The following is a 53152-nucleotide window of genomic DNA, read 5'->3' as shown; positions in this document are numbered from 1 at the left end:
ACGACATAGGTCGGCGCGCTGATCGTTCCGTCGGCGTTGACCGTCGAGTCTCCACCCAACGCATTGGCCGTCGAACTGGCCAACGCATAGAGTTGCGAGCCGTTGATGGCATCGAATGAAGATGCGTTGATGGCACCCTTCGCCACGTTGGTCAGCACCTGTGCGGCGCCAGGCGCGACGGCATCGCCGCCTGCGGCGATCAGTGACAACTGATCCGTGCCCGTGCGCTGCACAGGGCCGATCGTGCCGTTTTCGATGTTGGTCGTCAGATTGGTGATCGCGCCCCCAATACTCGTCACATCGCCAGCGAGATTGGTGACCGTGGTCCCCAGGCTGGTGACCGACTGATCCACGGCCCACAACTGGCTGCCGTTGATGGCGTCCTTGCTGGTCTCGGATACTTCACCGGCTGCCACGTTGGTGATCCTGGTGCCATCGGTGCCCGCCAGCGTGATGCTGTCATAGTTCACCGAACCGTCGCCGTTGTGGTCGTACTTGACCACGCCGTCGAGCACACCGTTGATGCTCGTGATGTTCCCTTCGACAATGCTCACGCGCCCGTCGATGTTGGTCACCACGGCGTCGGTCGCCCTCAGTTGGCTCACATTGACCGCGTCGGTGTCCGCGCTGCCAGCAGCCAAGTTCGTGATACGGCGCGTCACGCCGTCGGCGTAGCTGCCGACCGATACCTCGCCCACTGGCGAAGCGCCCGCGATCGTGCTGGCATCCCCCATCGGGTTCACGTACGCTGCGGCGGACAGTGTGGCGTCTCCCGCCACCGACATGCCGCCCAGCGCCACGTTGTAGTTGGTGCCGTCCAGCACCTTGGCTTCATCCCCGATCGCCACGTTGCTGTTGGGCAGAAAGCCGCCCGCGTTGCCCGTATTTGCCATCATCCCCAACGCCACGCCGCCATGGCTGGCGTTGGCGCCGGCGCCTACGGCCGTGCCGTCGACCGCGGTCGCATCCGCTCCCAGCGCCATGGAGTTCGGCCCGATCGCCGTGGCGGACTTGCCGATCGCCATGGCCGCCTGCTGCATCGAACCCGCATCGGCCGTCGTACCCGTGCCGATGGCAATGCTGTCCCACCCGTTGGCGAAGGTCGGACCGGCGCTTTCCGCACTTTGCGACCCGATGGCAATGCTGTTGTTGCCCCGTGCGGTCGATTGCGGGCCCACGGCGATGCTGTCCACGCCGACCGCGCTCGAATCGGCCTTGATGGAATTTGCATGAAAATACTTGCTTGCCGCCGCCGTGGCCGCCTGCAACTGGCTCAGGTTCACGGCATCGGACGGATTTGTGCCGGGCGCGACGTTGACGATCTTGATACCGCCCGCGTCGATGCCCGACTTGGTGACGCTCGGACCGGTGGCAATCGTCAGACCATTGTCGCTCAGGACCGCGGCACCCGTGGTCACGCTGGTGAAGACCGGATTCTCAGCGATCAGAATCTTCAGGTCGCCATTGGCGTCCACGACGGTGCTGACATTGCTGCCCGAGTACGTACCCGCGGCAGCCGCTTCCCCCTTGATGCTGAAGGTGTCGCCCAGCTTCTTGTCGACCGAACCGGTGTTGCCCGCAAACGTGATCGGTGTGTCGGTCAGCGTGGCGATATCCTGCTGCACTGCCCACAGTTGGCTGCCGTTAATCGCGTCCTTGCTGGTCTCGGATACTTCACCGGCGGCCACGTTGGTGATCCTGGTTCCATCCGTTCCGGCCAGCGTAACGCTGTCGTGGTTCACCGAGCCGTCCGCGTTACGGTCGTATTTGACCGCGCCTTGATCGACCCCTGCGATGGCGTCGGCCACGGTGTTGTAGGTGTCACCATCGATGGTGATGAACGGCCCTGTCACCGCACCCGTCGTGTTGTCGACGTGGACGTCTCCGCCGATGACGTCGGCGATCTGCTGGTTGCTGGCCTTGATCTGACGGACATTGACCGCGTCGGTGTCCTGCGTGCCGCCGGCAACATTGATGATCTGGCGCTCACCACCGACGCTGCCCACCGACACCGCGCCGGCGCTGGACGCCACCCTGGCAGCCGAGAACATTTCGACGCCACCGGACATCCCCGCTCGATCCGCAACGCTGTTCTGGCCAATAGCTGCTGACGCATTGGCGATTGCCGACGCATTTGCGCCAAGCACTGCCGAGCCCGCGCCCGTGGCCGTCGAGCCGTCGCCCAAGGCGAGCGAAGACTCGCCGCTTGCGTTGGCGAAGCGCCCGAACGCCGATGCGCCAAAAGCACTGGCGCTGGATTGATATCCGACCGCCGTCGCGTTGATATCCGAGGCACTGGCCAGTTCGCCCACGGCGACGGAATCACCCACGGCATGGCTGGCGTTACCGACCGCCACGCTGTTTCCGCCTTCCGCATAAGCGTTCGCACCCACGGCAGTGGCGCCGTTGCCGGTTGCCGAACTAAGGCGCCCAAGTGCAGTGGAGCCGTAGGCGGAAGACCTGGCGCCGTTGCCGATGGCGATGGCGCTGGTCTGGGTGCTCTGGCTTCCCTGACCCAGGGCAATGCTACTTCCCCCTGATGCCAGCGAGTCCTTGCCCAGCGCCAGGCTATCAGTCCCCGAGCCGACCGCGCCGGCCCCTACCGCCGTGGCATTCTCGGCTTGCGCCTGCGATAGCTGGCCGAGCGCCACTGTGTAATCCGCACTGGCGAGCGAACCGTCGCCAATGGCAATGGAATGTCTGCCCGACGCGCTGGCCGAGGGGCCGCCAAAATAGCCCGCAGAGCCGATCGCCACAGTATTGTAGTTAGTGGCCTGCGCTCCCTGGCCCACCGCGATGGCGGCCCCGCCGGCTGCGATCGCTCCTTTGCCCGCCGCAAGACTGTTGGCCCCGCCGGCTGCGATCGCTCCTTTGCCCGCCGCAAGACTGTTGGCCCCGCCGGCAGACGCCTGCGGCCCTATGGCGATACTGTCGGTGCCCGTCGCGGCAGAATCCGGCAGCGTCGAATTGGCATGGAAGTACTTGCCGCCCTTCGCGTAGAGGTTGGTGATCGCGTCACCCACCGTGTTGTAGGTCGTACCGCCAAGGGAAATGAATGGCCCCGCCACGTCGCCGTTGGCATTGATGGCCGTGGTGCCGCCAAGCAGATCGGCGATCGCCTGAGTGCCCGCCTTGAGCTGGCGGACGTTGACGGCGTCGGTATCCTGCGTGCCGCCGGCAACATTGATGATCTGGCGCTCACCACCAACGCTGCCGACTGACAATGCTCCCGCCGTCGAAGCGACTGCGGCGCCGGAGAACAGTTCGGCCTTGCCCGACATGCCCGCGCGATCGGCAACGGCGTTGGAGCCCACGGCCACCGAATTGGCCGCCTGCGCGGTGGCCTTGCTGCCCAGCGCGGCACTCCAGTTGCCAACGGCACTTGCGTTGCCGCCCAGCGCCGCGCTCCAGTTGCCTCCGGCCGATGCGTTGGAACCGATCGCCGAGGCGTAGGTCCCGCTCGTCACCATCGCACCCTGACCAATGGCGACGCTGTTGATGGTTGCAGCTTGGGCCCCAGAGCCGAACGCCAACGCATTTCCGCCGGTCGCCTGAGCGGTCATGCCAATGGCAATGGCATTGGTGCTCGCGCCCGATCCTGCGAGGGCGTTAGTACCCATGGCGATCGAATTATCGGTGACCGCCCTGGACGTCTGTCCGAAAGCGATCGCACTTTGCCCCATGGCCGTCGTCTGGCTGCCGAATGCGATGGCATTGGCCGTCTGTGCCGAGGCGTTCTTGCCAAGGGCCACAGCGTTGTCAGCCATCGCACTCGCCGCATAGCCGAATGCGAACGAGCCGGAGCCGCTTGCCGTTGACACATTTCCGATCGCGATCGCGTTGTCATTGGTGGCACTCGAAGCCTTGCCGATTGCGACGCTGCGATCACCCGAAGCCATTGCAGACCAACCGAGTGCCAGCGCCGTATCCCCAGCGACAGTCGCCAGATTTCCGATCGCAATGGCGTTGGACGAGGCGGCCAGCGACGACACACCAATGGCCGCTGCACTGGAGCCAGCGGCAATGGCATTCAGCCCGAGAGCAATCGCGCCGTTGTTGCTGGCGACGGCGCTGGTGCCGATGGCCGTGGCATTGAAGGCCGATGCGTTCGACACGAGCCCCAGGCTCAGTGCGCCTTCGCCGCCCGACGCAACCGCGTATCCACCGATGGCAAAGGACTTGTCCGCCGTGGCAGAGGAGCCCCAGCCGATGGCCGTGCTGTACGCGCCCATGGCACCCGCACCCATGCCGAACGCGGACGCGCTCTTCTTGTCCGCGTGCGCACCCGGACCGAACGCGGTGGAGCTATACCCGGTCGCCGACGAAAACTGACCGAAGGCCATGGCGCCGCTGCCGGAAGCGGTTGCACCGGCTCCCAAGGCGACGCTGTTATCGGCAATCGCGCTCGCGTTGGGCCCAATGGCAATTGCGAATCCGCCGTTCGCCGTACCTCCGTTGATGGCAGTGTTCGACCCAACGCCCCCATCGTTGCCGGCGGTTCCACCATCTTGTGCAATGAATGCGTCAGCCGGTGTGCCAAAAGAACCCAGCGCGGTCGCCGCCGCAAATACCAAGACCCGTGCCTTGCCACTCTTGGTGCTCTTGCTGCGGCTCTTGGCGATTTCCGACACCGCGATCCATGTGTTCGTACTGTCGTTCCAGACGACGCGATATGCCGTATTCATTGCTGCACTCCGTTCCAGGTTCTGAGGCTATCGGGCGTACTGCCTCGATACGGAGCGGAATGTATGAGACCACTGGCGGGGCAACGATCCGGAAGTTGCTGGTTCCGATTGAATGTGCGCGCGAAACCGGGCAGGAACTGTCTTGGTTTCTGAGCGCCCTTGACACGTGTCAGAAGCTGCGTGCTTGGGTTTTCCGTTAGACACAATCGCGCGGGATTACCCACAGAAGAGAGACGCCGCGTCGACCCGTCGTGCAGTCGCCACAAAAGAGCCTCTGCCCCAAGCCGGACGCTTCGGGCGGAGGCTGCTTCGCAAAGCCCGTCCGTTGGCCTCAGTCCAGGCCGGTGTTGCGGGCGTAGTCGATCAGGTCCTGGTCGTTGCGGGCGCCGATCTTGGCCATGGCGCAGCGCTTTTGATAGCTGACGGTCTTCTTGCTGCGGTTGAGCGCCTCGGCGATCTCGTTGACCGTCAGTCCGCCCGCGAACATCCGCACGACTTCGGTTTCGCGCAGGGTGAGCTGCGTGGCGCGGCTGGCGAGCCGCGTATCGGTGGCCGATTGCAGAATCGCTGCCACGTTGTCGGGCATGTAGCTTCGCCCCTGCGCAACAGCGTGGATGGCACGCACGACGTCGGTACCGTCGCTGGTCTTGATCAGCACGCAGTTTGCGCCGCGCTTGAGCACGAGGCGGAAGATGAATGGGCTCTCCAGCACCGTCAGCACGATGATGCCCATGTGCGGGTAGCGCTGGCGCAGGGTGCGCACGAGCGTAGAGCCGTCGTCGCCCGGCTCGATGGCGGGCATTTTGTAGTCGGTCACCACCAGGTCGGGTTTGTGCTGGTCGACCAGCGCCAGCAATCGGGGCGCATCGGTTGCTTGCCCGCACACTTCGATGTCCAGCTCGCGCGAAATCAGGCTCGCCAGCCCTGCGAGCACGATCGGGTGGTCGTCGGCGATGACAATCCGGATCATTCCCATGCCTCGATGAGGTATTCGACATAATCGCCCAGCGCAGTGGCTGCGTGGCGTGCGGCTTCGTGGTCCTTTTCGCTCAGCGCGGTGGCAATGCGTTCGCACTGGTTGGCGGCGTCGTGTTGCGCGAGCGACAGGAAACCGCCCTTCATGTGGTGCGCGATACCTTCGAGTGCGGCTTCGTCGCCCTGCGCGACCGCCTGACGCAAGAAGCGCAGGTCGCCCGTCAGCGCGGTGCGGATGTGTGCGAGGCGCTCCGCGCTAATCTGCGCGCGCCCCCGCTCAGCCGCCTCGACGCTTGCCTCCTGCATATGGTGGGTGCTGAACGGCAACAGGCTGGCGTGCAGTGCATCCAGCAGCACCGGTTTCACAAGATAGGTGTGCATGCCGGCAGCGGTGCTGGCCGCGATCTGGCTGGTGAGCGCGTTGGCCGACATGCCGACGACGGGCGTGCCAATGCCACGCGCGCGCAGTTCGGCCATCAACCGGTCGCCATTCATGCCCGGCAGATTGATGTCGGTGACGATCACGTCGGGCGCGATCCGCCCAATCCACTGCAACAGCGCTTCAGCGTCCTTGAAGACGCTTGCCCGGCAGCCGATCTGTTCGAGCTGCTCGACCAGCAGATCGCGGCTGATGACGTTGTCCTCCACCACGGCCACATGCAGTCCGAGCGGCGTCAGCGTGCGATGCTTGTGGGCGCCGCCCATACCGTCCGTGCGCCGCCCCAACGCGGCCCGGATGGCACGGACGATGCTCGCGCGACTGTAGGGATCTGCGCCATGGAAACGCTCGCGCGTGGCCTCCAACTGCGGCGCGCTGTCGAGCTGCACGACGCCCAGGTAGGCGTCGTCACCAACCGCAGGCACGTCGTCATCGCTGATCAGCAACACGGCATCGCGCGGTTCCACGCCCGGTGGCCACGGGTCACCCTCGGCAATGGCGGACGCGCCCCTGCTCTGCACCAGCGCAGACAGGTTTTCGCGCACGTCGTTGGCCGCAGCCCGGATGACCACGCACGCCTGCGCCAGCGATTGCTGCGGCTCGATACGCTCGCGCAAGGGCAGGTCCACCTCGAGAAAGAAACTGCTGCCCAGTCCGGGCGTGCTGGCGAGATCGATGTCGCCGCCCATCAACTGGGCCAGACGGCGGCTGATCGGCAAGCCCAGACCCGTCCCCTGCACCACGCCGAGCGACGCGCCGGCCACCTGCATGAAGGGCTCGAACAGGCGCGCCTGATCTTCCGGCGCAATGCCCACGCCCGAGTCCGCCACCTGCAGGCGCAGATGGATGGATGGTGTCTCGCCCGGCTCGGCGGGCGTATCGGCGAATTCCAGTCGCACGACGATGCGCCCGACGTGCGTGAACTTGATGGCGTTGCTGACGAGGTTGGCGACGATCTGGCGCATGCGGGCCGGGTCGCCCAGCACTTTCACATCGGGCGTCGGCTGCAGGCAGCACTGCAAGGACAGCCCTTTCTTCTGTGCCAGCGGCGCGTAGCCGGCGAGCGTCGTTTCGATGAGGTCTACCGGATCGAAGACGGTCGTTTCGAGCTGAAGTTCTCCTGCCTCGATGCGCGAAAAATCCAGCACGCTGTTGATCACCTCCAGTAATGCGCGCGCCGAGTTCTGTGCCACGTCGAGGCGACGCTGCTGCGCCTCGGGCAAACCGTGGCGCTCCATCAGTTCCAGCGTACCGAGCATGCCGTGCAGCGGTGTGCGGATTTCGTGGCTCATGGTGGACAGGAAGAGCGACTTCGCCGCGTTCGCCGAATCCGCGCTGGCGCGTGCTTGCTGTGCCTGCTCAGCGGCGGCGTACGCCAGGGCTTCGGCGCGTTTGCGCTCGGTGATGTCGGCCAGCGAGCAAAGCATGGCCGGCTCTCCCTGGTAGCGCGTGTTGCGCGCGGCGACCTGCAGGTAGAGAACGCGCCCCTCCGCGTCGGTGATGGCAAGCTCCGCCGTCTGCCCTTCGGGCGGCAGATCGTGCGCAAGCGCTTCGCGCAGCAGCACACCGTTGCGATCGGCGAGCGGACGCTGGAGCAGCCCTTCAGCGAGCGGATTGGCGATGACGACGGAGCGGTCGGACAGACGGAGCACGAAAATGCCTGACGGCGCCGCTGCGAGCACGCCGGCAGTAAGCGCTTCACTCTCCTGCAGACGCAAGAGCTGTCCGGCCGCGGGCAGCAGCACTCGCACGCGAAAGCGCCGATATCCGACGATGATCATCGCCAGAGCGATCAGCACGATCACCGACGCCACCGCGACGCGCCAGAAGTCGGACCTGAATGCGTCGGCGATCGGCACACCGTTGAGTACCACCTCAGAATGGCTCTTGATGCTCAGCAGAAGCATGCCGCGCTCGAACCGATAGTCGGCGAGGATATCGCGGCCGACCGATGCGTCTCTGGAGATGATCGGTCGCAGGCCCGCCACGTCTTCACCTTCAAAGACGGGCGTGTAGTCATCCGCATACATGCTCACCCGACGGAGCTGGTCGGCGCGGATGTCTGCCAACTGCATCAAGCTGGGTCCTATACCCACGATGACGGTGGCAAGTTCGCTGCCGTTCGCCCCATCAAGTGCAAAGCGCCGCGCGTAATAGGCTTGCCGCTGCCCGGCAGGAATCGGATGGGGCAGGCGCAGATTTGCCACGAGCAGTGATTCCGATACGGGCCGCTCGCCGAGCACGGTCTGTATCTGGCCCGCCAATGCCATGAGCGCATCGAGATCGGCTGGCGGCCCCATGCCGTTCGCCGCCGGCAACAGGATGGCGCGCGAACCGTCGTTCACGATCACCACCGTGGTGATCAGTGTCGCCTGGCCTGGCCATTCAACGGCTTCAAAACGGGCGAGCCGCCATGCCAATTCACTCCATTGCGGCGAGACGGGAGCATCGCTGCGCGTAAGGACGGTGAATTTATGCGTAAACGGGGTGGCGGCAATTTCGCTCCTTGGCCCGGTCATGCCCGTATCGGCTGCCTCGCTCGGCGGCCAATGCGCCGCCACTGCGGCGACCTTGGCTGTGTAATCCTGAATGCGTCCGCCGAGCATATGCATTCTGTCGAACGCGGCACGCGAGGCTGCGAATTGCCGGTCGATCGCCTCGTTGAACACCAGCACGAGGTAGGTCACGTAGAGCGCGACGATGCAAAGGACAGACAGCACGACCAGGTGACGCAGGCGCGGTCCTACGCCGATGCCTTGTTCGAGGTGCGCACCACTGACACGCGGCTCTCCGGCCATCGCCATGAAGCGAGTCTCCTTGAGTCCACACGGCAATCGGGCATCACCCTGACGTGTGTGCAGCACGCCCGCGTCGCCTCGCCTATCGGCCAGTACGCATGATCCGCGCTCTTGGCAGAGCCAGGACGCAGGACAGCGACGCGACGACAATTCCGAAGACATGCACGGAATTGTCTCGACTTTACACCAGGATCTGATCGCGAATTTTCAGCACGCCGCCGTCAGTAGCGACTCTAGATAAGTCGGAAAATTCGCACATTCGCACGACACGAGCAAGGGTGATGCGGCATGAAGCGGCCGTCCGACGCCGCTTCGTGGAGATTGTGTCCTTGTATTGCAGCGCTGGGCATGTCGCAAAAACCCGGACTGGTCTGGTTCATCGGCAGGACGACAAGCCTCAGCTTATGCGTCAGCACAATCCTCCTTTTCCCATAAGGGAATTCGCTATGCACAAGACGGCAATCACATCGGATCTCCACCATTTTGCTTCGATCCCACCCCTGCGCCGGTCGCTGCGCGCCTCGTCGTCAGTACGCCTGGTCGCTGTCGATCCGCACCCGATGATCCTGCGCGGGTTATCGATCCTGTTCGGCGAAAATCCCCTGGTCGAACTGGTCGGCAATGCGAGCGACGGCATCACGGGACTGGCGTTGATTCGCGAACTCAGGCCGGACATCGTGCTGACCGAAATCGCCCTGCCCGACATGGCCGGCGCGGACTTCATCCGCTCCGTGATCGCCTTGTCGCCGCCGCCCGCCGTCGTGGTGTTCTCATCGATGCACTCGATCATGCCGAATGCCTTCAATGCGGCGCGCGCCGGTGCCAAAGGCTATGTCAGCAAGGAGACCGAACTGGACGCCGTGGTGACCACCGTCACGCTGGTCGCCAAAGGATTCACCTGCCTGCCGGAACATTCGCTGCCCGACATGAGGTCGCGCCTGTCCTGCCGCGAGGCCGAAGTCATCCGGGGCTTGCTTGGCGGCATGACCAACCGGGCCCTGGCGGCCAGGCTCGGCATCAACGAAAAGACCGTGAGCCACTACAAGTGCACGGCCATGAAGAAGCTCAAGGTCACCTCGCTCACCATGCTGGCGGGCATGGAGGCGCATCCCTGGTGAGCAATGCTTCAGTGGAAATCCCGGCTCGTCACTTCGAGCCGGCCCAGCCAGGGCGAAAGATCCACCAGTCGTTTAGCGACGAGCAGCACGACATTGTTGGCACACTGCAATTGACCGAACACGCCGAGCAGCCGGGCGCTGAGCACTTCACGCCGATGGCGGTCGACCACGTCCGGATGGACGATGACGTTGATCACGCCGGTTTCGTCTTCCAGCGTAATGAATACGCTCTTGGCCGAGCCCGGCTTCTGGCGACAGGTAACGAGCCCCGCCGTGCGTCCGGCTGCGCCATCGGCCAGGTTGCGGTTGTTCTTGTCGAGCCCCCGCGCGGCCATCGCCATAATTTCGGTGGTCGGCCCAAAACGACGCGCATTGAGCCGCTCGCGTAGCAAGGCCACCGGGTGACGTTCCAGCGTGAGACCGACGTGACGATAATCCGCGAGGATGTTCTCGCCTTCGGAGGGTGCAGCCAGCATGACGGGCGCTTCGCGCGGCTGGGCGGTGTCGAACAGATCGCCCTGCCGCTGTATGCCGCTCACCTGCCACGCGCTCTGGCGGCGATGCCCGCTCAGCGCCTTGAGCGCCCCCGCGGCGGCGAGGCAGCGCAACTCTCCCGATGACAGATCGGCACGCGCGGCGAGGTCTTCAATGTCTGCAAAAGCGCCCTGTCCGCGCGCCGTGCTGATGCGCTCGGCGGCTACCTGAGAAAAGCCATTTACCTCATGCAACCCCATGCGCACGGCCGGGCGCGGCGCATCGGTCTGTTCGAGATGACTGAACCAATTGCTGCGACACACATCGACGGGTTCCACGCGCACGCCATGGCGGCGAGCATCCTGCACGAGCTGCGCGGGCGCATAAAAACCCATTGGTTGGCTGTTGAGCAAGGCGCACAGGAAGGCTTCCGGCTCATGGCACTTGAGCCATGCCGAGGCATACGCCAGCAGCGCAAAGCTGGCCGCGTGCGATTCGGGGAAGCCGTATTCGCCGAAGCCTTCGATCTGTTTGCAGAGCCGTTCGGCGAACTCGCCCAGGCCCTTTCTTTCCATGCCAGTCTTGAGTTTTTCCTTGAATTTCTCGAGGTGACCTTTCTTCTTCCACGACGCCATGGCGCGGCGTAGCTGATCCGCTTCGCCCGGCGAGAAATCCGCCCCCACGATCGCCAATTGCATCACTTGTTCCTGGAAGATCGGCACGCCACAGGTGCGTTTGAGCACTTCGTCGATCTTGGGGCTGATGGACTGGATCTTGGCCGGATCGTCATGCCCGGCGAGGAACGGATGCACCATGCCGCCCTGGATCGGTCCGGGGCGCACGATGGCGACCTGCACGACGAGGTCGTAATAGTTCTTCGGACGCAGGCGCGGCAGCATCGACATCTGCGCGCGCGACTCGATCTGGAATACGCCGATGGTGTCAGCCTTGCTGATCATGTCGAAGGTCGGCGTGTCCTTGGGTGGAATGTCCGCCATCGTCAGCGCGCGCCCTTGCCGCACCGACGCCCAGTTGAGCGCGCGGCGGATCACGGTGAGCATGCCCAGCGCCAGCACGTCGACCTTGAGCAGGCCGAGCGATTCGAGATCGTCCTTGTCCCACTGGATGACCGAGCGCTCGGCCATGGCAGCGTTTTCGATCGGCACCAATCGCGACAACGGCCCGCGTGAAATGACAAAGCCGCCCACGTGCTGCGACAGATGGCGCGGAAATTCACGCAACTCGTCGGCCAGCTCCAGCCATTTGGTCACGCGCGGGCTATCCAGCCGCAAGCCGATGCCGGCCAATCGATCGGGCAGTTCGTCGCGCTTGTCCCACCACGCCAGCGAACGGGTCAGCGCGGTGACTTCAGCCTCGCCAAACCCCAGCGCGGTGCCAACGTCACGCAACGCGCTCTTGGTGCGATAACGGATGACCGTGGCGGCCAATGCGGCGCGTTCGCGACCGTACTTGCGGTAGATGTACTGGATGACCTCTTCGCGCCGTTCGTGCTCGAAGTCGACGTCGATGTCCGGCGGTTCGTCGCGCTCGCGCGAAAGGAATCGTCCGAAGAGCAGATGCGCGCGCTTGGGGTCGACCTCGGTAATGCCCAATGCATAGCACACCGTCGAATTGGCCGCCGAGCCGCGCCCCTGGCACAGGATGCCCTCGCCGCGCGCGAATTTGACGATGTCGTAGACGGTGAGAAAGAACGCCTCGTAACGCATCTCTTCGATCAGCGCGAGCTCTGTCTCAACGCTCGCCCTTACCTTTTCGTCCTCACCTTCAGGATAGCGGCGGCGCAGGCCGGCTTCGGTCTCCTGCCGCAGGTATGAGGTCGGCGTATGGCCGGGCGGGACGATTTCTTCGGGGTATTCGTAACCCAGCGTGCCAAGGTCGAACTGACAGCGCTGTGCAATCGCCACGCTCTGCGCCAGCAGATGCGGCGGATACAGTCGCGCCAGCCGCGTGCGCGTACGCAAGTGGCGTTCGCCATTCGGGAACAAGGCCTTGCCCGCCGCGAACACGGTCGTGCGCAGGCGAATGGCGGTGAGCGTGTCCTGCAGGCGACGGCGACGGCGCTCATGCATGTGCACGTCCCCCGCCGCCATCAGCGGTATGCCAGCCACATCGCCAATACGTTGCAGCGTATCGAGCCGGCCAGCATCATCGGGCCCGCACAGCATTTCGGCGGCGATCCACAGGCGGTTCTGCGGCGGGCCGATGCCTGTCGGCGGTTCGGGCGGAAAACAACGCGCCAGCCATTGCGCATCTTCCAGCGTGGGCGCCTCTCCCGGCACCCATAGCGCCAGGCACCCCGGCACCGCACCGCGCGGCACGATGGGCGTAAAGTCACCGCGCAACAAACGGTATTCGCCCTTCTGCGAACGCCGCCGCGCCAGCGTGATGAGGCTGCACAGGTTGCCGTAGCCGTCGCGGTCCTGCGCCAGCAGCACGATCTTGAGCCCGCATTCGAGCGTGAATTCGCTGCCCACGATGAGTTTGGGCAGCGGCAGCACGGGCGGCGGCGCCTTGCCCGCCTTGATGGCTTCGGCGGCTTTTTCAGCGTCTTCCAGCGGCATGTCGCGCAATGCCTGCCAGGCCTGCACGACGCCCGCCACCGAACACTCATCGGTGATCGCCAGTGCGGCGTAACCGCGCTTGCGCGCCTGCGCCATCAGCTCAGCCGGCTGTGAAGCGCCACGCAGAAAGCTGAAGTTGCTCAGGCAGTGCAGTTCAGCGTAGTCGGGCAGCGCTGGCGTCATGGCGTGATCAGGCAAAGTACCCATGCAGCCACCACCCCCGCGTATCGCGGAAAATCCAGACCCACTCGCCACGCTCTGATTGCGCCACGTAGTAATCGCGACGCAAATCGCCCGCCATGCTGCGACCTTTTTCGCCTTCGTCCCACCAGCCGCTTTCGATACGTTCCGGCCCCGCCAGACGATGCAGCCGCCCGTTGCTGTACAGGCCATCGTCACGTTGCTGGACGGCGCGCGGCGTGGACAGCAACCATAACGGACGCGGCGAGTTGGCCTGCGCAACCTTGCCCTGCCCCTGCGGCACCTGACGTGTAGCGCATTCGGGACGGTGGTCCGCCTGCACGGCCAGCCCATGCACGGCCTCCACGCCCAGGCGCGCGCGCAGGCGCTCGATCACGGGTGCCAACGAGCGCGCGGCGGTCTGGGCGAACAAACCTTCGCTCGTACCCGACAAGGTTTCGGGCGCGTTGGCTTCCAGCCGCAGGTCGGTCACCGCCGCTGCAAGACGCAGGCGTTCAAGGCGTTCGCGCAGTACGCGTTCCATGCGTGCGAGGTCGGCCGTGACATCGGCAAAACTCAGCACCAGTCGCGTCGGTGGAATGTATTCGTGCACCAGCTCAAACACGCATTCGGTCACGCCCGCCGCCCGCCCGCTCAGCCAGCCCGCGAGGCTCGCCAGCATGCGTCGGGCGGCAAACAGCAGCATCGATGCGTGATCGACCTTGGCAGGCAGCTCCAGCTTTTGCGCAAAACATTCCGGGAAGACGAAGCTCGGCCGCAGATCGGGCGCGTCCCCCAGGGCCTGCGCCAGTTGCTGCGCCATCAGCGGCCCGAAACGCCTCGCCAGACCGGCACGTGGCAGATCGAACAGGTCGCCCAATGTGCGCACGCCGAGGGCGGCCAGCGTATTGGCATCGGCCTGCGTCAGGCGCAGCACGTCCACGTCCAGCGGCGCGAGCGCGGTTTGCAGATCATTGGCACGCAGACACGCACTGGACTGCCCTGCCCGCGCCAGCCATTGCGCCGCAAGCGGTGTGGGCGCCAGCGACAGGCATGCAGAAAAACCCTGCGCGTCGATATCGGCCACCACCTGCCGGCACAGTGGCTTCAAGCCACCAAAAAGCCGCAGACAACCGCTGATTTCGATGAGCAGTTCATCCGTGCCGGCCACGCTGACGTGCGGCGAAAAGCCCCCCGCCCAGCAGGCCAGTTGATGCAACGTATCGATCTCGCGCGCGGCGTCGCACTCATGCACGGCCAGCCCCGGCGCCAGACCGAGCGCGCTGGCCAGCCGCATGTCGGGCTGGATGCCGTGAGCCTCGGCCGCATCGTTGGCGCAGCCGATGCGTTGCTGCGACACGGCCACGGCCGGCCCTTCGTCAGGCGGAAAGACTTCCAGCGCCAGCCGATGAAAGCGCATGCACAGCCACAGCGCCTGCTTCATGGCGCCACCTTCGCAGGCTGCGACGCTTTGACGGACGACGGCACGCCACGCAACACGGTGTGCCCCACCGGCGGCACCGAACGGCGCAGTACGCGCTGCCACGGCAAGGGGCGCTCCACCTGCAGCAGCAGACTGCGGGCACATGGGGGGCCGCGCCGCTTGAGGATGTCCACGCGCAAACCGTCAGGGCTGCCGACCAGGGCCAGCCGCAGCGGCGCGGGCGACGCCACGCGTGCGCAGGACTCGTCGCGGAACATGAAAGCCAGGCTGCGGCAACCTTCGGCCGCCAGTTGCAGACGGCGCAGCGTCTTGTTGTCGACGCGGGCGGGCAACCATGCCAGCACGGCACCCAGCGCACCGCTACCGAGCAGTTGTTCGGTACTCCAGGCGATATCTTCGTCGGCAGCCGTCACCCACAGCAGTTGCGCCAACGGAAAATGCGCGGCCCATGCGGGCGCATGCGCACAGGCAGGCGGCGCGACGATAGCGATGGGCGCTTCATCCACCACCGCACGCAAGGCAGGCAGCAGCAGCGAGACCTCACCGATGGCACGTGTGGCGGACAACAACTCCACCAGCGCGCCGCGCGGCCATCCGCCACCGGGCAACTGGGCATCGAGCGTGTCGAAGCCACTGGCCTGGGCCTGCCCGTCCAGCGCGGCCAGCCGGTCGCCGCGCCACACATCGGTGCGCTGGAGGATGTCCATCAGGGTGGCAGTGGCGGCAGGCATGCGGGAGGCGAAAAACCGGTGGGAGGATCGGCCCGATCCAATACTGTATTTTTATACAGTCATCGAGACTTTTCCAGTCCGGCCGGCGGCGCGACACGCAAGCTCACGAAGGCACGCGCCCTTCACAGGGGCCCTGCCGCTGTCACATAAACTTCATTCCACTTCGGCGCCGCCGCGCCGTTATACGGGACTCGAACCCCCGTACAGGTTTTCTCATGTCCGCCGCCGCACGCCATGCCATCCAGCAACCGGAGCGACGCCTCCCCTCCGCTCAGTCGCCCGTGGATCTGCATGCGCTCCAAGCGAATTTCCAGCCGATCTTCAATCTGGCCACCGGTGCCCTGCACGGTTTTGAAGGGCTGATCCGCCCGCCCCGCGACAGCGGTCTGTGCAGCGCCTTCGAACTGTTCGCCCTGGCCCGCGCTGCCGACATGTCGATCGAGCTCGAACAGGCCGCCGCGCAAACGCTGGTCCGCCGCTTCACCGAACTGGGCCTGCGCGGCACGCTGTCGCTCAACTTCAGTTGCGACACCTTGCTGCACCTGGGTGCGGCACCGGAACAGGTCGACACCGCGCTGCGCGAAATCGCACACCTTGGCGACCGCCTGGTCATTGAAGTCACCGAACAGGATGTCGCCGAGGACGTCGGCCGGCTGGTCGCAGCCATCGATCTATTGCGTCATCAGCGCGGCAAGGTCGCGCTCGACGACTTTGGCATGGCGCAGTCGAGCCTTGCGCTGTGGATTCAGTTGCAGCCCGAAGTGCTCAAGCTCGACCGCTTCTTCGTTGCCGGCATCGACGGCGATTCGCGCAAGTTCGAGACGGTCAAAGCCATCGTGCAACTGGCCGCCACGCTGGGCTCGGAAGTGGTCGCCGAAGGCATCGAGCGCATCGAAGAACTCATCGTGCTGCGCGACCTCGGCGTGCAATACGGGCAAGGCTTTCTGCTCGGGCGGCCGAGTGCGGACCCGGTGAGCGAACTCCCCGCCAAGGTGTGGGAGGCGCTGGGCAACCGTGCCATCGCCGTGTTCCCCGAGCCTGCACGCATCGGCCCAACCATCATGCGGGTTGATCGCGTGCTCAACGAAGCGCCCTGCGTGGGCCCGACCACCAGCAACAACGAACTGCTGCGCGTCTTCCACCATCATCCGGAATTGACGGCAGTGGCCATCGTGTCGGATGACGGTCACCCAGTCGGCGTGGTCAACCGCCGCTCATTCATCGATACGCTGTCGCTGCCGTTCCACGAAGAGCTCTTCGGGCGCCGGCCGTGCACGCTGTTCATGGACACCGATCCGATCCTGATCGAACGTTCGGCCAGCTTCGACGAGTTGGCCGACATCATCACCGACGAAGACCAGCGCTACCTGTACGACGGTTTCATCATCACCGAGAACGGCCGCTACGTCGGTCTGGGCACCGGTTCGGCGCTGGTGCGCATGGTGACGGAAAACCGCATCGAAGCCGCGCGTTATGCCAACCCGCTGACTTTCCTGCCGGGCAACATCCCGATCTCGCGCCACATCGACCGCCTGCTGCAAAGCCGCAGCGGCTTTGTCGCCTGCTACTGCGACCTCGATCATTTCAAGCCCTTCAACGACCAGTACGGCTACTGGAAAGGCGATGAGATGATCAAGCTCGCGGCAGCGTGCCTGACGCAAGCGTGCAATCCGCTGCGCGATTTTCTCGGCCACGTCGGGGGCGATGACTTCCTCGTGCTCTTCCAGAGCGACGACTGGCAACACCGGCTGCTCGCCGCGCTCGAACAGTTCCGCCTGCGCGCAAGCGCGCTGTTCAATGACGAAGACCGCGCACGCGGCGGCATCGAAGCCGAAGACCGCCAGGGACGCACGGCATTCTTTCCGCTCACCACCATGAGCGCCGGCGCCCTGTGCGTGCACGCCGGCCACAGTCTGTCGCACGAAAAGGTCGCCTCGCGCGCAGCCGCCGCCAAGCGTGCCGCCAAGCAGGGGCGCATCTTGCTGCACGTGGAAGAGGCCTGACGGACGTTCTGCCGCCCAATGGCCCGTGGTCTGGCAGGCGCTATGGCATCTGGATGTTCTGCTTGGGCAGAACAGCGGGGGCTGGCAGGATGATGGGCTCTGCGAGCAGCCGCTCAAATAAAGAGCCTTCCAGGCGAGCGAAATAATGCGGCGCGCCGAGAGTTTCGATGTAGGCCGTCGTCGTGGTCGATGCAGTCCAACGCGGCTCAAGCAGCGAGCGCGCGATCTCGTGAGCAGGCGTGATCGCACCGAGAGCCAGCAATACCACTATCGTCATTCCCTGATCGCGCGCAGCCTTGACCGACCAATCGAGCGCACACAGGCGATCTGCGGCTGCCAGGCCTACCACCATGAGTGGCGCGATGGATGCACGCATCACCAGATCATTGTTAGGCCCGAAGCGGAACAGTGGTAGCGCCAACAATACGGCCCCCGCGATAGCGAGCAACACATCGGCCCGCATTCGCCACAGACAAATCCACAACAAGCCGAACTGCAACACGACGAACATCACGTAGCGACGCATGAACGGCGCGTTGAATATTGATTCGCCCCTGGACGCCGGCACACTCGCCGCATCGAGCACCAGATAGGCCGAGGACGCCAGGGCTGGCAAGAGAAAGAGCGCCCCGGCACAAATCATTGCAATGAGATCCCGGCGCGCACCGCGATGGCGCCATACGAGCGCGAGCAACAGCGGAATGCAGCCAATAGCGGTTAAGGGTGACCACAACGGCAGCACCGCCAACCAGAACGGCACCATACGTACGGCACGAGGATCGCTCCAGCGAACGTACAGAAAAGCAGCAAGAAACCATCCGGGCAAGGCATGGTTAGGAACCCAAAATAGTAATGTCGTGTTCGATGAGTACTGGAAGAGCGTCGCCCACCACTGAAGGTGTTCGGTCGACAATAATGGTTGTGGATGACCTGCGACGATACCCCCCACCCAATCCATGCCGCTGAACGCTACGACCACGACCAGCATGACGGTCATGTCGCGCACGCTGCGAGCCCGAACGACCACTTGAGCGAAAAAGAGTGCCACTCCAATAGCGGTCCATGCCAACAGCAAGAATTGGGCCGATCCCCCCTCGCCCAGCGCACGGGCCAGATATGCGGGCACAAGGTAATAGGCCAACGGGCTACGGAACAACAACTGAATGTCATCCGCAGCCCGCAGAACGAATGGCCCGCTATGGCGCGTCAAGTCGAGCAGAACGGCATCCCGCACATGCCAGTCGAAGTAATTGGCGTAAAAGACGTGTCCTGCTCCGCCAAGCATCGCCCAAGCGATTGCTACAACAACCACAGCGAGCCACTGCCCCCGTGTCAAGCCTCTCGATGTGCTGGAAGTGCCGCTGAGCGATACGATGCACCCCATCACGAACAGCAATGCAAGCACGCCACCCACATCGAGCCGCAGCCAAGTGAAGAAAAACAGCAGTACGGGTAGCCCCAAATAGGCCACACACAGCCAATCCAGGCCGGAGACGGTTCTGGACTCATCTAGCGGATTTACGCCGTCGGCCGATACGGGTACTTCGAAAGCGGGGCTGTTCATCATGATCAGAAATTATGCGGCGACATGCGATGCGCAGCTTATACGACCAGCGAGTCCGCGCAGCGCCGCCCGTCCGGAAGTCGGCGAGGCGGTCAGTCACACGAGACAACATGGGATTGCACCGATGCCGGGCGGGGGCATTGCTGGCGATAATGCTGCCCCCCCCCCGGAATAAGGACGTGTTCATGAAAGTACTGGTCGCCATCCACGACCGCGCACTGCGCGACAATATCTTCGACGCCGCGACGATCGAACGTCTGACGAGCCGTCACGATGTCACATGGCTGGACGAAGCCCCTTCGCGTGACGGCTTTGCGGCAGCGCTCACGGGATGCGAAGCCTGCATCACTTCATGGGGCTCGCCCCGCTTCGACGCGCAGCTGCTGCGCGATACGCCCTCGCTGCGTTTCATCGGGCACGCGGCGGGCACGCTGGCGCCGTACCTCGATGCCAGCGCGTTCGACGGCAGGCTCACCATCGTCAATTCGGGCTGGCATCTTGCGATGTCCACGGCAGAATGCGCGCTCACGTTGATGCTCGCGGGCGCGTGGCGTCTGCATGCCTATGGACTGCGCATGCGCGCGGGCAACTGGTCGGATTCGCACAGCGAGACCGTGCCCGGCGTGCACGGCAATACGGTGGGATTGGTCGGGATGGGCGACATCTCGCGCCGGGTCATCGAATACCTGCGCCCCCTGCAAGCGCGCGTGCTGCTGCATTCGCGCCATTGCACGCCAGAGCAGGCGCAGAAACTGGGTGTCGAGGTGGTGCCGCTCGATGCGCTCTTCGCGCAGAGCGACATCGTATCGCTGCATGCCACGCTCACACCGCAGAACGTTGGCATGGTCGGCCAGGCGCAGCTCGAACTGATGCGCGATGGCAGCCTGCTGGTGAACACCGCCCGCGCACGCTTGATCGACGACGCGGCCTTGCGCGCGGCGCTACGCAGTGGGCGCATCCATGCCGCGCTGGACGTGTTCGACAAGGAGCCTCTGCCGGCCGACGATGAACTGCTCGCGCTGCCCAACGTCACCTGCGCACCGCACATCGGCGGTTTCGCGGAACACTGGCGCAAGAAGGTCGGCAGCAGTGTCGTGGATGCGCTGGAAGATGTGATCGCCGGGCGCACGCCCGCGCACCTCGTCACGCGCGAGCGCTTCGCCGCGATGTCGGCGAACTGAACGCGCCTAGCCCACCTGGCGCTCATCCACGTAACACCACATCCATGATTCGCCCGGCTCGCCGGAGCGGATCACGGGGTGGCCCGTGGCTTTGAAGTGCTTGGTCGCGTGGCGGTTCTTGGAGTCGTCGCAGCAGCCGACGTGGCCGCAGTGCACGCACACGCGCAGATGCACCCAGGTGTCGCCCATCTTCAGGCACTCTTCGCAGCCGCGCGAGTTGCGCTCATGCAGATGGGCGGGCACGTGCTGGCAGGCAGTGTCGGGCATTGCAGTCTCCTTGGCTGGAATCAGGCCGCCACGGCCGCAGCCGGCGCGTGAGCGGCAAGGTATTGGTGAATCTGCGCGACCGCCGCGGCTCCTTCGCCGATGGCCGCGCCCACGCGCTTGATCGAGCCCGAACGCACGTCGCCCACGGCGAACACGCCACGGATACTGGTTTCCAGCGGGCTCGGCCGCAGGCCGTCTTCCGCCGCGTTGAGCGCACTGCCGGTCAGCACGAAGCCATGTGCGTCGACCGCCACGCGGCAATCCTCCAGCCAGCGTGTCTCGGGTTCGGCCCCGGCAAACAGGAACAGATGCGCAATGTCGCGCGTGTCGGTCGTGCCGTTGCGGCGGTCACGCCAGCGCACGCGCGCGAGCCCGCCATTCGCGTCGCCCTCCAGCGCACACACTTCGGTCGCGGTGTGGACGTCGATGTTGGGTGTGGCTTCGATGCGGTCGATCAGATAGCGCGACATGCTGGCGGCAAGATCTGCGCCGCGCACCAGCATGTGTACGCGCGCTGCGTACTGCGCCAGCAGTACCGCGGCCTGCCCGGCCGAGTTGCCGCCGCCGACGAGCGCGGCTTCGACGTTGCGGCACATCGCGCCTTCGACGTGCGTCGCCCAGTACCACACGCCGCGCCCTTCGAAATCCGACAGGCCTGCGACATCGAGCCGGCGATACCGCGCGCCGCTGGCGATGACCACGGTACGCGCGCGCAGGCGACGCCCGTCGGTCAGATGCAGGTGGAGTTCATGCCCAGGCGTGCAGCGCGAACAATCGAACGAGGTCACCTCGGCCGGGATCAACATGTCGGCGCCGAATTTCTGCGCTTGTACGTAGGCGCGGCCGGCCAGCGCCTGTCCCGAGATGCCGGTGGGAAAGCCGAAGTAATTCTCGATGCGCGAACTGGCCCCCGCCTGCCCGCCATAGGCGCGCCCTTCGAGCACTGCGACGCGTAATCCCTCGGACGCCGCGTACACCGCCGTCGACAACCCGGCCGGCCCGGCACCCACCACCGCCACGTCGTAAAGATCGTGGCGCTCGCGCATGTCGATCATGCCCATGCAACGCGCCAGCCCGTTCTCGTCCGGATCGACGAGCACCGAGCCGTCCGGGCAGATCGCAATCAGCGCGCCGGCGTCGGCGGCGTAGCGTTCGAGCAGCGCCGCGGCGTTGGCGTCGCCGGCGATGTCGATGAGGTGATGCGGCTGTCCGTTGCGCTGGAGGAAGTTCTGCAGGCGCGACATGCGCGCCGACGGCATGCGCCCGATCAGCACAGGGCCGCTCGCGCCGGCTTCGATAAGGGCCACGCGCCGCAGGATCAGCGCGCGCACGATGCGCTCGCCGAGCGAGGCCTCGGCAATGATGAGCGCACGCAGCCGTTCGGGCGCCAGCAATAGTCCTTCGAAATCCGATTCGGCCTGCCAGTCGACCAGCGAAGGCATGCCCGACAGCGCGCCGACTTCGCCGAGGAACTGGCCGCGCTCGTATTCGAGGATCGGCACGACATGCCCCAGCCCGTCGCGCTGGGTGACCAGCACTCGCCCGCCGAGGATGATCAGCATGCCCGGCGCATGTTCTCCGGCCGTGAGCAACCGGGTGCCGCGCGGGTGCGAGACGCGTGTGCCGAAGCGCTCGACGCGGGCCAGTTCGGCCTCGGTGAGCACGGGAAACATCTGCTCGAAGCGGGCCAGCGGCCCACCCGGATCACGATCAGCCATGATGACGCCCCGCAGAAGTTGGATTGGTGCGCCGCAATGCTGCGCGCCGCCATCGTTCTGGATAGTCCAGCCATGGCCGAATGTCGAGCCGGGCGAAGCCACTTCGGCCCGCCCGGCGCACCGGTCAGCGTACGGCGTCGCCCCGGCGGTACTCGGCGGTGATCTCGTCGAGCCGGGTCTTGATCACTGGATCGAGTTCGACCGTCGCCGCGGCAATGGTGGCGTCGAGCTGCTCGGGGCGGCTGGCGCCGATGATCGCCGAACTGATCTCCGGATTGGCGAGCACCCAGGCCACGGCCAGCGTTGCCATGGGAATGCCGGCCTCGTCGGCGATGCCTCGGATCGCTTCGATGGTGGCGAATTCGCGCTCGTGCCAATAGCGCTGCTGGTACATCTGCCCGGACGTACCCAGCGTGAAGCGCCCTTCGGGCGGCGGCGCGTCGGCGCGATGCTTGCCGCTGAGCAGGCCGCCCGCCAGCGGGTTGTAGGGAATCACGCCGAGCCCTTCTTCGCGCGTGAGCGGCAGCAGCTCGCGTTCGATCTCGCGGAACAGCAGGCTATAACGCGGCTGCACGGATACGAATCGCGCAACGCGCAGCATGTCGGCGCGACCGAGCATGCGCGCCAGGCGATACGCGAGGTAGTTCGACACGCCGATATAGCGCGCACGCCCGGAGCGCACCACCACGTCGAGCGCTTCGAGCGTTTCGTCCAGCGGTGTATTGGCGTCGTCCGAGTGCAGTTGATAGAGGTCGACGTAGTCGGTGTCCAGGCGCTTGAGCGACTGGTCGATGGCGTCGAGGATGTGCTTTCGCGAAGCGCCCTGGTCTCAGGCATTCGGCCCCATGCGGCCGACGCACTTGGTGGCGACGACGAAATCGCTGCGCCGGCCCTTCAACCAGCGCCCGACGATTTCTTCAGTGCGGCCGGCAGTCGTGAGATCGCCGCCCAGCGGGTAGACGTCGGCGGTGTCGATGAAATTGATGCCGGCCGAGGCGGCCTTGTCGAGGATCGCGCGCGAGGCGTCTTCTTCGATCTGCAGGCCGAAAGTCATGGTGCCCAGTGTCAGGCGCGAGACGACCAGACCGGTGTTGCCCAGTCGTGTGGTGGGAATGCTCATGTCGTTGGGTTCTCCAGTTGGATGGATCAATGCGTGCGTACGGTGGCGGCGTCCTGCCCGAACAGGATCTTGCGCGACTCTTCGTCGACCGCCGGCTTGTTGGTCGGATTGACCTCCTGCGCGCGCGCGTAGGCGCGCTGCACGGCGGGCCGGTCGCGGATGCTCGCGAACCAGCGTGCGAGATTGGGGAAGTCTCCCAGCTTCTGCTGTTGCCGCTCGTGCGGCACGATCCACGGATAGCTCGCCATGTCGGCAATCGAATACTCGCCGGCAATGAACTCACGATCGGCCAGCCGGCGGTCGAGCACGGCGTAGAGGCGCGCGGTTTCCTTGACATAGCGCTCCATGGCGTAGGGAATCTTCTCCGGCGCGTATTGCGTGAAGTGATGGTTCTGCCCGGCCATCGGCCCCAGCCCCGCCATCTGCCAGAACAACCATTGCAGCGTGTCGTTGCGGCCGCGCAGGTCTTGCGCAATGAAGCGCTGCGTCTTGTCGGCCAGATACAGCAGGATCGCCCCCGATTCGAAAATCGAGATCGGCGCACCGTCGTCAGCCGGTGCGTGGTCGACGATCGCCGGGATGCGGTTGTTGGGCGCGATGCGCAGGAAATCGGGTGCGAACTGTTCGCCGCGCCCGATGTTCACGCCATGCAGTTGGTACGGCAGGCCGGCCTCTTCGAGGAAGATGGTGATCTTGTGACCGTTCGGCGTGGTCCAGTAGTACAGGTCGATCATGAACTGCCCTCCACAAAGCAAGATGTTGGTCGTGCGGAATGATCAGTGCGACGTCACGGGCCGATCGTCGGCCACTTCGCGCCGTTGCGGATCGCGCCTGTCCTCGTCGGTGTCGCCCGAGGTGAGCTCGGCGGGTGTTGCCGGCAACTCCGCCGGCACTTGCGCGACGGTTGGCGCGGGGCGCTCGCCTGCGGCGTCATCGAGAAAGCCGCCGGCCTGCCGGCTCCACAACGCGTGGTAGGCCCCCTGGCGCGAGAGGAGTTCCATGTGCGAGCCGTCCTCGACGATGCGGCCTCGGTCGAAGACGAGGATGCGGTCCAGGTGCGCGATGGTGGACAGGCGGTGGGCCACGACGATCACCGTCTTGCCGCGCATGACGACATCGAGCGTGTCCTGGATGGCGCGTTCGGTGATCGAGTCCAACGCCGAGGTGGCTTCGTCCAGGATCAGCACCGGCGCGTTCTTGAGGATCACGCGCGCAATGGCCACGCGCTGGCGTTGCCCGCCCGAGAGCTTCACGCCTCGCTCGCCCACCATGGAATCGTAGCCCTGCTTCATCTGCGCGATGAAGTCGTGCGCATGCGCGCGCCGCGCGGCCTCCATGACTTCTTCATCGCTCGCCTCGAGCCGACCGTAGCGGATGTTCTCCATCAGGGTGCGGTGGAACAGGCTCGGGTCTTGCGGGATCAGCGACAACTGCTCATGCAGCGAATCCTGCGTCATGTCGCGCAGATCGGCGCCGTCGATGAGGATCGCGCCGCGCTGCGGATCGTACAGTCGCAGCAGCAGGCTGACGAAGGTCGACTTGCCCGAACCGGACAGGCCCACGAGCCCGACGCGCTGCCCGGCCGGGATGCTCACGTTCAGATCGCTGAACACCGGCGCATCCGACCCGTAGGCGAAATCCACGTGGCGGAATTCGATGCTGCCGCGCGACACCGTCATGGGGCGCGCACCGTCGCGATCGACCACTTCGTGCGGTCGGACGATGGTTGATACGCCATTGGCGACGTTGCCGATGTACTCGAAGAATTCCAGAAAACGGCGCGACAGGTTACGCGCTTCGGTGATGATCGACAGCGACAATGTCACCGCCATGACGAAGTCACCGACGCTGATCTTGCCTTGCCCCCACAGGCGCAGCGAAAAATACAGCAAGCCGATCTTGAGTGCCGCTGCCGCCGAAAACTGGAACCAGCGCACGCGCTCGGAATAATCGCCCGAGATCCGCACCGCGCGCAGTTCCTCGGCCTGCGCATGGCCCAGGTGCTTGCGCTCGAACCCCAGCCGGGCGAACAGCCGCGCACTGGTCAGGTTGGTGATCGAGTCGACCACCACGCCGGTCACCATGCTGCGCGTGGCCGCGGCCTTCACCGCGTGCGGCTGGCAGCGCTTGGCGAGCCAGTACGAAATGCCGATGAAGCACACCGCCCAGATGCCGGCGAAGATGCCCAGCGAAGCATGCGCATTGAACAGCAGCACCGTCGACAGGCTCAGCACGATGGCAATCGGCCAGAACTCGGTGATGACCGACCACAGCGTCTGCGTGACGCCCATGGCCGTTTCGCTGATGCGATGCGCCAGCGCGCCAGAAAAATTGTTGGCGAGGTAACGGTGTGAATGCTGCTGCAGATAGTGATAGAGCTGGCGCGTGACGTTCTGCCGCTGGCGTGGCCCGAGCCGGATCTGGATCGCGCCCGCCGCTCGCCCGAACAGCACCTCGCCGATCGAAAATCCGACGAACATCAGCAAGGGCACCTGCAAGGCGTCGACCAGGTTCATCGATTGCCCGTGCGCCCCCGTCACGCCGCGCACGATGCGGTTGAGCGCGTACGGCATCATGATGCTGCATGCCGCATTGGCCGATTCAAGCAGGAACATCGTCAGGTACCACCAGCGAAAGCGGGCGACGAAATAGGCGATGAATCGGAACGGCGTGGGCGGCAGCAACGGCGCGTCTGGCGCGCGCTGGAAAGTGGTTTCGGCGGATGTCATCAGGCTGGGCGCCCCGCAGACAGACCTGGACGCGACGGGTGTTCGGAATGGCTCAAGGATAGACCAGAGGCCTGATCACTGCGTAGAGGGGCAGGATTTCCTTACATATTCCGTGCTGCGGCAAGCGCGCATGGGGCACCGCCCTTGCCGGCCACGCGGCGGTGCTACAGGCCATACCAACGACATCGGGGAATGTCGACGAGCCCTGCACCCGGCGTGCATCGCCGGCCTGCCCCACGTACGATCATGCCTTTCCACTCGATGTCGCCGGCCCGAACGCGGCACGCCGACATTCTGCAGACCCGCACCATGACCGCCCTCTCCTTCCGCCACGCCGAACCGCGCGACACCGATCGCTGCTTTGAAATCGAATCCATCGCCTACGAAGGCGATGAGGCCGCCACGCATGAGAAAATCGCCAGGCGCATCGCGCAGTATCCGCGGGGATTCCTGGTAATGGAACGCGACGGCGAGGTGATCGGCTTCATCAATAGCGGCTGCGCGTACGAAGTCGTGATGTCGGACGAAGACTTCAAGCAACTCATCGGCCATGACCCCGCCGCGCCCAACGTGGTCATCATGTCCGTCGTCATCGACCCCGCCCACCAGGGCCAGGGCTACACCACTGCGCTGATGGAGACCTTCGTCGAGCGCATGCGCGCCGCAGGCAAGAAGGCCATACATCTGATGTGCAAGGAACGGCACATCGCGCTGTACGAGCGCTTCGGGTTCAAGTTTGTGAAGCGCTCAGCGTCGGAGCATGGGGGCATGGTCTGGTTCGAAATGGTCAAAGACCTTTAGTCGTCGCGCTATCGCCGGCCCAGGTGCATGACGATCATGCCCGCCACCGCGAGTACGCCGCCGACGAGCAAGGACTGATCGAGCGGTTCGCCAAGACCGACGCTTGAGAACACGACACCGAAGACCGGCACGAGCGTGATGTAGCCCGCCGCCGTGCTGGCACCGAGCGCTTTCACGCCATCGAAATACCATGCGTATGCCAGCGCGGTGGCGCCGAACGCCAGTCCGGCAAGACATATCCACGCGTGAATCGGGCTGCCTGACAGGCTGAGCCAGGTTGCGGGGCCTTCGATACCGAGGCTCAACGCAACAAGCATGATGGCGCCGAGCACGGATGTCGTGGTCGTGGTGGTCAGCGCGTCCACGCCGGTGACAACGGCTTTGCCGATGAGCGTGTACGCGACCCAGCACGCCACGCAGCCGAGCAGGAGCAGTTCGCCCCTGCCGGCGCCGCCTTCGAAGATCATCCACGGCGCGCCACGCGTGAGCACGATCATCGCGCCGACCACCGCGAGCGCCATGCCGATGCCGATGGTGCGGGTGAGCGGCTCGCGGAAAATCCATGCCGCCAGCAGCAAGGTCACGGCCGGGTTGATGGTGATGACGAGCGCGCCCTTGCTGGCCGCGACGGTCTGCAACGCGAGCATGAAGAAAGTCGAGTAGCCGAACACGCCGGCGCCGGCTGCGGCCACCATGCCGATCCACCGCTTGCGCGGCCAGCCGCGCCAGACGTTGCGGCGCGCGCTATGCAACAGCCACGGCAGCAGGACCAGCGAGGCAAGAACGAAGCGCATGCTGGCGGCGGCGAGCGGCGGCATGGTCTGGGCGATGACGCGGCCCAGCGGCCACGAGGCGCCCCACAGTGCGGCCATGCCGAGTAGCCGCAGGTGAGTGCCGAAGTGATTGACTGGCATGAAGCGAATATCCCGTGCCGGGCAACAGCTGACAAGTCGAGCGGATCGATGACCGTCATGTGGCGAGGGCGCCGAAGCTCATTCGGCCTCTACGACGACATGAGCGCGGTATGCGACGCAGCCAGCACCTGCCGGCTGAAATCTTCGAGCAATGACGACGCGGATCGCGCGTACTGCCAATGCAGCGGCACGTCCAGCGGCGTATCCGGCACCATCTCGACGAGCGAACCGTCCGCCAACTGCGGCGCGATCATCGATTCGGGGCACAGTCCCCAGCCCATGCCCGCAACAGTGGCCGTGACGAAAGCGAACGGCGACGGCAGCGTGTGCCGCGGCAGCTCGACATGCCGGTGGCACAGGCGATGCGCCCAGCGCGACTGGAGTTCGTCCTTGGTATTGAAAATGAGGCTGGGCGTGCGCGCGAGCGTACCGGCGCCCACACCCTGCGCAAAGTATCGCGTCATGAATGCCGGGCTCGCCACGGCACGGTAGCGCATGGCCCCGAGCGGACGACTGTTGCAGCCGACTGGCGGACGCGCCGCGCTGGTCACGGCGGCCAGCACCCTGCCGCTGCGCAGCCATCCAGCGGTGTGGTCCTGGTCATCGACGGCGATGTCCATCAGCACAGGCGCCTGGGCCCCGAACTCGGCAAGCACCGGGGCGAACCAGGTCGCCAGACTGTCAGCGTTCACCGCCACCGGCAAGGCGACGCGAACCGAGCCTTCGGGCGCTAGCGCGGGCATGGCTTCCTGCAACTCTTGTTCGAGCAGGCGCACGCGGTCGACGTGCTGACACAGGCGCCCGCCCATGTCGGTGGCGCGGCACGGCTGGCCGCGTATCACCAACGCGCAGCCGACGCGTTCCTCCAACAACCGGATACGCTGCGAGACGGCCGATGGCGTGACATTGAGCGCGCGCGCTGCGCGGTCGAAGCTGCCTTCACGGATGACGGTGGCCAATGCTGCAAGCGATGAGTAATCGAGCACGTCTTTAGTTTTTTTAATGCGAACTTAGAAATGATAGTTTGTCTTCATTCAGGCGTACGGGCAATGTGAGCGTCTTGCGAGCCTTTTCCGGTGTGTCCATGTTCTTGTCGGTGTTCGTTCAGGGGTTGGCGTTGGGCTTCGGGCTCATCGTGGCGATCGGCGCTCAGAATGCTTTCGTACTGCGCCAGGGGCTGCGGCGTGAGCACGTCGGCAGCGTCGTACTGTTCTGCGCGATGGCCGACGTGGTGCTGATCTCGGCCGGTGTGATGGGCATGGCACAGGCGCTGGGCGATCGACCGCACGTGGCACGCGGCCTGGCATTGTTCGGCGCGGGTTTCCTGGCATGGTACGGGTGGCAGGCGCTTTGCCGCGCGCGCCAGTCGCACGGGCTGCACGCAGCACAATCGGGCGCTGGCCTGAGTCGCGGCGCAGCGCTCGCCCAGGCCGCCGCCTTCACGCTACTCAATCCGCATGTGTACCTCGACACCGTGTTGCTTGTCGGCAGCATCGGCGCTCAGCACCCTGCCCCATTGCGTGCGTGGTTCGTATTCGGCGCCACCACGGCAAGCATCTGCTGGTTCACCATGCTCGGTTTCGGCGCCCGCTGGCTCGCCCCCCTGTTCGCCCGACCCAATGCGTGGCGCGTGCTCGACGCGCTCATCGGACTGACGATGTGGGTGCTGGCGGGGACGCTGGTCAGACGGATATTGGCCTGACCCCGCCCCACGCTGTGTTTCCTCGGGCGTGAAAAGCAGGCGAGCGAGAATCTTGCGCGGCTGCGTGTCGTCCTCGCCCCACCACGGTTGCTCACCGGGACCGGGCGCCCTCTTCAAGTGGCCAGGTTTGTCGGACGCGTCGGGGCACACCGATCGCCGACATGACGAATGGGCAAAGGCGATTGGCGACGATCCGGAATGCGTGCGGAATGCCGGGGTCGAGCTGTTGGATTGCCCACCGCCCGGCGAGAAGATAAACCGCCCGCCTCGCTGACGAGGCAGGCGGCGATGCTACGAAGAGATCAGGCGATGTCGAAACGGTCGAGGTTCATGACCTTGGTCCAGCCGGCGACAAAGTCATGGATGAACTTGTCTTCGCCGTCGGAGCTGCCATACACCTCGGCCAGGGCCCGGAGCTGGGAGTTCGAGCCAAAGACCAGGTCGACGCGCGAGGCCGTCCACTTGACCGCACCTGTCTTGCGGTCGCGCCCTTCGAACGCGTCCTTCGCGTCCGATGTGGCCTTCCACTCCGTGCCCATGTCGAGCAGGTTGACGAAGAAGTCGTTGGTCAGCGTGCCCGGCCGGTCGGTAAACACCCCTTGCTTGGATTGCCCGACGTTGGCGCCCAGCACACGCATGCCGCCGATGAGCACGGTCATTTCGGGTGCGGTCAGCCGCAGCAGATGCGCCTTGTCGATGAGCAGTGTTTCGGGCGGTACGGCGAAACGCTTCTTCTGGTAGTTGCGGAAGCCGTCGGCAACCGGTTCGAGGACGGCGAACGACTGCACGTCGGTCTGCTCTTGCGAGGCATCGGTCCGGCCCGGCACGAACGGCACGGTAACGGTGTGGCCGGCTGCCTTGGCGGCCTGCTCGATCCCCACGCCGCCGGCCAGCACGATCAGGTCGGCGAGCGACACCTTCTTGCCGCCGGACTGCGAGCCATTGAACTCGATCTGGATGCCTTCCAGTGTCTTGAGCACCTTGGCGAGCTGGTCGGGTTCGTTGACGGCCCATTCCTTTTGCGGTGCGAGACGAATGCGTGCGCCGTTGGCGCCACCGCGCATATCCGATCCACGGAAGGTCGAAGCCGACGCCCAGGCCGTGGACACGAGTTGCGACACGCTCAGGCCCGAAGACGCGATCTTGCTCTTGAGCGCGGCGACATCTTGCGCATCCACGAGCGGATGATCGACCTTGGGCACGGGGTCTTGCCAGATCAGGTCTTCAGCCGGGACTTCCGGCCCCAGGTAGCGGGCCTTTGGCCCCATGTCGCGGTGCGTGAGCTTGAACCACGCACGCGCAAAGGCGTCCGCGAACTCTTCCGGATGGGCCATGAAGCGACGCGAAATCTTTTCGTAGGCCGGATCGAAGCGCAGCGACAGGTCCGTCGTCAGCATGGTCGGCACAATCTTCTTGGACGAATCGTGCGCATGGGGGATGGTCGCCTCTGCTCCCTTGGCCACCCATTGATGAGCACCGGCCGGACTCTTGGTGAGTTCCCATTCATAGCCGAACAGGTGCCAGAAGAAATCATTGCTGAACTTGGTCGGTGTGCGGGTCCAGGTGACTTCCAGTCCGCTGGTAATGGTGTCAGCGCCTTTGCCGGTGCCGTACGTGTTCTGCCAGCCGAAGCCCTGCAACTCAATGTCGGCGGCTTCAGGCTCCGGCCCGACGTTGCTCGCCGGCGCCGCACCGTGTGTCTTGCCGAAGCTGTGTCCCCCCGCGATGAGGGCGACGGTTTCTTCGTCGTTCATCGCCATGCGGCCGAAGGTGTCGCGGATGTCCTTGGCAGCCTTGACCGGGTCCGGGTTGCCGTCCGGGCCTTCCGGGTTGACGTAGATGAGACCCATCTGGACGGCCGCCAGCGGGTTCTCGAGATTGCGGCCATGAACGTCGCCATCCGCGTCGTCATCGGTCACCAGTACGCCGCCGAGCTTTTCGACGCCTTCGGAGCCGTGGGCATAGCGCACGTCGCCACCGAGCCAGGTTGTTTCGCGCCCCCAGTAGACGTCCTGGTCCGGCTCCCAGGTGTCCTTGCGGCCACCGCCGAAGCCAAAGGTCTTGAAGCCCATGGTTTCGAGCGCGACGTTGCCGGTCAGCACGATCAGGTCGGCCCAGGAGATTTTGCGACCGTATTTTTGCTTGACCGGCCAGATGAGACGGCGGGCTTTGTCCAGGCTGACGTTGTCCGGCCAGCTATTGAGCGGAGCGAACCGCTGCTGGCCCCGCCCTGCGCCGCCCCGGCCATCGCCAATACGATAGGTCCCGGCGGCGTGCCAGGCCATGCGCACGAAAAGGCCCCCGTAGTGGCCGAAGTCGGCCGGCCACCAGTCCTGCGAATTGGTCATGACGGCAGCCAGGTCCTTCTTGACCTCTGCCAGGTCCAGGCTGTTGAACTCCTTGGCGTAGTCGAAATCCTCGCCCATCGGATCGGACTTGGATGAGTGTTGATGCAGAAGGTCCAGCCGCAACTGGTTGGGCCACCAGTCGCGATTCGTGGTGCCGGTGATCGCGGCGTGGCTGAACGGGCACTTGGCTTCGGTCTTTTCGCTCATTTGCTGGCTTCCTATCTCGGTAGCGTAAAGAAAAGAGGCTCCTGAACAGCAAGTCCTCCAACAACTCGTATGGACTGCGCGCATGTCTGACGACAGCGCGGTCCAGCATCCCGCGGGGCACGAATGCTTACCTTCAAGCCTTTTGTGACAAGGAGACTGCCGCCTTGTGGCGGGCCGGCACGGAGAACACAACCATCGCCGACGCACCCGACGCAGCCCCTGGCTCGGGAGGACTCGCGAAGTGGATGTCCTACATAAACATAGATGCAGCTATCGGATATATCAGATTGCACATGACAATCCACTGCATTCGCTCATTCAATCGGCGTTTTGCAGTGTTGGGGAAACCCATCTGGTATTGGCGTGCGTTTCGGGATTGGGTCGGTTCCACGGGCCCGTGGACGCGCATGCGGCACGACGACAGATCTCCCGCCAGTGTCCGCGGAAAGGTCATCCAAAGCAGTTCCGGGGTCAGGCACATCCGGGCCTGACCTGCGCAAGCGGGCGCTGCCAGGTGCGCCGCCGGCTTCGCGCCGATCGTGGCGCTAGTCTTTCGCCACGCTGGCCGCGGCGCGATGTGCCTGCCAACTGGCTGACCCCATCACGCATCCGATCAGCAGAAAGACCGGTGCAGCGCTGAGCAGGCCGGCGATGATGCCGAACAGCCAGGGGCCGCCGAGGCCGGAGATGCCCGCGATCATCGAGCGCAGGCCAACGCCCTGCCCGGCCTTTTCCGGCGGCATGCTGTGATAGATGAGGTTGAGGATGTTCGGTTGGCCGACGCCGGCCGAGAGGCCGTACAGGAAACCCAGTGCAGCATGCAGGAAAACACTGTGCGCGATGGGGAGCAAGAGAAAGACCGTGGCCGTGACGGCGCAGGCGACCGACAGCATGCGCCATTCGGGCAGGCGGCGCGACAACCACGGCAGCGCCATGCGGATGAGCAGCGTACCGCAGGCGAAGGTCGACAGCACGATACCAACCTGCGATGCGGTATAGCCGCGCTCGTGACCGAGCACGGGCGCCATGAAGCTGAATCCGTCCCAGGCCAGCGACAGGGCCAGCGCGATGAGGTAGATGCGCAGCAATGCCGGTGTGCGGGCGACTTCGCCGAAGACGGCCGCCACGCTGGCGTGCTTCTTGGGCCGCGAGCCGCCCTCGGGCAATTGGATGCGCCGGGACAGCACGAAACTCACGCCAACCGCGACCGCCATGAAGGCAAACACGACGCGATAGCCCGCGTGGTCGATGAGCGTGCCGGCAATACTGGGGCCGAACACGGCGGAAATGGACGTGCCGATCTGCAGCCACGCCAGCATGCCCACTCGTTCGGAGCTGTGCTGCACGGGCATGAAGGACACCGCCACGTTGGCCGCGAGGATGTAGCTTGAGAATCCAAACCCGCCCAGCGCGGCCGACACCAGCACGGTCGGCAGATTCGGCCACATCGCTGGCAGCGCCAGACCGCACATCATGACGACCAGACTGGTGTTCATGACGCGCTGCGGCCCCGCCCGGTCGACCCAGCGGCCCATGTGGATGGAGGCCAGCGCAGGCAACAGGCTGTACATGCCGTAGGCCAGGCCCGCCATGAGGTTCGAGTCGTTGTGCTGCAATGCGAACAGCGACGCCGATACGCGACCGCCCGACATGGTGATGTGGGCCATGAGCGACATGGCGAGGAGCGCGAAGATGGGCGGCAGACGGCGCATGGGTACGACTTCGACAGCGAGGTGATACGGGAAAACCCGCAAGAATACTACGTTTGCGAAACCGGCCTGGCGGATCGACGCGCGCCCGTTCGCGATGTGGCGGATCGCCATGCAAAAAGGGCCCGCCGCAGCGAGCCCCGGTCTTCATCAGCCCGAGTGCTTCACATCGAGCTTGTACAGCTTGACCAGCGCGCTGGCGTCCGACCCATCAGGCTGGCGGTCCTGAAGGTAGTTGCCCGCCTTGAAATAGAACTTCAGATCCCTCCAGCCAGCGTCCTTGCTGACGAAGTCGACAGTCTTGGTCTTGCCGTTGACGGTCATCGACAGCACGCCGTCGACGACCTTGATCTGTGCGTCATACGGCTTGCCCAGCTCGATGCCCTCGAACACGTAGTGCGTGTCCTTGCCGCCCGCGGCTTCGTTCTTCACGAGGAAGTCCAGCGTGTTCTTGTAGAACTGCCCTTTCACCAGCGGCGGCGCGTTCGAGCCGTCCGGCATGACAGCGTGGATCTGCATGACGATGGTCTTGCCGCTGGGCGACACGTGCATCACCGCGCCGCGCAGGTTCATCTCGTGCGTGCCCTGCCAGCCCCAGTTCACCGCATGGTTGTCCGGATCGAGCATTTCACGCAGTTCGCTGCGCGGGTACTTGGTGTTGGCCGTGGTCTTGAACCCGCTGGCCGGACACCAGAATGCGAGCGAGCCATCCTTGTCGACGTAGAAGTACTTGTCCTGATAGCCCTTGAGCAGATCGCGGGTGGCCACGTCGATCGGGTCGACCGGAATCTGCAGTTTCCACTTCGACAGGTCGATCGAAGAATGCGCCGCAGCCGCCGGGGTGGCCGGTGCCTGTGCCGCCGCGCCTTGCGGCTTGTAGGCCAGCAAAGTGCCCGAACCACCGGTGCGCGGATCGAAAACCGGCACCGTCATGAAGCCCAGTTCATCGGCGAAGCCAAAGCGGGCGCGCTGGTATTCGATCCAGTTCAGGTCGCCGCGGCCCGGCTTGAAGGCGCGCACATCCTGCTGCTCGGAGGCGTATTTCTTGATCAGGTCCGGGTTCTTCACCGCGGCAAAGACAAACTTGCGCGCCGTGTGGATGTCCCGGCCGTTTTCCTTGTAGGCATACAGGTCGATTCCCTGGCGTGCTGCCGTTTCGGCAATCATCGTCAGGGGCAGCATGGCGTAGTTCTGGTAGTGCAGCGACTGTTCGTGGCGCGTCATCTCGTGCACGAAGCTGCCGTCTTCGTTGATTAGTCCCATGGCCTGCACGTAGCGGCCCAGACCCCAACGGAAGAGTTCATCGTCCTTGCTGATGACACCGATGATGGTCGCTTCCTGTCCGCGCCAGTACGAATGGTTGTTGCAGCAGCTTGTGTCGCCCCCCGGAAAGCTCGTCTGATGGCGTGCCACGCGGTTGAGCCACTTCACCACGCGCTCGCGCTGCGCGGCGTCGACATTCGGCTCAGCCATCATCGTCGACAGCGCGAAGGCCGCCGTGGCCGCCGACCATTCGACCTGGTACCACGACTGCGACTTCGGGTCGTAATTGAGCAACGCGTCGGCCTTGGCCCACTTGTCGAGCATGTTCAGCAAGCAAGTGGCATACACCGGCTTGCCTGTCGCCACGTAGAGGTTTCCAAGCGTGGCGGAAATTTTTTCGAAATCGCGATAGAGCGTCACCACCGGTTCGTAGTCCGGGTTCACCGGGCCGTGGTTGCCGGAAAGATAGCGACGCGGAATGACCATCTCGCCCTGCTGCGGGTCAGGCGTTTTCTCGGTCGTGCAGTCGTATTCCTTGGGCAGCGCGGCCTTGAGGCGATCGTCGAGCTGCCCGCTCTGCAGGAAGGCGCGGCGCGCCTTGACATCGACATACGAAGCCGTGGGGTCCTTTACGACGGCCTGATCGAAGGGATGCGCCTGCAGGCTGCCGGCGAAGGCGCAACCGGCAAAGGCGAGCGCGGCGACGGCCAGACGACGGCCATGGCCCGGGAACGGGATGTCAAACATCGAACTGTCTCCAGATTTTTCGCGCGCAGCCCCCACGCGCGTCGTTACGAAGCATGCCTGCGGCATGCAGGCGGGTGGTGCATTCGAGGCTGGAAAGGGGCAGCACGTCAGACTGCGCGCGTGCTGTCGCGCACGGTCAGTCGGGCGCCAACTTCAATACGCAGCGTCGGACCTTCGAGGGATTCGAGGCGCGACAACAATCGTTCGACGGCGATGCGGCCGAGCGCGCGGCGATCGACACCGACCGAGGTCAGCGCAGGCCGGCACAACTGGGCCAGCGGCAGGTCGTCGAAACTGGCCACCGAGTAGTCGCCGGGCACGGTCTTGCCCGAACGCAGGATGCCCTGCACCACGCCAAATGCCGTGTAGTCGGAAACACAGAACAACGCCGTGGCGTTGAGCGTGCCGCTGGCGATGCGCTCGGCGATGACCGAGGCGGCTTTTTCGGCCGAAAAATGTCCGCTGCTGATGTCGATGACATTGCGCTCGAAAGAGAACGGCAGGCCCGCCTCTTCCAGCGCTTCGCGGAAACCATCCAGCCGGCGCCGGATCAGCGGCCGGTACAGGTGCGTGACGTGCACGATGTCGCGGTGCCCCTGCTCGATCAGATAACGCGTGGCAATGCGGCTACCGTCGCGGAAAGCCGGCATCACGCAGTCGAACTGACAGTTGGGATCGTTGCCGTTGACCATCACCACCGGCACGTCCAGGGCGCGCACTACTTCCAGCATCGACGGCATGTCGACACCGACGAGGATGGCGCCTTCGGCCGCACCGCTGCGAATCTGATCCCAGAATTTTTCCATGTCGTTCTGGTGATCGCGGTCGAGCAGGACCGTATCGATTTCGATCCCGGCACGCTCGCATTCGGCCAGAACACTCTGGATCACCTCAGCATGGAAATAATTTCCGTCGTAGGTCAGAAACTGATAGTTCGTGATCAGTTTGATGCGATACGCGCCCCGCTCCACGACTGCTGGACGGGGTTCTTCGATGTGGAAACCAATTTCCTGCGCCGCCAGCATGACGCGCTCGCGCAGTTCCACGCTGATTCCGGGTCCACCGTTGATGACCTTCGAGACGGTGCTCGGCGAGACCCCTGCCCGCTTGGCAATGTCGGATTGACGCGGTCTTTCACGGCCTGCCTTGTGATCTGCCAATGCCTCCATTGGACTTTCCCTCCGGCTTTCTGCGTCGATTCAGTTGTGCAGCGATTCTAGTTTCCAGAATCTTTCTAGCAACTGCGGGTTTTCCGCAACTGTGGAAATTTCTCGAATGTCGAATCATTCGTCGCAACAGCAAAAACGATTTAGGTAAGCGCTTAATAAATCGAACTAGAACGGCTGCTGGAACAGGGCCAAGGAGGAGCACAAAGTGGTAGCGAGCGTCAGCATTCAGAACGTCGTCAAGCGTTACGACAAGACGACTGTGGTCCATGGTGTCAGTCTGGACATCGAACCGGGCGAATTCGTCGTGCTGGTCGGCCCGTCGGGCTGCGGCAAGTCGACGACCCTGCGCATGGTGGCCGGACTGGAAGAAATCAGCGGCGGCACGATCCGGATCGACGGTCGCGTCATCAACGATCTGGCACCGAAAGATCGTGATGTTGCGATGGTGTTCCAGAACTACGCGCTCTACCCGCACCTGAATGTGCGCGACAACATCTCCTTCGGCCTGCGCCTGAAGCGCACCAAGAAATCCGTCATCGATTCAGCCGTGAAGACGGCGGCCGACATCCTCGGGCTGCAACCGCTGCTCGAACGCAAGCCTTCCGATCTTTCGGGCGGCCAGCGCCAGCGCGTTGCCATGGGCCGCGCGATCGTGCGCGATCCGAAAGTGTTCCTCTTCGATGAACCGCTCTCCAACCTGGACGCCAAGCTGCGCACGCAGATGCGGGCCGAGATCAAGCGCCTTCACCAACGCCTGGGCACCACCGTCATCTACGTGACACACGATCAGGTCGAGGCCATGACATTGGCAGATCGCATCGTGGTCATGCGCGACGGATTGATCGAGCAGATCGGTAAGCCGATGGACCTGTTCCTGCATCCGGCCAATACCTTCGTGGCCAGCTTCATCGGTTCGCCTCCCATGAATCTGGTGCCGGCACACATCGCCGCCGACAACACGCTACAGGTCGAACTGAACGGCGGAGGCCGCATCAGCCTGCTGCCCCGCGCCGGCACGCACCTCGCTCCGGGCCAGGAAGTCGTGTTCGGCATCCGCCCCGAAGACGTCACGCTCGACGGTGTGGAAGGCTCCGAGCGTGCGCAGATCAAGGCCACGGTGGACATCGTCGAACCGCTCGGTTCGGAATCGATCCTCCACGCCAAGGTTGGCGAACATTCGATGGTGGTGAAGGTGGGCGGCCTCAAGGAAGTACGCCCCGGCGATCCGGTCACGCTGCATGTCGATCTGACGCGCGTGCACCTGTTCGACGCCCAGTCGCAGGTCTCTATTTACTGACACCCAATGACAGGCGGGCCCCGCCGCGCAAGCGACGGAGGTCCCCGGAGCACACCCGCAGATGCCGCCCGGCCGCTGCGGGCGAGGAGGAGCACCATGACAAGCGCCACCAAGGCACAGAGCCTGCCGCTGCCGGCGGCCACGCTCGAAGTGCGTTCGAAACCGCTCGAACGCCTGTGGAAAGACATCAAGCGCGACTGGCTGTTATATGCCATGTTGCTGCCGACCATCATCTGGTTCCTGGTCTTCCTGTACAAGCCGATGATCGGCCTGCAGATGGCGTTCAAGCAGTACAGCGCCTGGAAAGGCATCGCCGGCAGTCCATGGATCGGATTCGATCACTTCGTCACGCTGTTCCAGAGCGAGCAGTTTCTGCGTGCCATCCGGAACACGCTGACCCTGTCGGGTCTGTCGCTGCTGTTCGGCTTCCCCATGCCGATCCTGCTGGCGCTGATGATCAACGAGGTCTACTCGAAGGGTTATCGCAAGGCGATCCAGACCATCGTCTACCTGCCGCACTTCATTTCAGTCGTGATCGTGGCCGGCCTGGTGGTGACTTTCCTGTCGCCCAGCACGGGCGTGGTCAACAACGTGCTGAGCTGGTTCGGCATGGATCGCATCTACTTCCTGACGCAGCCGGAGTGGTTCCGACCGATCTACATCAGCTCGAACATCTGGAAGGAAGCGGGTTTCGATTCGATCGTGTATCTGGCCGCGATCATGAGCATCAACCCGGCGCTGTATGAGTCGGCGCAGGTCGACGGCGCGACGCGCTGGCAGATGATCACGCGCATCACCCTGCCCTGCATCATCCCGACCATCGCGGTGCTGCTGGTGATCCGCCTCGGCCACATCCTGGAAGTGGGCTTCGAGTACATCATCCTGCTGTACCAGCCGACGACCTACGAGACGGCCGACGTGATCAGTACCTACATCTACCGTCTGGGCCTGCAAGGCGCGCGCTACGACATCGCCACCGCCGCCGGCATCTTCAATGCCGTGGTAGCCCTGGTGATCGTGCTGTTCGCCAACCACATGAGCCGCCGCATCACCAAGACCGGCGTGTTCTGACCGCAGACCCGACGCACGGCGGGCAGCCCGGCTGCCCGCCCCAGAGAATCCAAGAGGTACCGATATGCTCTCCACTCCTTTCTATAGCCGCGCAGACAGGATCTTCGGCATGGTTAATGCCATCCTGCTGGGCATCTTCGCGATCGGTGCGCTGTACCCGATCATCTACATCTTCTCGATGTCGATCAGTTCCGGGGCGGCGGTCACGCAGGGCCGCGTGTTCCTGCTGCCGGTGGACATCGATTTCTCGGCCTATGGCCGCGTGCTCAACGACAGGCTGTTCTGGACGTCGTATGCCAACACCATTTTCTATACGGTGTTCGGCGTGATCACCAGCCTGCTGTTCATCGTGCCCGGCGCCTACGCGTTGTCCAAGCCACGCATCCGCGGCCGTCGCGTGTTCGGCTTCATCATCGCCTTCACGATGTGGTTCAACGCCGGGATGATCCCGTTCTTCCTGAACATGCGCGACCTCGGCCTGCTCGACAGCCGCCTGGGCATCCTGATCGGCTTTGCGGCCAATGCGTTCAACATCATCCTGATGCGCAACTACTTCGAATCGATCTCGCCGTCGTTCGAAGAAGCCGCGCGCATGGACGGCGCCAACGATCTGCAGATCCTGTGGAAGGTGTACATCCCGCTGGCCAAGCCGGCGCTGGCCACCATCACCCTGCTCTGTGCCATCTCGCGCTGGAACGGTTACTTCTGGGCCATGGTGCTGCTGCGCGCGGAAGAGAAGATCCCGCTGCAGGTGTACCTGAAGAAGACCATCGTCGACCTGAACGTCAACGAAGAATTCGCCGGCGCCCTGCTCACCAACTCGTATTCGATGGAAACCGTGGTGGGCGCCATCATCGTGATGTCGATCATCCCCGTGATCATCGTCTACCCGGTGGTGCAGAAGTACTTCACCAAGGGCGTGATGCTCGGGGGCGTGAAGGAATAACCAACCCCAACAGGCAGTAAGGCGCACGACGTCCCTGTCGCGCGCCGGTAGTGGCAGTGACAAACGGACGGAGACAATCATCATGAAAAAGCTGGTACTGGCCATGGCCATCGGGAGTTCCGCATTGATGTTCGCGGCTCCGTCGGTGGTCGCGCGCGAAGCAACGTGGGTGACCGACAAGCCGCTCACGCTGAAGATCCACATGCACTTCCGCGACAAATGGGTGTGGGACGAGAACTGGCCGGTGGCCAAGGAAGTGGCCCGCCTCACCAACGTCAAGCTCGTCGGCGTGGCCAACAAGGCCGCCACCAACAGCCAGGAACAGTTCAACCTGATGATGGCCTCGGGCCAGTTGCCGGACATCGTCGGCGGCGACAACCTCAAGGACAAGTTCATCCGCTACGGGATGGAAGGCGCGTTCATTCCGCTCAACAAGCTGATCGATCAGAACGCCCCCAACCTGAAGGCTTTCTTCAAGACGCACCCTGAAGTCCAGCGCGCCATCACGGCGCCGGACGGCAACATCTACTACCTGCCCTACGTGCCCGACGGGCTGGTATCGCGCGGGTACTTCATCCGCCAGGACTGGCTCGACAAGCTGCACCTGAAAATGCCGCAGACCGTCGATGAGCTCTACACGGTGCTCAAGGCGTTCAAGGAGAAGGACCCGAACGGCAATGGCAAGGCGGACGAGATCCCCTTCATCAACCGCGACCCGGAAGAAGTCTTCCGCCTGGTGAACTTCTGGGGCGCGCGCTCGACCGGCTCCAACACGTGGATGGATTTCTACGTCGAGAACGGCAAGATCAAGCACCCGTTCGCCGAGCCGGCCTTCCGCGACGGCATCAAGCACGTCGCCCAGTGGTACAAGGAAGGGCTCATCGATCCGGAAATCTTCACGCGCAAGGCACGCTCGCGCGAGCAGACCTTCGGCAACAATATCGGCGGCATGACGCACGACTGGTTCGCCAGCACCGCGCTGTTCAACGATGCGCTGGCCAAGAACATCCCGGGCTTCAAGCTCGTGCCGATGGCCCCGCCCGTGAATAGCAAGGGCCAGCGCTGGGAAGAAGACGCCCGCCAGATTCCGCGCCCTGACGGTTGGGCCATCACGGCGACCAACAAGAACCCGGTCGAGACCATCAAGCTGTTCGACTTCTACTTCGGCCCCAAGGGCCGCGAGCTGTCCAACTTCGGCGTGCCGGGCCTGACGTATGACGTCAAGAACGGCAAGCCCGTCTACAGGGACAGCGTGCTCAAGTCGGCGCAACCGGTGAACAACCAGATGTACGACGTCGGCGCGCAGATTCCCATCGGCTTCTGGCAGGACTACGAGTACGAGCGCCAATGGACCAACGACGTCGCGCTCCAGGGCATCGACATGTACATCAAGAACAAATACGTGCTGCCTCAATTCACGGGCGTGAACCTCACTGTCGAAGAACGCGAGATCTACGACAAGTACTGGCCGGACGTAAAGACCTACATGTTCGAGATGAGCCAGTCCTGGGTGATGGGCACCAAGGACCCCGAAAAGACGTGGAACGACTATCAGCAGCAACTGAAGAACCGTGGTTTCTATCAGGTCATGATCGTCATGCAGAAGGCCTACGACCGCCAGTACGGCGGGGCGAAGGCGCAGGTCGGAGCCAAGTAACGCACGCATCGCGCAGAAGAAAACCATCCGCCCTGCCCTGACGTGAGGGCGGATGGATCGAAACGGATGCGCGCCGACGCTGGCGCAGCATCCGAACCTTGACGCCGCATCTCGCTGCGGCGTCGAACTCGGAGGAGCAAGCACCATGAAGAAGATGATGTTGTCCGTCGCTGCGGTAGCCACGATCATGGCTTTCGCCGCGCCCGTCGCTACGGCGAAGGAGGCCACCTGGGTGACCGACAAGCCGCTGACGCTGAAGATTCACATGCACTTCCGCGACAAGTGGGTGTGGGATGAGAACTGGCCGGTGGCCAAGGAATCGTTCCGCCTCACCAACGTGAAGCTGCAGAGCGTCGCCAACAAGGCCGCCACCAACAGTCAGGAGCAGTTCAACCTGATGATGGCTTCGGGCGACCTGCCGGACGTCGTCGGCGGTGACAACCTGAAGGACAAGTTCATTCAGTACGGGCAGGAAGGCGCATTCATTCCGCTCAACAAGCTGATCGACCAGTACGCCCCGCACCTCAAGGCGTTCTTCAAGTCGCACCCGGAGGTCGAACGCGCCATCAAGGCGCCGGACGGCAACCTCTACTTCATCCCCTACGTGCCGGACGGCGTGGTCGCACGCGGCTACTTCATCCGCGAAGACTGGCTCAAGAAGCTGAACCTGAAGCCGCCGCAGAACATCGACGAGTTGTACACGGTGCTCAAGGCGTTCAAGGAAAAGGACCCGAACGGCAACGGCAAGGCCGACGAAGTCCCCTTCATCGACCGCCATCCGGACGAAGTCTTCCGCCTGGTGAACTTCTGGGGCGCGCGCTCGTCGGGGTCCGACAACTACATGGACTTCTACATCGACAACGGCCGCGTCAAGCATCCTTGGTCCGAGACCGCCTTCCGCGACGGCATCAAGCACGTTGCCCAGTGGTACAAGGAAGGCCTGATCGACAAGGAAATCTTCACGCGCAAGGCGCGCGCACGCGAACAGATGTTCGGCGGCAACCTGGGCGGCTTCACGCATGACTGGTTCGCCAGCACGATGACCTTCAACGAAGGTCTGTCCAAGACGGTGCCGGGCTTCAAGCTGATTCCGATCGCACCGCCGACCAACAGCAAGGGCCAGCGCTGGGAAGAAGACTCGCGCCAGAAGGTTCGCCCCGATGGCTGGGCCATCACGGTGAAGAACAAGAACCCGGTGGAAACCATCAAGTTCTTCGACTTCTACTTCAGCCGTCCGGGCCGTGACATTTCCAACTTTGGCGTTCCGGGTGTCACGTATGACATCAAGAATGGCAAGGCGGTGTTCAAGGATTCGGTGCTCAAGTCGCCGCAGCCGGTCAATAACCAGCTCTATGACATGGGGGCACAGATTCCCATCGGCTTCTGGCAGGACTACGACTACGAGCGTCAATGGACCACGCCTGAAGCTCAGGCCGGCATCGACATGTACGTCAAGGGCAAGTACGTGCTCCCCGGCTTCGAAGGCGTGAACATGACGCGTGAAGAGCGCGCCATCTACGACAAGTACTGGGCCGACGTGCGCACCTACATGTACGAGATGGGCCAGGCCTGGGTGATGGGCACCAAGGACGTGGACAAGACCTGGGACGAGTACCAGCGCCAGCTCAAGCTGCGCGGCCTCTACCAAGTGCTGCAGATGATGCAGCAGGCCTACGACCGTCAGTACAAGAACTAATCGCATGACCCATGTCCCGGCCGGGCGGTCGGGACATGGCGGCGGGCGCCCGCCCGCCGCCAGCGCCAGAGAGATTCCGCTGCGCGCACTGAATCAACGTCGACGCGTTTTACCCGGACACCGGTGACGGCCGCGCCCATCGCGCGGAAGAGGAGGCCCTGTTGCCACAGGGAGAGTCATCGCCGGAACTGCACGCGCACCGACGCAACACCACGACGAAGGACAGAGTGATGAAGAAGCTGGAACAGCCGCAGTCCGCGGACATGACGATCAAATATTTCCCCGAAGGCATCACGGTCACTGAGAACCCGCCGCGCTTCCTGTGGCTGCCGGAACTGGACAGCCAGGCGCGCTATGCCGTGCGGGTGGTGTCGGACGCGGGGAACGAGACTGTGTTCGGCGACATCCAGCACAACTTTTTCCGCCCCGACGTCACGCTGACGCCGGGCAGCTACACCTGGTCGTATGCCCTGTGGGATACCGCCGCCGGCAAGGTCGACTCCGACTGGAGCGCCCCACGCAGCTTCGTCCTGCCGGCCGATGCGCCCGCCGTGCCCGGCATGCGTCACAAGGCGCGCTACGCCGAATGCGACATGACGCACCCGCGCCTGTGGCTGTCGCAGAGCGAAGCCACCGCGCTGGGCAAGAGCGTCGCCGCCGACCCCGATCACTGCAAGTGGGCCAACTTCATGGCCAAGTCGGTGATGCCGTGGATGTCGCGCGAGATCATCGCCGAGCCGCTGCCCTACCCCAACAACAAGCGCACGCCGGCCCTGTGGCGCAAGATGTACATCGACTGCCAGGAAGTCATCTACGCCATCCGCCACCTGGCCATCGCCGGCCGCGTGCTGGGCGACGCCGCCATGACCGCCCGCGCCAAGGAATGGCTGCTGGCCGTCGCCGCATGGGACGTACGCGGCCCGACCTGCCGCGACTACAACGACGAAGCCGCCTTCCGTATCGTCGCAGCACTGGCCTGGGGCTACGACTGGCTGCACGATGAACTGTCGGACATCGAGCGCGCCAACGTGCGCGAATCGCTGACGGTGCGTACGCGTGAAGTCGCCAACCACGTTATCGACCGCGCGAAGATCCACATCTTCCCGTACGACAGCCATGCCGTGCGCTCGATTTCATCGGTGCTGGTGCCCTGCTCCATCGTGCTGCTGGGCGAAGTGCCCGAAGCGCAGAAATGGCTCGACTACTCCATCGATTTCTACGACGCCATCTACCCGCCCTGGGGTGGCGTGGACGGCGGCTGGGCCGAGGGTCCGCACTACTGGATGACGGCCATGGCCTATTTCACCGAAGCGGCCAATCTCGTGCTGAAGTACTTCAAGCACGACCTGTACAAGCGCCCGTTCTTCCAGAGCACTGGCTGGTTCCCGCTCTACACTAAGGCCCCAGACACGCGGCGCGCGTGCTTTGGCGATGACTCCACGCTGGGCGACCTGCCCTGCCTGAAGGTCGGCTACAACCTGCGGCAGTTCGCCGGCGTCACGGGCAACCCGTACTTCCAGTGGTACTTCGAAGAGGTGTGCCGGAACGATCCGGGCACCGAGATGGAGTTCTACAACTACGGCTGGTGGGACCTGAACTTCGACGACGTGCAGTACTTGCACGACTTCCCGCACATCGAAGCGAAGGCGCCATCGGACATCGACACCGTCAAGTACTTCGGTGACGTTGGCTGGGTCGCCCTGCAACGACACATGGACAAGCCGGAGCAGCACATCCAGTTCGTGACCAAGGCGAGCGACTTCGGTTCGATCAGCCACAGCCACGGTGACCAGGGTGCGTTCCTGCTGTACGGCTATGGCGAGGATCTGGCGATCCAGAGCGGCTACTACATTGGTTTCGGCACCACCATGCACAAGGAATGGCGTCGACTGACCAAATCGAAGAATGCCATTCTCATCGACGGCAAGGGACAGTATTCGGGCTCGAACAAAGCCGAATGTCTCAAGGCGCAGGGCCATGTGCTGGAAGTGGGTACGCGTAACGGCGCGCACTTCATCAGCCTCGATCCGACCGACGCCTACAAGGCCGAAGTGCCGTATCTGGCGCGCTACCGCCGAGACATCCACTTTGTGCATGACCGCTTCTTCGTCATCGTCGACGACGTGGAACTCGAACAGGACGGAAGCGTGCAGTGGCTCATGCACACCTTCAAACCGTGCGAACTCGGCTCGCAGGTGTTCCGCTACCACGGCGACAAGGCTGGCCTGAATGGCGAATTCGTCTATTGCTCGTCCGGCCCGGTGAACATCGAGAACACCGTTTCGTACGCCAACATCGATCAGAGCGAAGTCGAAGGCCTGCCGCCGCAATCGACGCTGGTCGCGAGCACTGCCGCCGCCCGTCACCACACATTGGTGACGCTGCTCACGCCGTACGCGCTGTCGGCCCCCCTGCGTGTGTTCCACTTCAACGACGATCAGGGCTTCTCGACCAACCTGTATTTCCAGGACGGCAACAACGAGATGTACACGATCACGCTGCCCAAGCCGTTCTGAGCGCAGCGAACAGAAAAAATGTGAGGTGCTCCTCGGCCTGGCCGCCTCTGCGGCCGGGCCTCTTTTTTTCTGTAACCAGATTGGGTCTCAGCGCTCGGCGGCCTCCGCGCGCTGCACATGATGCTCCGACGCGGAGCGCGCGTTATGGATGACGCGATTGCGTCCCCCCTCCTTGGCGGCGTACAGGGCGCGGTCGGCGGCGGCAAGCAGAGTCTCAAGCGTATCGCCCCGCTCAAACGCTGCAACGCCTGCGCTCACCGTATGGCGGATGACCTCGCCGCCAACGTGCACACCGCGTTCGCGGGTACGCATGAGCATGCGTTCGGCGATCGCCACCGCCACGGCCGGCGGCGTCTCGGGCAAGAGCAACGCGAATTCCTCGCCGCCCATCCGCCCCAGGTAGTCGTCGCTGCGCACCGTTGCCAGACCGAGCGAAGCGAAGGCTTTCAGCACCGCATCGCCTGCCGCGTGGCCGTAGGTATCGTTGATGGCCTTGAAGTGGTCGATGTCGAACATCACTAGGCACAAGGGCCGACCGGTACGCGCGGCGCCGGCGATTTCGCGCTCGGTGGCTTCGGACAAGGCACGGCGTGACAACAGGTGCGTCAGAAAATCGGTGTTGGCCGCTTTCTCGGCGCTGGCCATGACTGCGTCGTGCGCCATCATCACCGCGCACATGGTGAGCGTGGGCATGACGATCGCCCCGAGCGTCAGGAATGCCACGTTCATGCCCGGCGACATGATCGATGCCGTATCCGCGTTATGTACGAACAGGTAGAACAGGCCGCGAATCGCGTGCCCGATGGTGAAGAACGCGGCCACGCCGATCGTCAGTCCATAGCTGTAGAGCGGGCGCGAACGCGGGCGGAAGCGCACCACGGTCACGGCAATGGCAGCGCAGATGACAGTGTGCACCACGGACATCAACACCACGCGCAGACTGAAACTGGGCGTCACGAACGTCAGCCACGCCAGCGCCAGCGGCACTGCAGCCATCGGTAACGCCAGCGCAGCCCGTCGTATGGGGCGGCCGAAGAAGCGGCCCAGGCCGATGTAGACTTCGCACATTCCCCAGGCCAGCATCGTATTGGCAACAACGATCGACGCCCAATCACTGATACGACCGCGCGCAGCGAACAGAATCAACGAGCCCACAATGAGCAGATTGGCGCGCAGCCAATCGGCGACGCCCGGCAGGCCGCTCCGCTTGATGGAGACGAGCACCAGCAGCATCACGCCGCTGAGCAGCGCGGTGATGATCAGCAGGTTGATCGGATTGAGCGACGGGCCTATCGGGGACATGCGGCGAAGACGAAAGCGCCGGCGGCGCACGAAGAGACGCGATTCTACGTGAACGCCGGATCATTCCAGAGCCGGAATAAGGGGCAATGTGCGCCGCTAGCCTGCGCTTCGCGGCACCGCCGGCATTCCTACGCGATGTCCCGCTTGTCCTACGCCGGCAGCCGCGTCGATCCGATAAGGCCCCCCGCGGGCCACACCTATCCTGTCACTACGCGCCACCCAACGGCGCATCTCTGAACGCACACGGAAAGGACCTCACCATGAACCGCGACCAGATCAAGGGACGTACCGAGCAAGCCGCAGGCAAGGTCAAGGAAGTGGCCGGCCGCGCCACCAAAGACCGCGACCTTGAAGCACGCGGGCAGGCCGACCAAGCGACCGGCAAAGTGCGCGCCGGCTACGGCGACGCCAAGGAAAAGGTCAAGGATGCCATCGACAAGGCCTGACGCACCATGATGACAACGCTCCATACGGAACCCCGCGAGGGGTTCCCGCTGCCTCACCGCAGCATCCGCGAGATGGCGCGCCAAGGCTGCTTCCGGCTGCCGCTGCGCGCTCATCTGCCCACCGAACCCACGCACGAACCGCCAGGCTCCGAGCCCGTTCCGCCTAGCGAGCCGGACGACCCGCTGGCGCCACCGCCGCCGATTTCCGACCCGCCGCCCCTGACGCCCCCGCCGCCCATCGTGAGCCGGGCGCAGCAGAAGGCGCTGGCGGGCTGATTGCGCCCAATCCCACGGCCAACGCCATTCGATCGCCATGTCACCCGCCCTGGGCATCCCGACCGGCGTCACCGCTGTGCCCGCGTTGCGTCGCGCCTGGCGATGCACTTGCGGGCAACCGGTGTTCTTTCGCAACAGCCAATGCCTGGCCTGCGGTCGCGCGTTGGGCTACGAGCCGAATTCCGGTCTGCTATCGACGATCGAACCGGCCGACGATGACGGCGGATGGCGACTGGCCGCCGACACCTCGCCCCGAATCTATCGGCGTTGCGCCAATCTCGATACGCCAGCGGCCTGCAACTGGTTGGTCGAGCCGGAGTTCGCCGATCTTGGCGACGAATCGGACGGCCTGTGCATGGCCTGCCGGCTCAATGACACGATTCCCGATCTGGGCAACGCCGACAACGGTGTGTTGTGGGGCCGTATCGAACAGGCCAAGCGACGGCTGGTGTCGCAACTCATCACCTTGGGGCTGCCCGTGGCCTCGCGTCTGCGGGAGGATCCGGCGAACGGACTGATGTTCGAGTTTCTGCGCACGCTGGATAACGCCCCGCCTGTCGTTACCGGGCACTCAGCGGGCGTCATCACGATCAACGTGCTGGAGGCTGACGACGTCGAACGCGAACGCATGCGTACTGCGTTGCGCGAGCCATACCGTACCCTCCTCGGCCACCTGCGGCACGAGGTGGGCCACTACTATTGGGACCGACTGGTCGCCGACACGGCGTGGCACCAGCCTTTCCGGGCGCTGTTCGGCGATGAGCGACAGGACTATGCGGAAGCGCTGAACCACCATTACGAAGCGGGGCCGCCGGCCGACTGGCCACAGCATTTTGTCAGCGCCTACGCCAGTGTGCATCCGTGGGAAGACTGGGCAGAGACCTGGGCGCACTACCTCCACATGATCGACAGTCTCGCCACGGCCAACAGTTTCGGGCTGGATGCGGACTATCTCGATCTGCAGCGTGCAGACTTTACGGCTGCTGACATTGGTGCAGATCCACCGGAAGAGGCCGATAGCTTTCTCCACCTGCTGGCGAGCTGGCTGCGTCTGACCGGAGTCATGAATGAACTGTGCCGCAGCATGGGACAACCGGACTTCTATCCCTTTGTCCTGCCCGCCAGCGTGGCCAGGAAACTCTACTTTGTCGACCGGATAATCGGCTCGCATAACCTTGCTCGCAGTACGGTCATCGCGAGCGAATACACAGGGTCGGACACCCCGGCACCCTTGCCCTGAGGTGCAAGTTCACTTGCACCAAGGTACAGCCCCAGAGCATTCATTCTTTTTGCATATCCCCCATCAATGCAGGCACAGCGCCTCATAGCGGCGGCGCGGCACCATGGCGGACCAGGAAGACGCGGACCCGCAAACCGATGCTGCGTTGAATACTGCCCATGCGTGAACTAGCATGACCCTCACATATCTGCGAGGCGCTGGCGCCGACATGCTGCGCCGCAACCTGAGTCAGACCAGGCTAGGGCACGTCCGGCCTGTCTTTTCATCAGAAGAGGCGGATCCTGATGCACGAACTGCAGTCTGTACTGCAAGAGACTCCGGAAATTGCTCTCTTCCTGGCTCTTGCATGTGGTCACGCTTTTGGTCGGATCCGCTTCGGGCCCATTCAATTGGGCGGCGTGTGCGGCACCCTGCTGGCCGCGCTGGCGATCGGCAGCCTTGTCACCATCACACCGGCTGCGTCCATCAAGAACTTCTTCTTCGCCCTGTTCATCTTCTCGCTGGGCTACGCCGGCGGGCCGCAGTTCTTTGCCAACCTCAATGCCAAGGGACTACGGTTGGGATGTTTCTGCCTGATTGAAGTCGCCATCGTAATCGCGCTGGTATTGGCGGCCACGCGTCTGTTCGGACTCGATCAGGGGAGCGCCGCCGGTCTGATGGCGGGCGCGGCCACTGAATCTGCGGTAGTCGGCACGGCGACCGATGCGATATCTGGATTGCCACTGAGCCCGGAGGCCATAAAGAACCTGCAGGCAAATGTAGTGACGGCCTATTCGATCACCTACGTCTTCGGCCTGATCACCATCGTGATCGCCACCAGCCAGTTGTTTCCGTTGATGTTTCGTATCGATCTGCGCAGTGAGGCCGCGGCGCTCTGGAAGACCATGAGCGGGGCGAGCGCAGAAGTCGACGCAACCGCCTTGCGTGCGCTGCCGGACATCGTGGGCCGTATCTATGTCGTTGAGCACGCGGCCGGCGTGTCGATCGCCGAACTGGAACTGCGCGGAGAAGGCCTGCGCGTGAATGTCGAACGCATCAAACGTCGTGGAAAGCTCATCGACGCCACCGACGACATGCGGCTCGAAGCCGGTGACTACGTGTTGCTCACCGGTATGCGTGAAGGCGTCCAGCGCTGTGGCGAGTCCATCGGCGCCGAGCGGGACCACGTCAGCGGACTCGATTTCGCGGTGGACACGCGTGACGTGATCCTCAATCGCCGCGACCTGCATGATGTCACGCTCGACAGCGTACGTCGGCGCGCGCAGCGCGAAGGCATCGCGCAAGGCGTCTACATCGTTTCAGTGACGCGCTCAGGCGTCGCCCTGCCCATGCTGGCCGGATTGCGTCTGCAGACCGGCGACCTCGTACGCTTGCAGGGCTTGCCCAGCGAGATCAACGATGTGGCGACACGACTTGGCAAGATAGTCAAAGACAGCGACGAGACCGACGTACTATTCGCCGGCATCGGCATTGTGCTCGGCATCTTCATCGGGCAGTTCGGCGTCAAGCTCGGCGGCGTCACGTTTTCGCTGGGAACCGGCGGCGGCGCCCTGCTTTCGGGGCTGGTGTTCGGATGGCTGCAGAACGCGCACCCTGCGGTCGGAAACATACCCGCCTCGGCCATCGAGTTGATGAAGGACCTTGGCCTGTCGATGTTCATCGCATGCGTCGGCCTGTCTTCCGGCCCGCAGGCATTTGCACTCATCAAGAGCTACGGCATTGCATTGCCGCTGACCGGCATCCTCATCGCGCTGCTGCCGGCGGCCTGCTCGCTGGTCTTTGGCCGCTACGTGCTCAAACTCGAGAGCCCCATCCTGCTCGGTGCCATCGCCGGACAGCAATGCAGCACGCCGGCGCTGAGCGCGGTGGTCAGCGCCGCCGGCAATACCACGCCACTGCTCGGTTACACCATTACGTACGCCATCTCCAACGTCGTGCTCCCTTTGATGGGGCCATTGATCGTGTTCCTTGCCGGGCAGGTCGCGCCGCAGTAGCGATCCGCCCTTGGCCATGTTCCACATCGCTTCAATGAAAGTGAGGTGTTCATCGTGTCTTGGCTCCATGAAATTTTTGCGCGAGCGCCGGAGATCGCGCTGTTCTTGTGTCTTGCGGTGGGATACCGCATCGGCAAGATCAACTTCGGCAAATTCCAGCTCGGGGGCGTAGCCGGTTCGCTGCTCGTTGCCGTGCTGGTGAGCCAGGTGGGCGTGAATGTCGACGCGGGCGTCAAGTCCGTACTGTTCGCCTTATTCATCTACGCGGTGGGTTATGAAAGCGGACCGCAGTTCTTCAATTCGCTCGGCAAGCAATCGGTGCGAGAAATCCTCTTGGCCGTCGTTCTGGCCGCAACCGGCCTGCTCACCGCTGTGCTGCTGGCTCGCGCCACGGGGCTCGACAAAGGGCTCGCCGCCGGGATCGCCGCGGGTGCGCTTACCCAGTCGGCCATCATCGGCACGGCGGGCGATGCGATCGCAAAACTGGGCCTCGCTCCGGATGAAGTGAAGTTGCTGCAGGCGAACGTGGCTGTCGGCTATGCGGTGACTTACGTGTTCGGTTCGTTCGGCGCGATCATCGTGTGCGTGAATATCCTGCCCAAGTTCATGGGGCGCGGTATTCGCGAGGACGCGATCGCGGCGGAAACCGCCATGCAAGCCGGCGTTCAGGTGCTCGGACCGGGACAGCAGGCAGCGCTGCCGCAACTGGTTGGCCGCGTCTACCGCGTGACCGCCGCGGTCGGCAGAACGGTGGCCGACGTGGAGCAGTCCTCCTCTCCGCCCATCACCATCGAGCGCGTCAAGCGCGGCGGCAAGATCGTCGAAGCCGTGCCCAGCTTCGTCCTGCAGAAGGATGACATCGTGCTCGTCGTTGGCCGCCGTACCGCCGTGCTGGAACAGGCCGCCAAACTGGGCCGCGAACAATTCGGCGAAGAAGGCATGGACGTGGCGATGCTGCGCACCGACGTCGTGGTGAGCAACGAGAAACTCAACAATCGCTCGCTCGGCGATCTCGCCGCCAATGTCAAACCCGACGTGCGCCACGGCGTCTACGTTGTCGGCATCACCCGCATGGGAAAGGCGCTGCCGATGGCGCAGGAGACGATCGTGCAGAACGGCGACGTGGTCACCGTGTTCGGCTCGGAAAAAGATACCGCCCGAGTGACCTCGCTCATCGGCCACGTCATCACGCGCAGCGAAAAGACGGACTTCGTCTACATGGGCGCCGGCCTGGTCGTTGGCCTGCTGATCGGGCTGATCACACTGCGCATTGGTTCGATTCCACTGACCCTGGGCAGCGGCGGAGGCGCGTTGCTGTCCGGCCTGCTGTTCGGCTGGTATCGCGCACGCAAACAGACCTTCGGTGCGATGCCCGGCGGCGCGGTACAGATCCTCAAGGATCTGGGTCTGGCCGGCTTCGTGGTCGTGGTCGGTCTGTCGTCCGGCCTGCAGGCTGTCGAGACCATCAAGCAGCATGGCTTCACGATCTTCCTCGTCGGCGTGGCGGTCACCATCATCCCGATGATCATCACCATGCTGATTGGGCGCTACGTACTGCGCTACAACAACACCGCAATCTTCGCCGGAGCATTGGCCGGCTCGCGCAGCGCCAACCCCGCTTTCGGCGAAGTGCTCGACAAGGCCGAGAACTCCGTTCCGACCGTGCCATTTGCCATTACCTACGCGTTGGCCAACGTCTTGCTCACGCTGTTGGGCCCGTTGGTGGTTGCTTTCATGTGAGCGGCATGGCGCCGCATCGTTGATCATTCTGGAGACGCAACATGACCATGCATTTCGAGAGCATTGAAGAGTTGGCCGGCCTGAGCCCCTTTGAGCTGAAGGA

35 protein-coding genes and 1 pseudogene (1 of these 36 running past the window's edge) are annotated in these 53152 nt (G+C 64.0%); 17 read left to right on the top strand and 19 right to left on the bottom strand.

The annotated features are described in order from the left end of the window. The 3 genes from ACDA63_RS08455 to ACDA63_RS08445 form a co-directional block, all read right to left on the bottom strand. A partial coding sequence (locus ACDA63_RS08455) for an ESPR-type extended signal peptide-containing protein (protein ID WP_373662783.1) occupies positions 1-4685 on the bottom strand: 4685 nt, incomplete at its 3' end. A 331-nt stretch (positions 4686-5016) separates the two neighbouring features. Then, a complete protein-coding gene (locus ACDA63_RS08450; protein WP_373662782.1) occupies positions 5017-5655 on the bottom strand; it encodes a response regulator in 639 nt (212 codons plus the stop codon). Continuing rightward, complete coding sequence (locus ACDA63_RS08445) at positions 5652-8903, bottom strand: ATP-binding protein (RefSeq protein ID WP_373662781.1); 3252 nt, start codon at positions 8901-8903, stop codon at positions 5652-5654. The genes ACDA63_RS08450 and ACDA63_RS08445 overlap by 4 nt, the downstream gene beginning before the upstream one ends. A 275-nt stretch (positions 8904-9178) precedes the next feature. On the opposite strand from ACDA63_RS08445, the gene ACDA63_RS08440 reads away from it, so the two are divergent. Beyond that, positions 9179-10015, top strand: a complete 837-nt coding sequence (locus ACDA63_RS08440) for a response regulator (protein ID WP_373662780.1) — start codon at positions 9179-9181, stop codon at positions 10013-10015. An 8-nt stretch (positions 10016-10023) separates the two neighbouring features. Here the strand turns inward: ACDA63_RS08440 and ACDA63_RS08435 are convergent, their stop codons facing one another. From ACDA63_RS08435 to imuA, 3 genes are read right to left on the bottom strand one after another with little or no spacing between them, the layout of a single operon-like run. Then, the gene (locus ACDA63_RS08435) at positions 10024-13278 is read right to left on the bottom strand and encodes an error-prone DNA polymerase (RefSeq protein WP_373662779.1); all 3255 of its coding nucleotides are present in this window, start codon (positions 13276-13278) and stop codon (positions 10024-10026) included. Then, positions 13262-14695, bottom strand: coding sequence for a DNA polymerase Y family protein (locus ACDA63_RS08430; protein ID WP_373662778.1), 1434 nt, complete (start codon positions 14693-14695; stop codon positions 13262-13264). Before ACDA63_RS08430 ends, ACDA63_RS08435 begins: the two co-directional genes overlap by 17 nt. Further along, positions 14692-15426, bottom strand: coding sequence for a translesion DNA synthesis-associated protein ImuA (imuA, locus tag ACDA63_RS08425; protein ID WP_373662777.1), 735 nt, complete (start codon positions 15424-15426; stop codon positions 14692-14694). Before imuA ends, ACDA63_RS08430 begins: the two co-directional genes overlap by 4 nt. Positions 15427-15641: 215 nt before the next feature. Between imuA and ACDA63_RS08420 the strand changes: the two genes are divergently transcribed. Further along, positions 15642-17429 carry an EAL domain-containing protein gene (locus ACDA63_RS08420; RefSeq protein WP_373662776.1) on the top strand — a complete coding sequence of 596 codons (1788 nt, stop codon included), beginning with the start codon at positions 15642-15644 and terminating at the stop codon, positions 17427-17429. 40 nt (positions 17430-17469) lie between these two features. Here the strand turns inward: ACDA63_RS08420 and ACDA63_RS08415 are convergent, their stop codons facing one another. Then, positions 17470-18996, bottom strand: a complete 1527-nt coding sequence (locus tag ACDA63_RS08415; RefSeq protein ID WP_373662775.1) for a hypothetical protein — start codon at positions 18994-18996, stop codon at positions 17470-17472. Between the two features lie 182 nt (positions 18997-19178). On the opposite strand from ACDA63_RS08415, the gene ACDA63_RS08410 reads away from it, so the two are divergent. Then, complete coding sequence (locus ACDA63_RS08410) at positions 19179-20174, top strand: hydroxyacid dehydrogenase (RefSeq protein WP_373662774.1); 996 nt, start codon at positions 19179-19181, stop codon at positions 20172-20174. Between the two features lie 6 nt (positions 20175-20180). Here the strand turns inward: ACDA63_RS08410 and ACDA63_RS08405 are convergent, their stop codons facing one another. The 5 genes and pseudogenes from ACDA63_RS08405 to ACDA63_RS08385 form a co-directional block, all read right to left on the bottom strand. Further along, positions 20181-20441 carry a UBP-type zinc finger domain-containing protein gene (locus ACDA63_RS08405; protein ID WP_373662773.1) on the bottom strand — a complete coding sequence of 87 codons (261 nt, stop codon included), beginning with the start codon at positions 20439-20441 and terminating at the stop codon, positions 20181-20183. Positions 20442-20461: 20 nt separating this feature from the next. After that, positions 20462-22159, bottom strand: coding sequence for an FAD-dependent oxidoreductase (locus tag ACDA63_RS08400; RefSeq protein WP_373662772.1), 1698 nt, complete (start codon positions 22157-22159; stop codon positions 20462-20464). Between the two features lie 124 nt (positions 22160-22283). Continuing rightward, positions 22284-23279: pseudogene (locus tag ACDA63_RS08395) on the bottom strand (aldo/keto reductase). A 26-nt stretch (positions 23280-23305) separates the two neighbouring features. Continuing rightward, positions 23306-24013: a glutathione binding-like protein gene (locus ACDA63_RS08390; RefSeq protein WP_373662771.1), complete on the bottom strand. Its 708-nt coding sequence runs from the start codon at positions 24011-24013 to the stop codon at positions 23306-23308. A gap of 42 nt (positions 24014-24055) precedes the next feature. Continuing rightward, positions 24056-26008: an ABC transporter ATP-binding protein gene (locus ACDA63_RS08385; protein ID WP_373662770.1), complete on the bottom strand. Its 1953-nt coding sequence runs from the start codon at positions 26006-26008 to the stop codon at positions 24056-24058. A 309-nt stretch (positions 26009-26317) separates the two neighbouring features. Here ACDA63_RS08385 and ACDA63_RS08380 point away from each other — a divergent pair, with 309 nt between their 5' ends. Continuing rightward, positions 26318-26809: a GNAT family N-acetyltransferase gene (locus ACDA63_RS08380; RefSeq protein ID WP_373662769.1), complete on the top strand. Its 492-nt coding sequence runs from the start codon at positions 26318-26320 to the stop codon at positions 26807-26809. An 8-nt stretch (positions 26810-26817) separates the two neighbouring features. Here the strand turns inward: ACDA63_RS08380 and ACDA63_RS08375 are convergent, their stop codons facing one another. Both ACDA63_RS08375 and ACDA63_RS08370 read right to left on the bottom strand, forming a co-directional pair. Further along, positions 26818-27723 (bottom strand): DMT family transporter, encoded by a 906-nt coding sequence (locus ACDA63_RS08375; RefSeq protein ID WP_373662768.1) that lies wholly within the window; start codon positions 27721-27723, stop codon positions 26818-26820. An 89-nt stretch (positions 27724-27812) separates the two neighbouring features. Next, positions 27813-28709, bottom strand: a complete 897-nt coding sequence (locus tag ACDA63_RS08370) for a LysR family transcriptional regulator ArgP (protein ID WP_373662767.1) — start codon at positions 28707-28709, stop codon at positions 27813-27815. 98 nt (positions 28710-28807) lie between these two features. On the opposite strand from ACDA63_RS08370, the gene ACDA63_RS08365 reads away from it, so the two are divergent. Then, positions 28808-29425 (top strand): LysE/ArgO family amino acid transporter, encoded by a 618-nt coding sequence (locus tag ACDA63_RS08365; RefSeq protein ID WP_373662766.1) that lies wholly within the window; start codon positions 28808-28810, stop codon positions 29423-29425. Between the two features lie 302 nt (positions 29426-29727). On the opposite strand, the gene katG is transcribed toward ACDA63_RS08365, so the two are convergent. The 4 genes from katG to ACDA63_RS08345 form a co-directional block, all read right to left on the bottom strand. Then, positions 29728-31980 (bottom strand): catalase/peroxidase HPI, encoded by a 2253-nt coding sequence (gene katG, locus ACDA63_RS08360; protein WP_373662765.1) that lies wholly within the window; start codon positions 31978-31980, stop codon positions 29728-29730. A gap of 545 nt (positions 31981-32525) precedes the next feature. Beyond that, on the bottom strand, positions 32526-33692 hold the full coding sequence (locus ACDA63_RS08355) for an MFS transporter (protein WP_373662764.1): 1167 nt from the start codon (positions 33690-33692) through the stop codon (positions 32526-32528). Between the two features lie 147 nt (positions 33693-33839). After that, the gene (locus ACDA63_RS08350) at positions 33840-35699 is read right to left on the bottom strand and encodes a polysaccharide lyase family 7 protein (protein WP_373662763.1); all 1860 of its coding nucleotides are present in this window, start codon (positions 35697-35699) and stop codon (positions 33840-33842) included. Positions 35700-35806: 107 nt separating this feature from the next. Next, complete coding sequence (locus ACDA63_RS08345; protein WP_373662762.1) at positions 35807-36868, bottom strand: LacI family DNA-binding transcriptional regulator; 1062 nt, start codon at positions 36866-36868, stop codon at positions 35807-35809. A 205-nt stretch (positions 36869-37073) separates the two neighbouring features. Here ACDA63_RS08345 and ACDA63_RS08340 point away from each other — a divergent pair, with 205 nt between their 5' ends. The 6 genes from ACDA63_RS08340 to ACDA63_RS08315 all read left to right on the top strand — a co-directional run bounded on the left by ACDA63_RS08340 (position 37074) and on the right by ACDA63_RS08315 (position 46051). Further along, on the top strand, positions 37074-38165 hold the full coding sequence (locus ACDA63_RS08340) for an ABC transporter ATP-binding protein (protein ID WP_373662761.1): 1092 nt from the start codon (positions 37074-37076) through the stop codon (positions 38163-38165). A 96-nt stretch (positions 38166-38261) separates the two neighbouring features. Continuing rightward, positions 38262-39236 carry an ABC transporter permease gene (locus tag ACDA63_RS08335; protein WP_373662760.1) on the top strand — a complete coding sequence of 325 codons (975 nt, stop codon included), beginning with the start codon at positions 38262-38264 and terminating at the stop codon, positions 39234-39236. A 109-nt stretch (positions 39237-39345) separates the two neighbouring features. Continuing rightward, a complete protein-coding gene (locus tag ACDA63_RS08330; protein WP_373662759.1) occupies positions 39346-40182 on the top strand; it encodes a carbohydrate ABC transporter permease in 837 nt (278 codons plus the stop codon). 82 nt (positions 40183-40264) lie between these two features. Further along, the gene (locus ACDA63_RS08325; RefSeq protein ID WP_373662758.1) at positions 40265-41839 is read left to right on the top strand and encodes a hypothetical protein; all 1575 of its coding nucleotides are present in this window, start codon (positions 40265-40267) and stop codon (positions 41837-41839) included. Between the two features lie 145 nt (positions 41840-41984). Further along, positions 41985-43535, top strand: a complete 1551-nt coding sequence (locus ACDA63_RS08320; protein ID WP_373662757.1) for an extracellular solute-binding protein — start codon at positions 41985-41987, stop codon at positions 43533-43535. Between the two features lie 230 nt (positions 43536-43765). Next, positions 43766-46051 (top strand): DUF4962 domain-containing protein, encoded by a 2286-nt coding sequence (locus tag ACDA63_RS08315; RefSeq protein ID WP_373662756.1) that lies wholly within the window; start codon positions 43766-43768, stop codon positions 46049-46051. Positions 46052-46138: 87 nt separating this feature from the next. On the opposite strand, the gene ACDA63_RS08310 is transcribed toward ACDA63_RS08315, so the two are convergent. Further along, positions 46139-47353 (bottom strand): GGDEF domain-containing protein, encoded by a 1215-nt coding sequence (locus tag ACDA63_RS08310; protein WP_373662755.1) that lies wholly within the window; start codon positions 47351-47353, stop codon positions 46139-46141. Between the two features lie 260 nt (positions 47354-47613). Between ACDA63_RS08310 and ACDA63_RS08305 the strand changes: the two genes are divergently transcribed. From ACDA63_RS08305 to ACDA63_RS08280, 6 genes are all read left to right on the top strand, one after another. Continuing rightward, the gene (locus tag ACDA63_RS08305; RefSeq protein ID WP_373662754.1) at positions 47614-47799 is read left to right on the top strand and encodes a CsbD family protein; all 186 of its coding nucleotides are present in this window, start codon (positions 47614-47616) and stop codon (positions 47797-47799) included. Positions 47800-47805: 6 nt separating this feature from the next. Further along, the gene (locus ACDA63_RS08300; protein WP_373662753.1) at positions 47806-48075 is read left to right on the top strand and encodes a hypothetical protein; all 270 of its coding nucleotides are present in this window, start codon (positions 47806-47808) and stop codon (positions 48073-48075) included. 37 nt (positions 48076-48112) lie between these two features. Beyond that, a complete protein-coding gene (locus ACDA63_RS08295; RefSeq protein ID WP_373662752.1) occupies positions 48113-49315 on the top strand; it encodes a putative zinc-binding metallopeptidase in 1203 nt (400 codons plus the stop codon). A 284-nt stretch (positions 49316-49599) separates the two neighbouring features. Further along, complete coding sequence (gene aspT / locus ACDA63_RS08290; protein WP_373662751.1) at positions 49600-51309, top strand: aspartate-alanine antiporter; 1710 nt, start codon at positions 49600-49602, stop codon at positions 51307-51309. A 54-nt stretch (positions 51310-51363) separates the two neighbouring features. After that, complete coding sequence (gene aspT, locus ACDA63_RS08285; protein WP_373662750.1) at positions 51364-53049, top strand: aspartate-alanine antiporter; 1686 nt, start codon at positions 51364-51366, stop codon at positions 53047-53049. Positions 53050-53090: 41 nt separating this feature from the next. Further along, positions 53091-53152 carry the 5' portion of a bifunctional aspartate transaminase/aspartate 4-decarboxylase gene (locus ACDA63_RS08280; RefSeq protein ID WP_373662749.1) on the top strand. It continues 1591 nt past the right edge of the window, so only the first 62 of its 1653 coding nucleotides appear in the window; its start codon is at positions 53091-53093; its stop codon lies off the right edge, out of view.

Origin of the sequence: Uliginosibacterium sp. sgz301328 (assembly GCF_041807905.1) — a bacterium.
Taxonomy (GTDB): Bacteria; Pseudomonadota; Gammaproteobacteria; order Burkholderiales; family Rhodocyclaceae; genus JBGVSA01.
The sequence above is the reverse complement of the archived record's forward strand: the minus strand, read 5'-3'. Positions and strand labels throughout refer to the sequence as shown.

Excerpts from the sequence above, each read along its gene's own strand:
- ACDA63_RS08450 (WP_373662782.1), bottom strand. The coding sequence starts at position 5,655 with ATGATCCGGATTGTCATCGCCGACGACCACCCGATCGTGCTCGCAGGG.
- ACDA63_RS08445 (WP_373662781.1), bottom strand. The coding sequence starts at position 8,903 with ATGGCGATGGCCGGAGAGCCGCGTGTCAGTGGTGCGCACCTCGAACAA.
- ACDA63_RS08440 (WP_373662780.1), top strand. The coding sequence starts at position 9,179 with ATGCGGCATGAAGCGGCCGTCCGACGCCGCTTCGTGGAGATTGTGTCC.
- ACDA63_RS08435 (WP_373662779.1), bottom strand. The coding sequence starts at position 13,278 with ATGGGTACTTTGCCTGATCACGCCATGACGCCAGCGCTGCCCGACTAC.
- ACDA63_RS08430 (WP_373662778.1), bottom strand. The coding sequence starts at position 14,695 with ATGAAGCAGGCGCTGTGGCTGTGCATGCGCTTTCATCGGCTGGCGCTG.
- imuA (WP_373662777.1), bottom strand. The coding sequence starts at position 15,426 with ATGCCTGCCGCCACTGCCACCCTGATGGACATCCTCCAGCGCACCGAT.
- ACDA63_RS08420 (WP_373662776.1), top strand. The coding sequence starts at position 15,642 with ATGTCCGCCGCCGCACGCCATGCCATCCAGCAACCGGAGCGACGCCTC.
- ACDA63_RS08415 (WP_373662775.1), bottom strand. The coding sequence starts at position 18,996 with ATGATGAACAGCCCCGCTTTCGAAGTACCCGTATCGGCCGACGGCGTA.
- ACDA63_RS08410 (WP_373662774.1), top strand. The coding sequence starts at position 19,179 with ATGAAAGTACTGGTCGCCATCCACGACCGCGCACTGCGCGACAATATC.
- ACDA63_RS08405 (WP_373662773.1), bottom strand. The coding sequence starts at position 20,441 with ATGCCCGACACTGCCTGCCAGCACGTGCCCGCCCATCTGCATGAGCGC.
- ACDA63_RS08400 (WP_373662772.1), bottom strand. The coding sequence starts at position 22,159 with ATGGCTGATCGTGATCCGGGTGGGCCGCTGGCCCGCTTCGAGCAGATG.
- ACDA63_RS08390 (WP_373662771.1), bottom strand. The coding sequence starts at position 24,013 with ATGATCGACCTGTACTACTGGACCACGCCGAACGGTCACAAGATCACC.
- ACDA63_RS08385 (WP_373662770.1), bottom strand. The coding sequence starts at position 26,008 with ATGACATCCGCCGAAACCACTTTCCAGCGCGCGCCAGACGCGCCGTTG.
- ACDA63_RS08380 (WP_373662769.1), top strand. The coding sequence starts at position 26,318 with ATGACCGCCCTCTCCTTCCGCCACGCCGAACCGCGCGACACCGATCGC.
- ACDA63_RS08375 (WP_373662768.1), bottom strand. The coding sequence starts at position 27,723 with ATGCCAGTCAATCACTTCGGCACTCACCTGCGGCTACTCGGCATGGCC.
- ACDA63_RS08365 (WP_373662766.1), top strand. The coding sequence starts at position 28,808 with ATGTTCTTGTCGGTGTTCGTTCAGGGGTTGGCGTTGGGCTTCGGGCTC.
- katG (WP_373662765.1), bottom strand. The coding sequence starts at position 31,980 with ATGAGCGAAAAGACCGAAGCCAAGTGCCCGTTCAGCCACGCCGCGATC.
- ACDA63_RS08355 (WP_373662764.1), bottom strand. The coding sequence starts at position 33,692 with ATGCGCCGTCTGCCGCCCATCTTCGCGCTCCTCGCCATGTCGCTCATG.
- ACDA63_RS08350 (WP_373662763.1), bottom strand. The coding sequence starts at position 35,699 with ATGTTTGACATCCCGTTCCCGGGCCATGGCCGTCGTCTGGCCGTCGCC.
- ACDA63_RS08345 (WP_373662762.1), bottom strand. The coding sequence starts at position 36,868 with ATGGAGGCATTGGCAGATCACAAGGCAGGCCGTGAAAGACCGCGTCAA.
- ACDA63_RS08335 (WP_373662760.1), top strand. The coding sequence starts at position 38,262 with ATGACAAGCGCCACCAAGGCACAGAGCCTGCCGCTGCCGGCGGCCACG.
- ACDA63_RS08330 (WP_373662759.1), top strand. The coding sequence starts at position 39,346 with ATGGTTAATGCCATCCTGCTGGGCATCTTCGCGATCGGTGCGCTGTAC.
- ACDA63_RS08325 (WP_373662758.1), top strand. The coding sequence starts at position 40,265 with ATGAAAAAGCTGGTACTGGCCATGGCCATCGGGAGTTCCGCATTGATG.
- ACDA63_RS08320 (WP_373662757.1), top strand. The coding sequence starts at position 41,985 with ATGAAGAAGATGATGTTGTCCGTCGCTGCGGTAGCCACGATCATGGCT.
- ACDA63_RS08315 (WP_373662756.1), top strand. The coding sequence starts at position 43,766 with ATGAAGAAGCTGGAACAGCCGCAGTCCGCGGACATGACGATCAAATAT.
- ACDA63_RS08310 (WP_373662755.1), bottom strand. The coding sequence starts at position 47,353 with ATGTCCCCGATAGGCCCGTCGCTCAATCCGATCAACCTGCTGATCATC.
- ACDA63_RS08305 (WP_373662754.1), top strand. The coding sequence starts at position 47,614 with ATGAACCGCGACCAGATCAAGGGACGTACCGAGCAAGCCGCAGGCAAG.
- ACDA63_RS08300 (WP_373662753.1), top strand. The coding sequence starts at position 47,806 with ATGATGACAACGCTCCATACGGAACCCCGCGAGGGGTTCCCGCTGCCT.
- ACDA63_RS08295 (WP_373662752.1), top strand. The coding sequence starts at position 48,113 with ATGTCACCCGCCCTGGGCATCCCGACCGGCGTCACCGCTGTGCCCGCG.
- aspT (WP_373662751.1), top strand. The coding sequence starts at position 49,600 with ATGCACGAACTGCAGTCTGTACTGCAAGAGACTCCGGAAATTGCTCTC.